We start from the raw sequence: 56376 nt of genomic DNA on the forward strand, positions 1-56376 counted from the left end.
CGCAACACACCCACCACCGCATCGCCGGCAAGCCGGCTCCTACGGATCGCGTTGATAATAGCTGAGCCCATGTAGGAGCTGGCTTGCCGGCGATTGTTGGCCACTCGCTATTCTTGCAGTCTGGCCCCCCTCGCGTCGGCGTCGGGTGGCGTAGCTGGCGCGAATGGCGCAATACACCCACCATCGCATCGCCGGCAAGCTGGCACCTACGCGATCGCGTTGATAGCTGAGCCGATGTAGGAGCTGGCTTGCCAGCGATCCACGTTCAGCCGAGACGTCCTAACGGAGCGAGGTCAGCCTCTCCGAAACCACCACCCCTTACGCCAGCAGCCAAACGCGGTAACCTGCCCACCACGTTTCCAACGGCAAGGAGCTCACCATGAAGCTGGGATACACCATCATCTACGTGCCGGACGTCGCGGCCTCGCTGGCCTTCTTCAAACAGGCATTCGGCCTGGAACAACGTTTTCTGCACGAGTCCGGTACCTACGGCGAGTTGGACACCGGTGCCACCACGCTTGCCTTCGCCGCACACGAACTCGGCGATATGAACTTCCCGGGTGGACACGTGCGAGCCGACACGTCCATCCAGCCGCTGGGCATGGAAATCGGGCTGGTTACGGAAGACGTAGCCGGTGCACACCAACAAGCGATCGCCGCAGGTGCGACGGAACTCAGCGCCCCCATTCAAAAACCCTGGGGCCAAACCGTCGCCTATATCCGCGCCCCGGACGGCACGCTGATCGAACTCTGCTCACCGATCGGCAGCTGAGCGTTGCCGCCCCCTCTATCTGGCGGCTGCAAAGGTTGCCATCACCTACCCCGCGAGCTAGAGTGCGCCCGTCACGGTCTATCCCGTGACCGGGAGTAGCAACCTGAATGTTCGAGACGCGGTGCGTCCAATTGCCTAGCCGGTATCGATTGCCGTGCTACCGCATTTTTGGGCACGCCGTTCAAGGCAGGCCTCGGCTTGTCTGGCACTCAATCGTTCAAGGAGCATAAGGACAATGCGCTACCTCGCTTTCAGTTCAGAGCACCACCCACCCCGCAAAACTACGCCAATGACCTCCCCCCAGGAGGTGCACCATGGCTGATTCACCAGGCCGCGTACTGCCCTTCCCGTCACGCCCGAGCCCAGCCCGCGTCACCAGCTACAAGGCCTGCCCCGCCCAGGCGGATGCCGAACTGCGTGCCGATATGCTGAGAGAGCTGCTGGATGATCTCGTCATTCAGGAGCAGCTGGAAACCGATTACCTGCGAATACTCGCGGCTTCGCTGGCAGCCAATGCACTGCTGAATGAATTGGTGGTGTTATACCGGCGAGCGATATCACAGGTTCAGGGAGGAGCTCGAGGTGAGTAGTCAGACCGTCACCACTCTGCTTGCCAGAGGGCTGAAACATGGCATGGCCTTAGAGCTAGTGCACCGCAAACCAACCGCTGCACGCCAGGCTACAGGGCTGAAGCCCAAGCACTAAAACAACGATCCCCATCGTTGCAAGCTAGCGCAACGATGGGGATCGTCTTTCCGCGGCAGTAGAAGCGCGTTAAACCAGTGGCTTCTTGGCTGCACGACGCACATGCATCCAGTCGACGATCTCGCCCTCAGGGGTGTAGCCGCAGACAGTGTCACGCAGCAATTGCCGTACGCGATCGTAATCGTCTTGCTCCACGGCCTTGAGCAAATCCGCCATGACGATCTTGAACGTTTCCCAAGGCAGGTGCTCTTCGTTGGCGCGCATGATCATCGGGTGATCGGTAGGGCTCACGTTGTCGCCGATCAGCAGCTCCTCATACAACTTCTCACCAGGACGCAGCCCCGTGAACTCGATGGCGATATCGCCGCTGGGGTTGTGATCAGAAGCCACACTGAGGCCTGTGAGATGAATCATCTTTTCGGCCAGCTCGGCGATCTTCACGGGTTGCCCCATGTCCAGTACGAACACGTCTCCACCCTGCCCCATGGAGCCGGCCTGGATCACCAGTTGCGCGGCCTCGGGAATCGTCATGAAGTAGCGGGTGATGTTCGGATGAGTGACGGTAACCGGTCCGCCCTTGCGGATCTGTTCGTAGAAGCGTGGGATCACAGAACCCGATGAGCCCAACACGTTGCCAAAACGCACCATGGTGAAACGGGTTTTGTTGACCTGATGCAGCCCTTCTTTATCACCGAACAATACTGGCGCCGTTTCTTCGCTCAGCGCCTGCAGCACCATTTCCGCGAGACGTTTGGTGCTGCCCATGACGTTGGTGGGACGAACTGCCTTGTCGGTCGAGATCAGCACAAAATGTTCGACGCCTGCGCGTAACGCAGCCTGGGCCGTGCACATCGAACCAAACACGTTGTTCAAAACGCCTTCGGCGACATTGTGCTCGACCATTGGCACGTGCTTGTAGGCTGCTGCGTGATAAACCGTATTCACATCCCAGGCGCGCATCAGCTCGACCTGGCGATTCTGGTTACGAACCGAACCGAGAATGGGCACCAAGCGAACGGGCAAAGACTCGCGGCGGATCCGCTGCTCCAGCTCACTGTGGATGGAGTAAAGATTGAATTCGCCATGCTCGAGCAGCAGCAACGTTCTTGGCCCGGAGCCAAGGATCTGCCGACACAACTCGGAGCCAATCGAGCCACCCGCCCCGGTGACCATGACCACCTGATCGCGTATGCATCGTTCGAACAACTCGCGCTGTGGGGGAACGGCGTCTCGCCCAAGCAGATCTGCGATGTCGACCTCCTGAACATCCTCGACCTTCACACGACCGCTGGCCAGATCCATAAAGCCCGGGACCGAACGTACGTGTAGCGGGTACTGTTCGAGTAGCTGCAATACCGAGCGGCGTCGAGTACGAGAAACGGATGGCAGCGCGAGCAATATCTCGACGGCGCCCGTTTCATCGATCATCTGCTGAATATGCTTGGGCGAATAGACACGCAGACCGGCAATGATTCGATTGGAAATGTTCGAGTCGTCATCGATGAACGCGACCGGCCTCATCGAGCGGCCCAGCCGCAAGGAGGCGGCCAGCTGATTGCCCGCCGAGCCTGCACCGTAGATGGCGACAGGCGGCAACCCGGCATCGCGACTACTCAATTTGAACGGCTGATCGGCGGCGAACCAGTGGCCCATGAAGAACTGCCGCATCCCCAAACGCAGCCCACCGATGAGCATGATGCTCAGCCACCAGTAGTTGAACACCATGGAACGTGGGATTACTGCGCGTGCATCCTGATGCCAGTAAATGGCCAGCGCCAGAATCAAGGCGGATAGCGACACGGCCTTGGCGATGGCAATGAGTGCTTCGGTACCGAAGTACCGCATCACGGCCCGGTACATACCGAAACGGATGAACATTGGAATGGAGATAAGAGGTGCTAGCGCGAAAAGCCATAGGTGCCCGTCCAGCGGATAGACCTCTTCGAAATCCCCGAGGCGAACGACAAAAGCCAACCACAGTGCAGCCCACACCAACATCACGTCGATGGCGACCTGAATCAGGCGCTTCTGACGACGGCGCAGCCGTACCAGGCGAGTACGTAGCAGCTCAGCAAACCTCAACACAACGACACCTCATATCCCTATAGCGAGCCAGTGCCAGGTTCACACCCAGCAGCACAAGCATGAATGGTTCTAAACCATCTCACGGTAACGATTCAACACTTCAAGGCCGTTCCGGGTGCATGCACCGCACCCTCCTCGACCACTACATGATAGCCAGCGCAACAGCCGGCCTGCAGCCAGGCTCTGGCACCGACCTTTACACCTCCGGCAAGCTGTACGCCGACACCGAGGTGGGCGTAAGCGCCCAGCACCGCATCATGGTCAACGGTGGCGTTCGCGTTCACGATAGCACCCTGCCCCAGGATGGCACCTACGCCAACCATCGCCATCGCCATTACGGCAACGCCGCGCCCCACCTCGGCATCGTCGCTGACGAAGGCCCTTGGATGGACGACGGTCGCCAACGGCAGCCCAGCAGACTCGATCAGCTGACTCCACCGTTCACGCAGGGCATTGTTGCCAACGGCGGCAATCGCTGCATTGCCAGAGCCAGCATGAGCGCTGAGATCATCAGGCTTGCCGACAAGCGGTATCCCATAAAGCTCGCTCAAGCCCGGCCAGCGATCGTCCAGAAAACGAACCGACTGCCACTGGCCGGATGCCAAAGCCGCCTCGGCAACGGCCCTGCCATGCCCCCCGGCTCCCAGTATCAGCAATGTGTTGTCGATCATTTAGGCTCCAAAGACCCGGCGTTGAACTTGATGGCCAGGAAGACCAGCGGAAGATAGGCCATCACCAATCCAATAGTTCCGTCCACGCCACCCAACCCGACCCACAGTGCGATGGGCAATAGCCATAACAGGTTGATCGCGGTCACCGCCAAGGTGACAGGCAAATGGCGACCGTAATGACGCGAGGCGTACTGATAAGCATGACTTCTGTGGGCCTCGTAAACCCGATCGCCACGTACTAGCCGACGCAGCAGGGTGAAGGTCGCGTCGACGACAAACACGCCGAGCAATATCAGCCAGGCCCACAGCAACTGAGGAAACGCAGCAGCAGCCTGCAAGGACAGAACACCGAGCGTAATGCCCAGAAAGCCACTGCCCGCATCGCCCATGAAAATACGAGCCGGAGGGAAATTCCAGATCAGAAAGCCGAGCACGGCGGCTGCCAGCGACAAGACGATAATCAGTGAGCCATCGGCATTTCCGAGCCAGACGTATAGCAAGGCTCCTCCAATACAAACGCAGATGGCCTCCACACTGGCGATACCGTCAATGCCGTCCATGAAGTTGTACAGGTTGAGCAACCAGACCAGATAGATGGCTGCCAGCACATGGCCGAACCAGCCTAGATCGACCACGGAGCCAAACAAACTGATTGCCGGCAGGCCACCCAGCCAGAAAAGCGCCCAGGTAGCGGCCGCAAAATGGCCGAGCAGCCGCCAGCGAGCCGCGATGTGCCCGTGATCGTCAAGAAAGCCAACCACAGCCACCAGCCCGCCTGCCCCGCCCAATGCAAAGGCTGTAGCACTGTCGACTCGACCAAGTAACGCTAGGCCGAACACGGCAAGGATGAAGCACACCACGATGGCCACACCGCCACCGCGAGGTGTAGGCACCGAGTGTGAGCTGCGTGCATTGGGGATATCCATCAGGCTGCTAGCCAGGGCGTAGCGCCTCAACAACCAAGTCAGCAGACAGGACGTGCTGGCGACTACCAGCAAAACAGTGATCAACAATTAATCTCTCCTAACTCCCGCCGCTCACGGCAGGCATTGCTGTTCAGCCAGCGTCGAAGGCAAGTGCCGTTTTGCGCAATGCATCATCGACGCTCACGGGCGGCGTCCACCCCAGCAGTTCTCGGGTTTTAGCGATGTCCACCTGCAAGGAACCACATAGCCGCTGAGCGATGGCGCGTCGGCCAAGCATTGCCGCACCGGCTTGCAGCAGAGTGGCTGGCACCGGGAGCAATCTTGCGGGTCGCCCAAGCGCGTTACCCATGCGCTGCAGCAATTGAGTCGTGGATAGGTCCTCACCGTCACTGACCAGAAATGTCTGGTTGGCCGCCGCCGGGTGATCGATACAAGTGGCTATCAGATCCACGAGGTTGTCCACTGCAACCAGACTGCGCTTGTTTCCTGTAGCGCCAAGCGGCAGTGGTATGCCTTTGCGCAACCAGCTCATCATGCTGCGGAAGTTGGCTTTCACGCCCGGGCCGTAAACGAGCACGGGCCTGATGATCACCACCTGCATGCCGGTCTCGTTCGCCAGTGAGCGCAGGCCCTGCTCGGCCTCCATCTTGGATACGCCATAAGGGTCCTGGGGGGCGGGCGTATCGTCTGCCCGATAAGCATGCCCTGGCTGGGTGCCCTCGCCATTGACCTTGATCGAACTGATGAACACGAAGCGCTGCACGCCAGCTGCGGCCGCCTGCCTGGCAAGGCTCAGGGTGCCGTCAACGTTGGCCTTGCGAAATTCCACCAGAGGATCGGCGGCCGTATCGTTCATGACGTGAACGCGAGCTGCGCTGTGGATGACAACCGAAACGCCCTCGAGCGAGGTGGTCCAGTCCACATCTGCCGCCAGCCCACCTACCAGCGGGTTAACGACGCTCACTGGTGCCTGGGTCAAGGGGGAGCGCGAGGGGGCAATCAACTCGTGGCCTTCCTGATGCAAACGTTCGAGCAGTGTGCGGCCGACAAAACCACTGCCACCTGTAACCATTATTCGTTTCATGATTGCTTTCGATCCCTGCGCGTTCCCTGCCGGAACAGGCGCTCCAGATTAGAGAAGATCTTTTCCTTGGAGAACTGATCATCGTAATAGCGCTTACCTGCTTCCCCCATAGCAACGCGCTCCTGCGAGGTCATAGCCGCCATGCGTTGCACGATGAGAGACAGGCCCTCCTGATCGCCAGAAGCGCAGGCGAGTCCTGCTCCCGACTCCTCGATGACACGTGCGGCCTCGCCACCAATCATCCCGAGCACAGGCTTGCCTGACGCCAGATAAGCCTGAACCTTGCCCGGAATGGTCTTGGCGAATACCTCGTTGGTCTTCAGCGAAACCAGTAGCGCATCCGCCGTGGCGAAAAGCCCCGGCATGGCATCCAGCGGGTGGCGACCAAGCAAAAGCACGTTGTCGAGGTTGCGTTGCGCGACCTCACGCTGCAGCCAATCGCTCATGCGGCCGTCCCCTACCAGCACCCAGCGGACCTTGACGGTGTCTCGCAGGGCCTGAGCCACATCGAGAATCGCGGGAAAATCCTGCGCTTCGCCCAGATTGCCGGCGAACAGAATGGTGAATTCGTCCGGAGAGCGCGCCAGCAAAGGCGATGCCCCTTCAGGTAGCTCGTTGAATCCGTCTTCTGCCCAACTGGGGAAATACACCAGCCGCTCGTCATCGATAGGCCGGGTACAGTAAGAACGCACGCTATCCAGGAAAGCGCGTGATTGAAGCAGCAGGTAATCGGTACGGTTGTAGATCCAGGAAACCATCTTGCCCACTAATGCGAGGGCCCGGTCATCATGGACTACACCGACCGCGCGCAGGGTCTCCGGCCACAAATCCAGCACCCACACGCTGACTGGTGCCTTTTTCAGCCTGCCAATCACCAGAGCCGGAATGGCCGACATGATCGGCGAGACTGCATAGACGAAAACCCCATCGAATTCTCGGCCCCGCAGCTTCCAACTGCCCAGCAACGAACCACTGACTACGAACGACAGGTAGTTGAGAACAAGAGTGAGGCTGCGCTTGCCGCGCGGGATGAACGGTACGCGCACCACCTCCGCGCCGCGATAACTGGCGAATTGCTCCGGCGCCTCGCGATAAGCCTCGAATACCTGACCCTCAGGGTAATTCGGCAATGCCGTGAGCACGGTAACCTCATGCCCTCTACGCACCAGCTCTTCGGCCATGTCATTGACGCGCATGTTCTCGGGCCAGAAATACTGGCTGACGATCAATATCTTCAGTTTTCCCTCTCGCATGCGCGTCAGTCGTTCCGTTTCCATACCGTGCGCATCACGTAGTCGCGATAGCTATGAACGATCCGTACGACTTTGTCCGCTACATTGGGCATGCTGTAATCGGCAACCAAGCGCAGGCTGCGTTCGTCACCGCGGCCCTGGGACTCGAGTACCTGAAGCGCCTGCATCACTCGCTCTACCTCTAGCCCCACCATCATCACCGAGGCTTCTTCCATCCCCTCGGGACGCTCATGGGCCTCACGAATGTTCAGCGCAGGGAAGTTCAGAATCGAGGACTCTTCCGAAATGGTGCCGCTGTCGGACAACACAGCTTTGGCGCAGGCCTGCAGCTTGTTGTAATCCTTGAACCCCAGCGGTTTGAGCAGCCGCACATTGGGATGGAAGGTCACGCCCAATGCATCCACGCGTTTCTGGGTGCGGGGGTGGGTAGAAACGATGACCGGCATGCCGTAATGCGCAGCGACCTGGTTCAAGGTCTCGGCCAGTTTGCGGAAGTTCTTTTCCGAGTCGATGTTCTCTTCACGGTGCGCGCTGACGACGAAGAACTTGCCCTCCTCCAATCCAAGACGCTGAAGGACGTCAGAGGCGTCAATGCCTGCACGATAGTAGGTCAACACTTCGAACATCGGGCTGCCGGTCTTGATCACCATGTCCGGTGATAACCCTTCACGCAGCAGGTAGTCGCGGGCAATGGTGCTATAGGTCAGGTTGATATCCGCCGTGTGATCGACGATCCGGCGGTTGATCTCTTCCGGCACACGCATATCGAAACAGCGGTTGCCTGCTTCCATATGGAAGGTGGGGATCTTGCGTCGCTTGGCTGGAATCACCGCCATGCAGCTATTGGTATCACCCAACACCAGCAACGCATCCGGTTGGACTTCAGCCAACACCTTATCGACCGCGATGATCACATTGCCGATGGTTTCTGCGCCAGTGGCGCCCGCGGCGTTGAGAAAATGGTCAGGCCGGCGAATACCCAGGTCGTCGAAGAAAATCTCGTTGAGCTCGTAATCGTAATTCTGCCCGGTATGGATCAACACATGATCGCAATGCTCGTCCAGCTTGGCCATCACTCGGGCCAGGCGGATAATTTCGGGACGGGTGCCAACGACCGTGGCAACTTTCAGCTTTTTCATGGTTTCACCTGGCAGGCGTAGGTATCAGGGTGAGCGCGGTCGAAGATCTCATTCGCCCAGAGCATCACGATCATCTCGTCATCACCAACATTGGTAATGTCGTGTGTCCAGCCGGGCACGGTTTCAACGATCTCCGGCTTGTCGCCTTCCGTAATGAGTTCATGGAGCTCGCCGGAAACCATATGCCGGAAACCAAAACGGGCGCGGCCCTTGATGACCAGGAACTTCTCGGTCTTGGTGTGGTGATAATGACCGCCGCGCGTGATGCCGGGGTGAGCCGTGAAGAATGAGAATTGCCCACTGTCGGGGGTTTTCAGCATCTCGACGAACACACCACGCGGATCACCATACTTGGGAACTTCGTAGGTGAATCGCTCTGGAGGCAGGTAACTCAAATACGTCGAGTAAAGGGCACGCACGAAGCCTTCACCTACCCGATCCGTAATCAGGGTATTGCGACTTTCCTTGAAACCACGCAAACGATCAGCGATCTCGCCAACACTGACCCGGTATTGCGGTTCAACGTCAACGCCTTTGGTTTCTCCCGACATTAACGCAAGGAAGTGGGCAATAACGTCGTCGATATACACCAGAGTGATGACGGCTGCGGGGTCGTTGATCTGGATAGGCAGATCACGGGCAATGTTGTGGCAGAACGTGGCCACCGCCGAGTTGTAGTTCGGCTTGGCCCATTTACCAAATACATTCGGCAAGCGCAGAAGATGCACAGCGCTGCCGTGCTGCTGTGCAAGTGCATGCAAGGCCTCTTCAGCTCCACGCTTGCTGACTCCGTAAGGGTTGTCCAGCGAGGCCTGGCTCGACGAGGTATATACAACAGGAATCTGCCGGCCGCTGGCTTCAATCGCCTTGCAAAGCTCAACGGTAAGCTCGGTGTTGCCCTCTCTGAACTCGGCAGGATCCTGAGGCCGATTCACGCCTGCCAAGTGGAAGACGAAGTCTGCCTGGGCAATACGCTCACCGAGCGTGCTCAGGTCGTCAGAACGGCCAAAAGTGAGAATCTCGACATCCTGGCGCTCCTTGAGATGAACGATCAGATTCTTGCCAACGAAACCATTAGCACCGGTGATCAGAACTTTCATGCTCACTCCTCGGGCGCCGCGTCTTCGCCGCGCTGAATGGCACGCATGAAATTCAACTTGAGCAACAGCTCCTGCATGCCCGGCACGTCCAGACGTTCTGTGTTGTGCGAGTTGTAATCTTCCGTGTGGGAGATGCGCTCTTCACCTTGCTCGACGAACTTGCTGTAGTTGAGATCACGCAGATCCGGCGGCACACGGTAGTACTCACCGCGATCTTCGGCGCAGGCCATCTCCTCGCGACTCAGCAGCGCTTCGTAAAGCTTCTCGCCATGGCGAGTGCCGATGACCTGGATGGGATGGTCGGGCTTGCCCAGCAGCGAGGTCAGCGCTTGCGCGAGCACCTCAACCGTTGCAGCCGGTGCTTTCTGTACGAACAGATCACCATTGCGGCCATGCTCGAACGCGTACAGAACCAGATCGACCGCATCAGCCAGGGTCATCATGAAACGGGTCATGTTCGGATCGGTGATCGACAGCGGCTTACCCGCGCGGATCTGATCGACGAACAGCGGGATCACCGAGCCACGTGATGCCATGACGTTGCCGTAACGGGTACCGCAGATGACGGTGCTGGCTTCATCCAGGTTACGCGATTTGGCAACCATGACCTTTTCCATCATGGCCTTGGAAATACCCATGGCGTTGATTGGATAAACAGCCTTGTCGGTACTCAGGCAGACCACGCGCTTGACGCCATTCTGGATGGCAGCTTCGAGCAGATTCTCGGTACCCAGCACGTTGGTCTTTACAGCTTCCATCGGGTGGAACTCGCAAGATGGAACTTGCTTGAGTGCAGCCGCGTGGAAAATGTAATCGACACCACGGGTTGCGTTGAGCACGCTCTGATAGTCGCGTACGTCCCCAATGTAGAACTTCAACTTGGGGCTGGAATAATGCTTGCGCATGTCATCCTGCTTCTTCTCATCCCGGCTGAAGATGCGAATCTCATCGATATCGGTATCGAGAAAGCGCTTGAGTACGGCATTACCGAAGGAGCCAGTGCCGCCAGAGATAAGCAATTTCTTTCCGTTGAACATATGCAATCCTGAAATCTGAATGCGAGGCAGCCTAGCGGCGACCTTGCAGGGCTGAATAAATAAAGTCACGTTTCTGCTGTGCGGTGGGGTAACTGATCAGCACCGCGCGGTAAGGGCCTTTGAACACGAAAAAGCTACCAGCTGACACGCCTACCACACCACAGACCGCAACCACCTTGTGCATATCGTCGAGGCTACCTCCCCCGCCCAGCACCGTGAGTGGCACGGTCAGCACCTCACGCAAGTGAGCAGCCAGCGCTAAGTCATAGCCTTTCATCTTTCCGTCGTTATCGATGGAGTTGATGACGATTTCGCCCGCCCCGAGCTTTTCCATCTCCAAGGCCACATCGACGACGCTACGTTTTGTGTTGCGAGTGCCATTGTGCGTCCAGACGTCCTGGGTCTTGCCCAGCAACCGCTGCTTGTGATCAAGCACCACGACAACACTTTGGCGACCGATCTCAGCGGCGATTTCACTGATAAGGCCCGGGTTGGCCAGCGCAGCGGAGCTAATGGCTACCTTCTCGACACCTAGCGCAATGATGCGCTTGGCCTGCTCGGCAGTGCGCACGCCGCCACCGTAGCAAAGCGGCATTCTGCACTCGGACGCAAGGTGGGCGATCTGCTGATAGTCCGGCTCACGATCATGGGCACTGGCGTCAATATCGATGACGATGAGTTCGTCCGCTTCCTTCTCATTGAAGATCTTCACGGCATTGATCGGATCGCCGACGTATTTGGGATCCTTGAATCGCACGGTCTTGACCAGACCGCTATCCTGGATCAACAAGCAAGGGATGATACGTGGTCTCAACATTTCACAATTCCGCGAAGTTCTTCAGCAAGTCGACACCGCAGTGGTGGCTCTTCTCGGGATGGAACTGCACCCCATACACGTTGTTCGAGGCAACGGAACAACTGAAACTGGCACCGTAAGTCGCAGTGGCAGCGATATGCGCAGGCTCAGTGCACTCGAAAAAATACGAGTGAAGGAAATAGAACAACCAGCTTTCCTGTTGGCCCTTGAACAGAGGGCTGCCAGGAGCAGGCTGTACATCATTCCAGCCCATGTGGGGTAATGCCAGCTCGCTCGATTCAGGCACCGAATGGAAGTTGCGCACCCGCCCCGGGATCCAGCCCAAGCCAGGGAGCACGCCCTCGTCACTGGAGTCGGCGAGCATTTGCATGCCTACGCAAATGCCTAGCACAGGAATGCCCTGGCCAAGAATCATGTCATCGAGCGTCTGCCGCATGCCTGACGCGTTCAGGCGCTGCATCGCATGGTCAAATGCGCCCACGCCGGGCAGGATCAGCTTGCTGGCACCGGTCAGCTGATCAGCATTGGTCGCTACCGTGACCGGTATATGCAGTCGCTTGTAGACGTTTACGAAGGCCTGAATATTACCCAGACCGTAGTCGATGATGGTGATCATCTGAAAAGCCTTCTCTCCAATCCGAGGGCGCTCATTACACGCGAACCGATACCGATTAGAAAGCGCTTGTTCTTGTAATCCTTATACGTTTTGTTTTCTCCCTCGAAGATCGCCTGCAATTCCGCGACCGACAGCCCCAATTTGTTGGCCACGAACTCGAATTCAGTTTTCAGGAACTGCTCATCCATCTCCGGCTTGGCAATACGCTCCAGGGCTTGGTCACGAGTCATTTGCCCGGTCATGATCAGGCTGGAGAAATGCGCGCGGCGCTTCTCATAACCGAATTTGCGCGGCATCCAGTAGTCTTCGTAGAAGCGCGTGAAGCGGGACTCGTGGTGCTTGTGCTGGAATTTCTGCCAACCGAAACGGCGTTCGAGCTCGGCTTCAGCCTCTTTCTTGACGTACGGCACCAGATTCAGCGGCTTGACGATCTCCATGCCCAGCACTCGCTGGTAGAGGATCTTGTAGGTCATGATATCGACCAGCGGGAAGGTCTTGAGCGGACGCTTGCCGAAGCGCTTGTGGATGTCCGCGAACAACGTCTTGTCGATGCCCGGATAGCCGCCCCACTCTTCAGGCTCGCGACAGCACTCGGTCGAATAGTTGCCACCGGTCAATACATACTTGATGCCATGCTTGCGTGCGAACTTATACAAGCCGGAAAAAAAGGCGGCATCCTGGGGTAGATCCTGGTCTGCAATCTGCGAACGCAGGAATGCCACCTGCAGATCCTTCATCTCCTCCCAGTTGATGACTTCGGTGTAGAGATCCAGACCAAGGCCATCTACCAGCTTCTCAATGTTGCCTACGGCCTGGTCGGTATTCCAGCCCGCATCCACGTGGAAAAGCAATGGGCGCAGCCCCATCTTTTCCTTCGCTATATAAGCCGCGTAAGAACTATCCAGGCCGCCACTCAAGCCAATGATGCAGTCGAAATCCTTGCCCTCACCCTGCTTCTTGATTTTCGTAGCGAGTGCTGCAAGATCAGCCTCGCCCCGCGCATCGGGATGCCAGTTGGGAGCGATTTCGGATTTGAAATTGTTGCAGAAGTCACAAACCCCGCTGGCATCAAACTTAATACCTGGATCTGTGCTATCCATAATACAAGACGTACAAATTTGATACGCCATAACCACCTCCAATCAAAACCCCGAGAGCAGCTTAAACAACCGTCGCCGCAACTCATAGAAAAAAGAATTCGTTGCTGATAAAGCTCTCAGCCTGTCGACCAGCGGAGCAGAACTAGTTAAAACCCCTAAAACACTTCCCGAGGCACGCGCATGCTCGCACTCTATTCTTGACTTAAGAAAAGCGATTCCATTCCGGTCTAAATCAGCACGATGCTTATCGTAGAACCTCTCGAAAGCGCTCATACGTGGAGTTAAACGCCTATTATACTCAGAGAATGAAAGCTGCATATTAATGCTATTGCCCGAATGGACACGCCAATGGCATCCAATAACATCCGAATGGACTATAGTCCAACCCGGCATGTACCTAACTGCGACCTCCATCCATGTATCTTCATTGGGCAACGACTCAGGAACCGGAAAAATTTTGTCAAGCACAGGCCTAGACATTAGATAAGAAACCCCCGTAAACCCACCAACCCCGGTCGCTTTTGGCACAATCTGCCCATCAAATTTTTTATCTTCAGAAATCGTTTTAAGCTTGCAGAGCCCAACAACTGGAAGACTCGGGGAATAGGCGCTTACAGCTTTGAAGCGCTGACTCAAACTCCCTGGAGGCATCAAATCATCCCCCGCAAAAATACATACAAACGATCCCGTCGCCATTGAGACGCCGTAGTTAAATGCGGAGCATTTACCCGCACCAGGATTTTTTAAAACCTTTAATCTCGAATCACTTGCCGCCAACTCACAGACGATTGAATAAGTACTATCCTTAGAACCATCATCAACAAAGATTAATTCAAAATCTACATCTGACTGGTTCAATATACTCGAAACTGCCTCTCTCACATGGAGAGCCTCATCTTTCGCTGCGATGACGACACTTACGCCATGAAAATACATCGCTATCGCTCCTTAAGCAAAATAACAATTAAAAACAAGAGTAAAAATCCATTTCCAAGCAGAGTCGGAACCAATGAACCATTAAATATATTTATACAGAAAACCGGCCAAATAGACTTGAATGCCTCATTATCAGAAACAGCAAAAAGACGAAATATCTGACCAACCACGAAGGAATAGCCAACGACACCTACAAGCCCGAAATTTACGTAGGAGTCAACCACATAAAAGGAATTCGTATTTGCAGTCTCGTTCCAAGACCATTGATAAGCAAAAACGATTCGCTCTAAATTAACACGCTCCAAGAAAAATAAGCTGGAGAAAAATGAGCTTGTCGCTCCGAATAAATGGTCACCGGAAAACTGAGTGAAAAAAACGTGCAGGGTATCGGAAGCAGAAAAGAGTGGAACCCCTACAATCCTCCACACCAGGTAATCCACTCCGCTTTTAGCACTGTATGATGCGCTAAAAAAACTATTTAAGTCGAATGCCCCCTGGTTTCCTTGTGCGCTCACACTGGCAGCAACAAGAAAAAACAGCAATCCAAAAGCACCAAAAGAGAAAAATACCATTTTACGAAAGTCGAGGATCTTCAAGTACCAAAATACATACAGCAAAGGTAAGACAACGTTCAGAAAAAGCGCTTTTTGCATAAAGCTTACTGAGTACAGAAAGAATATAAAAAAACACAAAAACCGCCACTTGCTCTTCCTCAAAAAGAGACTTGACAAACTAAACGGAAGCAGGACACTAACAAAGACTGTACTTATGTAAATTAATGCTGACTCGTAGCCTGTACGTGCTTTCAGGAATCCGCCTCTCTGTTCATTCAGAGTGAGTTCATCTGCTCCTGTCAACATCGAAATCAAAGGAACGGCATCTGCCGTTAAAACTGCATAAGCGGAATACAGTAAAAAAAAACTCCATATCGTACCGTGTAGCGCTGTTGAGCTAACAACAATACGCCGGAGACCACCATGAACAAAATAATCTGGGAGAGGGAATGCTCTCCCAATCGCAATCCCTATACATCCGCAGAAAGCAATGATGGACAGAAAAAGGAAACTATGCCCCTCACGCACACTTAAACCAAGAAAAAGAGACAGCAGTCCGTAGTAAAAAAAACAGGTTACGAAAAATAGAACCCATGAGGTATGAGCAGAAAAAATTTTATCTAGCAGTTTATTCACCAGCTCACTTCCCATTCGAACCAGGTAAGACCAATAGCGAGAGACCTAAATAAAAAGTCCTACCACCCAAAGAAATACAAAAGCGAGACAAATGAACGGAAAAACGTAAACAGACACTTCCGCAAACAAATCGACCGAATGTTTTATAGGCACCCCCAGCACATTAAGAACCACCAAAAAATATAGCAAATAGGAAACCAAGCCACTCAGGGCATAAGCCTCCACCATAAAATCCTTGAAGATGAAGTAAAATAGCAAAACAGCAGATACTCGCATCAGCAATGCTGCTAATTGCAAGTAGAGAGCGATGTCCTGCTTACCCTTCACATGCAAGCTCATGGAGATAGGCGACACTAGGAGCTGAAAAATAAACCACGGCGTCATCCACCCAACAAGCTCCCCGGCGCGTTGCCATTCGCTACCGAATACAATGGGGAAGACTGTCGGGGCAACTATAGCAGCAAACAGCAACGGCCCAACACCAACTTTCGCAAGTTTAGCAAGCATACTTTTTGATAAAGTAGCCAGCTCTCCTTTACGCTCACTCAGCGGCGCTTGGGATAGATAAACTTGAGAAATAGCGTTTCCCAACAGAGCGATTGGGGCCTGAAGAACTCTCATAGCAAGCATTAAATAACCAGCCTCAGAGCCTCCTAATAAGAAGGCTATTAAAAGCAGCGGCAATTGAGAGGCAGCTTCATTTGCTAGAGACTCAAAAACAGAGTACCTGGGAAACCGCCCGTATATTTGAAAAAAACGTCTTACATCCTGAAAAGACAAACCACAAAAATTTCCTGGGTCTTTTCTCAACAAAATAATGAAAGCAAAAGCCCCTACAACCCCACTCGCTAATTGCCCCCAAAGTAGCCCTGCAGCTGTAGCAAGCCAAATACCCGCACCTATCTGGATAGATACAACAACGATGGACTGTGAGAATTTCACGAAGGATATAGATAAAAACTTTTTCTCTCTCACATACCACATTTGGAGGCTATTGAACGCTCCCATTGAGAAAAGCCCCAAGCCAACTAATGCAGAAAAGACATTAGATTCGATGCCCACGTTGATGGCAAAACCCCAAAGCAAAAACGATAAGCCAACAGCAATAAACGACGAAAATATCGCGGCGCAAACGATACCTAAGATCATTAATCGCCATGCATCACCAGAGGACTCGGGTAAGGAAATCGCAATATCAAATCTCAGACAGATAGCACCGGAAAAAATACCGATTATGGCAACATATATAGCAAGGACATTAAAATTTTCTGGGGAATATAGTCGTGTAAGAACAGGAAGCGCCAAGAGCAACACAACCTGACCCAGAGCAGTCCCACCTACCAGTAAACCAGCAGCCTTGGTAACCTGATCCGGCTTCAACACGAACTTCATCAAGCACAATGCCCGATCGCGGAAACGATATCCTTGACTTGCGAGTGATCAAGATAAGGATGCATCGGTAAACTGACTACCCGTTGAGAAATCGAGTCACCTATAGGAAGAGTTTTGTCGTCAGCAACAGCAGGCTGCTTATTCAATGGTATGGGATAATGCACAGCGGTTGGTATACCTTGGGCCTTAAGGTGCTGCTGCAAGTTATCGCGATTGCCTACACATATCGTGTATTGGGCATAGGCACTGACGTTATGTGGTTCGATAAAGGGTGTTTTTATCTGCTGCTTAGCCAATAGCTCATTATAACAAGCCGCCACATTCAGCCGAGCAGTTAATTCATTCTGAAAAATTTCTAGTTTAGGCAGCAAAATAGCCGCCTGCAGCGTGTCCAGTCGACTATTCACCCCAACTCGGATATGGTGATAACGGCGATCCTGGCCGTGTCGTGCTATTTGTCGAAGTACCTTGGCAAGCTCGTCATCATTGGTGAATATCGCTCCGCCATCACCATAACAGCCCAATGGTTTGCTCGGGAAAAAGCTCGTGCAGGCGATAGTAGATAGGTTGCATGAACGCCGTCCTTTATAGGTGGCGCCAAAGCTCTGCGCGGCATCTTCTATAACGGGAATGCCATACCCCTTGGCAATTGCATTGATAGCGTCGAAATCAGCACATTGGCCATATAACGACACAGGGATGATCGCTTTGGTACGGGGCGTGATGGCTGCCTCCAACAACTGCGGATCCAGATTGTAGGTGCGCGCACAAACATCGACGTAAACCGGTTTGGCTCCCAGCAGCACTACGGTTTCAGCCGTGGCGATATAGGTAAATCCTGGTGTGATCACTTCATCGCCAGGGCCTATGCCCAGGGCCATCTGGGCAATCTGCAGAGCATCGGTGCCATTGGCCACAGTAATGCAATACCTGGCGCCGACGAAGTTCGCCAGCCGCTCTTCCAATTCAGCGACCTCAGGGCCAAGGATGTATTGCCCATGGTCGAGTACGCGCTGGATTCCAGCGTCGATCTTGTCCTTGATCAACGCTTGCTGCGCCTTGAGGTCGATGAAGTCGATCATTGCTGGGTTTCCTTGGAAAGAACATTGCCGTTAAGTATGTACCGGGCGCCGCTATGTTCGCAGGTGGCGACCCCCTCTCCACTGAGGGGCAACGCCAATTGCTCGCCGTATTCACTCATCCAACCAATTTGTCGCGCAGGTACGCCCACCATCAAGGCGTAGCTGGGTACATCCTTATTGATTACCGCACCAGCACCAATGAACGCGAATTCGCCAATCGTCACGCCACAAACGATGGTGCAATTGGCACCAAGGGTTGCGCCCTTTTTCACCAGCGTGTCGCGATACTCGCTTTTTCGCTCTATCAGTGAACGAGGGTTATAAACGTTGGTGAACACCATACTGGGGCCGCAAAAAACGCCCTCCTCCAAAGTCACGTTGTCGTAAACCGACACGTTATTCTGGATCTTGCAGTTGTCGGCGATCACTACCTTATTGCCAACGAATACATTCTGGCCCAGCGAAACGCCAGCACCAATGCGAGCTCCAGGGCACACATGGACGAAATGCCATACCCGTGAATCATTGCCAATCTGTGCGCCGTCATCGACGATCGCGGAAGGATGCTTGTAGTAGGCCATATTGATCAGTGATCACCAAGTAGACGGGCCAACTCCGGCGCTGCGTAGCGTCCGTAGTGTTTGGCACCTATTTCATTAAGATGATGCGCGTCCATATAGATCAACTCGCCGTGATCGAATGGCGCGTTCGCGAAAAAGGCAGAGGCGGAGTAATCGACAAACTGAGCGCCAGGATACTTCGTGATGAGTTCCTTGATCCTTAGATTTGCATTTTTCCATTCAGGATCTTGGTGGACAGCGGCAGGTAGACCTAACGCTTCGAAATGACGCGCCCTCAAGAGATTGCCATCAAACATCGGGATCTGAGCAAGGACGATGACCTTCTTGCCTGAAGCAAGCGAACTGCTCACGAACGATGAGATCGCGCCTAGAAACCGTTCGCTGCCGAAATGCCAACGCCACTTCCCTACCAACACGATCACCTTGAAATCGCTCAGCGCTTGCTGCACAGCCTTGATCTGATTTCGGCAATCTTCTTGAGCGTAATCAGGAATACGTTCGACATCGAAATCAGGTACAGGCACACAACTGCTGCCAGTGATTAGCTTCACGGAAAAGCCTTCGGCCTGGCCTGCCACATCGAAGAAGTAATTGAGCTGTGCCCCATGGCTATCACCAATTACCAGCGCCTCTGGAGGGAGATCCTTATCTCCTCGCACACAGTTGCCCACCAAGCGTCCGTGGCAGATTTCCTCTGGTTTTGCATAGCGAGCCATCGCTGTGGGAACTTCCGCTTGCGATCCAGAACCCAGGTGCGGCGAAGCCAACATGGCTAGTGCGCACACTGACGCCATCGCAGCGGCGATGCCAAAGCCCGACGGCGTCAACTTCAAGCGTCTTGCAGGCGTCTCTATCCAGCGCAACGAAATTACAGAGAGGATCAATGTCAGTGACACGATCGAAGCGGTTGCCTGCCAAGTCAGCTCGTAGGCACCGGTGTAGTAACGATAAATGGCCAGTAGCGGCCAATGCCACAAATAGATGGAATACGACAAGCCACCGACCCAAACAGCGGCACGGTGAGACAATAGAATATTGATCCAGCCGTTGCGTGCGGCGATCAAGAGAGCTGTGCCTAGACAAGGTAATAGCGCCCAGAGGCCGGGAAATCTGCCTTGGTCGACTACGGTGAAGCCCGCGATGAGCAGAACAAGACCTACTCCACCAGCAGCGGTGGCTAAAGCAATAGACCAACTTCGCCCCAGCGATAAGACCGCCAGCAAAGCCCCGATCAAAAACTCGCCGGCCCGGCCAATAGATGAAAAATAAGCGTGCGTGGCTTGATCTGCTAAAAGCTGGTACTGCGAGTACCCTAACGTGACGAATATTAAAAACGCTAGAGCTAGCGCTCGGTAGCGGACGGGAGTCAAACCAAAAAAGAGTGGAAAAAACAAATAGAACTGCATCTCGATGGCCAAGGACCACGTATGCAACAGAGGCAGTTCATGGCTTGCAGGCGCGAAATAACTACCGAAATCTGAAAAATAAAAATTGCTGTAGAAGCCCAGAGCGGAACCTAGGCTGTCTTGGTATATATCGAAGTCAGGAGGCAGAAACATCCAGGCTGCCAATAAGGTGACCAAGGTCAGCATGACCAGATAGGCCGGCACAATTCTGCGTGCGCGTGCCCAGTAGAACAGCTTCCAATCGACAGCATCGCCTTGCTTCAACAACATTGACGTGATGATGAAGCCGGATATGACCAGAAACATATCAACGCCGGTAAAGCCTGAAGGCAGCCAATCCTTTTCGATATGGAACACCAAGACAGCCAGCACCGCCAATGCACGAAGCCCCTGAACATCGCGCCGAACATCGCGCGCAGAAGAGCGGCTGATTGTCTTGGTTTTAAACATCGGAAATAGCCCGTGAGATCAGTGTCAATTCAAACAACCGAGAAAGGGATGCCCCTCTCCATTCACTGCAGTAACTGCAGTGGCAGAGCGAATGGTATCGACTGTCTGAACACAATGCCTGGCGTCCTCAATTCCGTAACCGCGACCCGCCAAAATTTCCTGGTAGCTGATGGTATGTAGGTCGGTGAAGCCTTCAGAAAACTCGATTTCATCGCCGTCCACGGTGATCGATCGATAGGTCGGCTTCTTACCCTTCACGCTTTCTGGCAAATCATCAGCGTCGATGGACAGGAACCAGCGCACACGTGCTTTCTCATATTCGAGGTAGCCAGCCGCTTTGTAGTCGTTAGCGTAATGCAATACATTGCGCTGCAGCTTGCCGAAGATGAAATGCAGCATGTCGTAGAAGTGCACACCTATGTTCGTAGCGACACCGTATGATTTGCGCGGATCCCCCTTCCAACTCTCCATATACCATTTGCCGCGGGACGTGATGTAAGTCAGCTCGACATCGTACTTGGCCTCGCGATTTTCGCTGGCAACCTTTTCCTTTAGGCTCAAAATTGCTTGGTGATGCCGCAACTGCAGAATGTTGTAAACACGCTTGCCGGTCTCCTTCTCTACGCGGGCCAGCTCATCCAGCACTTCAGGCGTAGGTACCAGCGGCTTCTCGCAAATGACATCACATCCCAGCCGCAGACCGGCGGCGATATGCGCGTGATGCAAGTAGTTGGGCGAGCAGACTGCGACATAATCAAGAGCCGTGGCCGGATCTCGCTTGATGCGGTTGGCATGCTCGGCGAAACGTTCAAACTCAGTGAAGAATTCGCTCTGAGGCGACAGGCTGTCGATGATCCCGACAGAGTCATTGATGTCATAAGCGGAGACCAACTCGTTACCCGTATCCTTGATAGCTCGCATATGGCGAGGAGCGATATAACCAGCGGCGCCGATAAGTGCAAATCGTTTCAAAATGACCTCCCCCACTTAAGCTTTGATTACGTTGGCAGCAGGCGCACGGTACTTACCGCGGCTATCGACTATCAACTTCGCATGCTGACTGATCAAATCGTAATCAAACTTATCATGATCAGTGGCGAGAATAACTGCGTCGAAGCGCTGGAGGTTCTCGGCGGTAAGCGGCTCGCTAGACAAATCGAAATTATGCTCACGCATTTTAGGAAATTTAGGCACATGTGGATCGCTATATGCGACTCGACATCCTTTCGCCTCGATCAACTCCATGATCTCCACCGAGGGCGACTCACGCATATCGTCTACGTTCTTCTTGTAGGCGATACCAAGTACGAGCACATTACTGCCTTTAAGCGGTTTACCCGCGTCGTTCAGGCCATCCATCAGCTTGGTAACGACATATTCAGGCATAGCCTGGTTGACCTCACCGGATAGTTCGATGAAACGAGTGTGCAAGCCATACTCGCGAGCTTTCCAGGTCAGGTAGAAGGGATCAATTGGGATGCAGTGACCACCGAGCCCAGGGCCAGGATAGTAAGGAGTGAACCCGAATGGCTTGGTTGCTGCGGCATCAACGACTTCGAAGATGTCGATACCCATGCGATCAGCGACGATCTTCATCTCATTTACTAGGCCAATATTTACCGCACGGTGGATATTTTCGAGCAGCTTGGTCATTTCTGCAGCTTTAGTGGAGCTGACGGACACGACTTTGTCGATGGCCTGCTCATAGAGCGCAACACCTACATCGAGACAGGCAGGCGTATGACCACCAATTACCTTCGGAATGGTGCGTGTTTCAAAATTGGGATTGCCTGGGTCTTCACGTTCTGGCGAGTAGACCAAGAAGATATTCTCACCGACTTTCAGCCCTGCATGCTCGACACGTGGCAGCAGCTCCTCCTCGGTGGTGCCTGGATAAGTGGTGCTTTCCAATGACACAACCTGCCCCTCACGTAGGTAGGGTTTGATCGCGTCAGTAGTATTTATAACGAAGCTCATGTCCGGCTCGCGATACTTATTTAGCGGTGTCGGTACGCATAGAATCAAAGCGTCGCACTCACTGACGCGCTGAAAATCCGTTGTCGCTTCGAATCCCGAAGAACGTGCGGAAGCTACTTTTTGAGCGGGAATGTGCTCAATATAACTCCCGCCAGCATTGAGCGTATCGACCTTATTGACATCGATATCGATACCTAAAACGCGGAATCCAATTGCGTTGTAGCGCAACATAAGCGGCAACCCTACGTAGCCAAGACCGACAATACCAATCAGGGCCTCCCTGCTCTTGAACTTGGCAACGCTTGTCTGCTTGATAGCTGACGTCATGTAACACTCCAGATACTTATAGAATATAGATATAAAAATTAACCGGCGTCGCTAAAACGAGAGTGCGTTTTAGGCTTACTGGTCAAAACGCTCATCAGCGCAATGAATAGACCCAACATGGTGCCCAATACAGCACCTAGCGCCACCACCAAAATCCTCTTAGGCTTGATGGCAGAGCGTGGATATATCGCTTGCCTATCGATGTTCACCAATTGCAAGGCATTAAGGTTCAGATTGAGACCCTTGAGCTCCGCAGCCTCCTGATTCCATTTCGCATAGTTCTCGATATATACATCCTCATCAGCGCGCTGTTTGAGGAGTTCAACTTCGCGATTCTGCTCAAGCAACCGTAAGTCGGCTTGGAGCTTTGCAACACGGGGCTCGGTAAACTCATCCGAGCGGCGCTTTTGTAGCGCATCGCGCTCTGCTTCGAGCGCCTCAGTGCCCATGAAATAGAGAGGGATCTGCTGATTATTGACCTCCGTGCGGATGACATTGCCAGAGCCAGACACTGGTGCGCTATCAGAAAGGGTGGATGGCGTACTCGGCTTCTCGATGCCCAGCGACTTCGCGATCATGACAGCTTCATTTAGTTGTGCGATTCGGTCATCACGACGAGTACGGAGTTGCTTGCGCAAAGAATTCAGTTCGTCCTGCAGCTGAGCTCGCTTGAGGGCATCAGCCTCCGAAAGCGATGCAATCTTCGCTTGCTTGTCTGCCTGGTAGGCAGCGCGCTCAGCCGCCATACGCTGCTCCAGCTTGGCCAAGCGGTTGCGGATGATCACTTCCACGTCTTCAGCGAGGGCAGTACGCTCTTGCTGGATCACATACTGGATCAGCCCATTGACGATATCGGCACCTTTCACACCCCATGGGTAGGTATAAGCGAGCCCTACATAGGAAAAGCCACCGTCAGGTCGATTCGGATCAGGGCGCAGTATTTCAAAGTCTTCGATGATTTGGTTCATCGCCTGCTCAGCGGTCTGCCCATCACTCATGGCATCTGGCCCAAATAGCTCCTGATTGGCATTGAAGTATTCGAGCCGATACTCGTAGGAGCTGATCCCCGCACCGACTCGCTGCAGCGCCTCTTCAGGCGTCAATGTGTAGAGGCCGGATGCATTGAGCTCATCCAATACATTCATCGCAACCGGGCGCAGGATGCTCTGGGTGCGATAGTACTTGGTCGCCAACAGCGCATAAGCAACTGCCAATAGGGTGACCACGGCAGCGACACCGATGATCAGCTTCTTGCGCTCCCACAGTGCGCGCATTAGCTCGCCGAGATCGATTTCATCGTTCTGCGGACGGACGTTTGGGGCTTGCGACATGGGCTCAGTCATCCTGTTTCAAAGCAATTGGAAAATGAATGTCCACACTCCAGCTCACAGCGCCAGCGGGCCATGGGCAGTTCGGGGGTAATAGGGGGCAACAGGCACTCAACAGGCATGGCGCATAGCGTCCAGCTGTTTCATGGCGGAAATGGAATCTTTTTGCTGGTTGCATGGCATGGCCCGTAGCCAAGCTGGTCGATAACCAGGCGGCCAGAGGCTGCGCGAAGGGCTGGCTAAGCTTGAAGAGCTTTAGCGAACGCAATGATTTATTGATCGACTCAGGCATCGTTTTCCGGGATCCGGCAAAACCTTTGCCGTCACTGCAGTCCTATTGAACCTGTGCGGGTAGCACAGGCTGTGATTTTCACCATCGTCCGACACCCGGTAGCGCAGATGTCGTACATCTGCCGCCGAGCTGAAGTTTCTATTAGCGGTACCACTACCAGCGAACAGAATCTGTCGAGCGCGGCATTCTACCCAATTTTGTTTGTGGATTTCGTCATGGTTGTGATGAAAATCTCAGTGAAAAGCGCATTTTCCCAACGACTGCTCTTCACGGTTGGCGGCAACCTGCCTCTGAACAAGCCGATTGTCCACGCCCGTTCATATCCTCAGAGCTTCAATTGCAGCTACTTAGCCGCTTGCATTCAGACGAACGGGTGATGAGGTCAGCCTTTGGCTGCTTATAGCACAGCTCCTTCCCATGTGAATTTTACATCTACAATTAGTTGCCGTTCTGCATAAGCGGCGGCGAGCACATAGGCCAACACTGCTTTGGCACCCTCCTCTCCATGCACAAACCGAATCTCCCCTGGCCACTCCTCCATCGCCGTCACAAACTCAACCAACCCCGCCTGATCAGCATGCGCGGAGTACCCGCCAATGCTGTGCACTCCAGCACGGATTTCATAGCGCTGGCCGTCGAACTCCACGTAGCCGTTGCGCGGGCCGAAGCGCTGAATGGCGTGGCCTGGCGTTCCTTTGGCCTGATAGCCAACGAACAGCACGTCGTGTCGTGGGTCGCCCAGCATGGCCTTTAAGTAATTGACGATGCGGCCGCTGGAGCACATGCCGTTGCCGGCGATAGCGATAGCGATGGCTGGCTAGGGGCGAATCCAAGATGATTGGCAAGCTTGGCCAGGCGATATCAGGTTCGTTCTCGCTATTTTTCAGGAGCGCTGCCGAGGCTTCCAAACTGCGTCGTGGTTGGGATTCGCGGTCGGAGCCCGCTTCTACAGGGGAGGCGTGCTCGGGTTTGGTGTTCAGTTTCTTGCTATGGATGATGTCTTCCTACTCGTAGAGCAGCTCTTGCGTGCGGCCGACGCTGAAGGCGGGAATCAGCACGGTGCCGTTATTGGCCAAAGCATGCTCGATGACCTGCTCCAGGCGCTGGCGGCGAGTACTGCAGCCTTCGTGTAAGCGGTCGCCGTAGGTGCCTCCAATACCAAGAGTCGGCACTGCGTGGCGGTATGCAGGGCTTGAGGATGGGTGCATTGGGCGCGCCAGAGGCAAGAAATCATTTCCCGGATTACGCCTTCAGCTAACCCAGGCTACGACCCGCGGGAAAATCAGTTGCTGCGGAGCAGCTCGCGTGGCTCGGGCTGATCAAGCAGGAGCGGTAAGTGGCGACCTTACTCGCCGTCTTCATTCACGAGGTCACGCAGTTCCTTGCCTGGATTGAAGCGCTACATAGCATGACACGGCCTAATCTTGGCTGGGTGCCTCATACTCGATCACGATACGTTGTGTATATCTGCTGAATTTCGGGCTTATCCAGGCGTTCGTAGGTGATGCCATCCTTGTCGAGCCCGTCAAGGCCGCGAATGCTGCCGATGATCTCTGGCCATTGGTCACGGCTAGTGATGTCGACTAAGAAAGGCTTCAGGTAGTGATCGAGATGACCTCTGGCAGGTTCACGAATCTCGTCGCTTAACGCCCGCAGGTAATCGTCCTTTTTCGTTCTAGACCAATCGACCGCAAACCCTGCTCGATAACAAAGCTCCATGAAAACCAGTAAAAGGGTACGCCCGTTGCCATCCAGAAAAGGATGTGCGAACGCAAACTGGCCCATTACTTTGCCGGGATTTTGCTTGAATCTTGCCTTGTTAGCGGCGAGTTCGAAGCCGTAATCAATAGCTCTTTTGATCAAATCAGGGCGTTCAAAGACGGTACTGTGGGGATCATCGTGAGGTCCTTTGAACACGGCTAGACCAGGAACCAGCTCGTTCCGATCCTTACCTGCCCATGGATAGAACCCGTTGAATAGGATCTTATGAGTTGCCTGGACAGCGCTGTAATCGAGAAGCTTCTTTTGAGCCAGGTAAGCCAGCGCCTCTTCGATACTCAGCTCGAAGGTGAAGTGTTCAGTCTCTTTGACTTCAACAGGATCTTTGAGGCCCTGAGCGTTTCGCAAATACCCGGCAGTCTCGAAATCGCCGAACGGGTCGAAACTCATGCAATGAGTTTCTTCTTCGAGCGTCTTTTTTCCTGAAGGTGACGCCCTTGCAGTGCAAGTGTTTCTGCCTTGCTCAGCACACCTTTCTTTTTTAGGTTGACCAGCAGCCGTTCAATACCATCGAGTTCGACCCTGTCGCCGGCAAGGCGCGTAATATTTACGGCCATGAGGCTGACGGCATCGCGCTCTGCGGTGATCTTATGCTCCCTAGCCAGCTTACGGACTCGAATAGCAACGGTTTCAGTCATCTCTACTCCTCCATTTGCTTGCGAATTATAGCAGCTGCCCATAGACGAGGGCATTCTGCGGCACGCAACAGCACCTGTGCACATCGCAAAATTTGCTTCTGGCAGGAGCTGCTTACGAACGTTTTGCATCAATCATGAGGGGTAATCTCTTTTGTGCGTATTGCGTCAGCAACACTTGTTGCAAGGCGTTTTTTGCCCCCTCTTCCCCATGCACCAAGCGAATCTCCCCCGGCCACTCCTCCATCCCCGTCACAAAGCTCACCAATCCATTCTGATCCGCATGCGTCGAATATCCGCCAATGCTGGCCACGCCTGCGCGGATGTCATAGCGCTGACCGTCGAATTCCACGTAGCCGTTGCGCGGGCCGAAGCGTTGGCCCGGCGTTCCCTGGCCTGGTAGCCGACGAACAGCACGTCGTGTCGCGGGTCGCCCAACATGGCTTTCAGCTAATTGACGATACGGCCGCTGGAGCACATGCCGTGGCCGACGATGACGATGGCTGGCCTGGCGCTTACCAGGTGGCTGAGGATCTTCTGGTGGTCGGCATGCCTGTCGATGGTGATCAGTTGCTCGAACGCCAGCGGCCGTCTACCGGATTGCACGCGGGCCACCGCTTCGTCGTTCCAGAAGTCCTTCAGCTCGCGGTAGGCCTGGGTGAAGCGGGTGGCCAAGGGGGAATCCCGCATGATCGGCAGGCGTGGCCAGTCGATTTCGCTGGGATCATTGGGTGCAGCTTCGGAATTTTCGCGGGCACGGCCCGCTCCCACAGACGATATGGGCATCGTTGATTCGTGGATATGCCCCCACGTGGGTGAGGTTCGTCGATTCGCGAGAGCTCAGCCAGGCTTCGTTCTTGACTATGCATTTTTATTCATCATGATTAGATTTGAATCAATTTGCTGAAAAGTCCATCATGCTCCACTAAAGACGATGATCCGGTGAGTCACCCCCGTCAGGAAGGTGTTTCAAAGCTACCGGCCTTGTCAGCATCGCTTTACAGCCTAACGCGCGTTATACGGCGAGCAGAGTATTTTGTCTGTTGCTGGCTGCCTATGCCTTGGAACTGCCTAGAAGGAATCCCTATGATGGCAACTCCCTCAAAAACCCGATCTGTCACAGCTCACGTTCCTGAGCAATTGGCCCAGCGGGTTGATTTGATGGCAGAACGCCTGGAACGCTCCAAGAACTGGATCGTCAAGCAGGCACTTTCCGCCTGGATAGACCAGGAAGAGGAGCGGAGTCGTCTGACACATGAAGCCTTGGCCGACGTTGATGCAGGCCAGGTGATAGACCATCAAGCTGTCCAGGCCTGGGCAGACAGCCTCAGCACCGATACCCCACTGCCAGTACCGCGCTGATGAACTTGAAGTGGACAAGCAAAGCGCTTTCCGACATTGCCAGGCTGTATGAATTCCTGGCTGCTGTGAATCAGCCAGCGGCCGCACGAGCAATTCAAAAACTCGCCGCTGCGCCGACCGCACTGCTGGAAAATCCACGCATCGGTGAGCGCCTGGAGGAATTCCAGCCTCGGGATGTGCGCCGAATTCAGATAGGCAAATACGAGATACGTTACGAGATAACGGGTTCCACTATCTACCTACTGCGGCTTTGGCACACCCGCGAGGAGCGATAGCATGGTGGATGTACCCATATTGCTCCATCTACGGACGTATTCCATCGATGACGAGGGGCAGCAGTTTCGCCGAGGGCTCCCGTATCGCTGCGCTCAACCCAGGCTGCGAAAACGGGTGTCAGGGCTATCAGCAGCATTGCGCCGCCGACGGCCCTGGCTGGTGAGCGCCTTAAAGCTTGAAGGTGCTCACCAGATCGTTGAACGAGATGGCGAGCCGCGACAGCTCCTGGCTGGAGGCACTGGTCTGATTGGCTCCGGCAGAAGTCTGGGTAGACAGATCCTGAATGTTGACCAGGTTCCGGTCCACTTCCCGTGCGACGTTGGCTTGTTCTTCGGAGGCCGTGGCGATCAGCATGTTGCGGTCATTGATCTCGGCAATGTTCTGGGCGATTCGCTCGAGTGATTCGCCGGTAGCTTTGGCGAGTTCCTGCGTGCTGTTGGCCAGTGTCCTGCTGTTGCCCATGGCCTTGACAGCGTCGTCGGCGCGCGCCTGGACGCTGGTAATCATCGACTCGATTTCACCGGTGGACGCCTGCGTGCGCGCGGCCAGTGCTCTCACTTCGTCAGCCACCACCGCAAAGCCGCGCCCCTGCTCACCCGCACGGGCGGCTTCGATGGCCGCATTGAGGGCCAGCAGGTTGGTCTGCTCGGCGATACCACGAATGACGTCGAGCACCTTGGCGATATCACGGACGCTACCGGCGAGTTCATCGACAATGACCGTCGACTGGCCAATCTCGCTGTTGACATTGCTGATCGCCTTGACCGCCTCACGCGCCTGGTCGCGACCACTGGCAGCTTCCTGGCTGGTCTGCCTGGATGCTTCGGAGGTCGACGTAGCGTTGCGGGCCACTTCCTCGACCGCTGCGCTCATCTCGGTCACCGCGGTGGCGGCAAGCTGGATTTCATCATTCTGGCGAACCAGCCCACGGCTGCTTTCCTCGGTCACGGCATTGAGTTCTTCCGCAGCGGAAGCCAACTGGTCGGCTGCGCTGGCAATCTGCTGAATGGTGCCCTTGAGGCCCCCCTGCATCGTACCGAGCGCCGTGAGCAACTGGCCGGCCTCATCGCGATGGCCGCTGGGGATGGTCTGGGTGAGGTCGCCGCCCGCGATGCGTTCGGCACTGCGCACCGCCAGGGTGATGGGCGCGCTGATCACCCGGCTGATAAACATACCCAGCAGGAAGGCAGCGAGAAACGCCAGGCCGATGCCGATGTACAGATTGAGCTTGGCGGACGCTTCGCTTTCGCGTGCGGCCTGGGCTCCCTCGGTGATCTGGCGGTTGTTGGACTCCACCATGATGCCCATTTCGTCGATGACCGTACGGTAGGCCCGATGCACATCACCTGCAATCAGCAACCTGGCCGCGTTGAAATCACCACTCTCGATAAGAGCCAGCGAGCGATCGATAAGTGCCTGGTAGGCTGGCCAGTCCTTTTCCATGCGGTCGCCGGCAGCTCGCTCGTCGTCCGCCAGGGGTGTGGCGCGGTATGTAGCGAAGGCGCGCTCGCTGGTCTGGCGGTTCTCCTTCAGGGAGGTGAGGATGGCGCTTCGATCGGATTGCGGGGCACCAGCCGTGGCCGCATCCAGCAAGCGAAACAGGTCGCGGTTCTGGGCCACGGCGTTGGAGCGAGCCTCGGCGGTCTTGGAGACAGATACGAGGTTGTTGGAAAAAACCAGCTGCAGGCTGGAGGACAGTGAGCCGATACCCTGACTGCCTACAACGCCGACAACGAGGGTGATGGTGGCGCAGAGGGCAAATGCCAGGTACAGCTTGGTCGCGAGCTTGGCGTCGTAGAACCAGTTCATATGCAAACCTTTGAAGAGGGCTGAGCTGCCGCGCAGCGTGCGCCGGCATCATTGAGGCTATCGGCTGCCCCGCAGGCACCTGTAGGGGGCATGAGACTTTAATTATCGCGAGGATGTGCTGCTCAGAGCCAAGGCCGATTGCGAGCTCACGGTCTTGCCAACCCAGTTAGGGGTGGCCTTGAGGAGGGATGAAGCGTGGGGGATGCTGGAAAACGAAGGCTCTGCCGAGGTCGGGGAACGTGCTATTCCTCTTCTTCGTTGACGCGATCACGAAGCTCCTTGCCGGGTTTGAAATGCGGCACGAACTTGCCGTCCAGACGCACGGACTGGCCGGTTTTGGGATTACGACCTACCCGGGGGGCGCGGTAGTGCAGGGAAAAGCTACCGAAGCCACGGATCTCGATGCGATCGCCAGTCGCCAAGGCTTGTGACATCTGTTCCAGCATGGTCTTGATGGCCAGCTCGACATCTTTGTTTGAAAGCTGCCCTTGGTGGGTGACGATTCTTTCGATCAACTCCGACTTGGTCATACTTTTCCCTTCGTTTTCAAGCGGCTATGTCACTCGATGGAATGGTTGTAGCATGCTGATCAGCTTTTGAACAGCCTAAAAAACCACCAGCCTGGAAAATGTGGCCCGGTTCCGGAATCCACAGCAGCAGTTTCCGGCAGATGAACGTAAGTCGTTGTCTGCGCTGGAATGTTGCTTTGTCGGCTGGTTCGCTCATGAACGCCGCGTACCGGCAAGCGAACGAGGTGATCAAAAGCCCGCGAGCTCCGTCCAATGAGCTCATGCAATTTGATGGTCGGAGGCAGAGAGCGCCTCAGGAGAAAACCGTGCTGATTCCCGCCACTATGCTCGAGGCAGATACCCTCACCCGCCTGATAGAGGATTTCGTTACCCGCGACGGCACCGACAACGGTGATGAAACACCGTTGGAAACACGGGTCGTTCGTGTGCGTCGTGCCTTGGACAAGGGCGAAGCGGTGATCGTGTTCGACCCGCAAAGCCAGCAATGCCAGCTGGCGCTCAAGCACGACGTGCCGAAGGAGTGGCTGGAGGAGGATGAGGCGTAGCCGTCACAGCCACTACAGGGCGGCTATCCGCGCAGGCCACCTTCTCGTTCCCAGGCGCAGCGCACGCGCAAGGCGCTGTCGTGAGGGCTGTGCAGGCCGGTATCGGACTCCCAGCGGAATGTGTGGGTGCCGTTCAGCTCGGTCTCCAGGTGCACCACGGCACTGGCCCAGTAAAGGCGCTTGAGCAGCGCCTCGAACTCGGCGACCCAGAGCTTCCATTCGTATTCGATGGTCTGGTAGCTCGCGCCGAAATGAATGACCTGGGTCTGGTACAGGCCGTTGCCCGGTCGCTGGCAGCAGGCAAACATCTCGCGCCCCAGAAACGGCCAGGCATCACCGACGGGCAGGGCCTCCAGCACCTGCTGGTTGAGCAGGCGCCGTAAACGGCTCTCCGATGGGCTGTCCGACGGCCAGTCACGAATGCTGCCATAGACGATGGATTCCGATTGCACGGCTCACTCCGCAAAAAACTGGCTGCCTTCTATCACATGCGGCGATGCAAGGGGAAACCATGAGCACATGATGGGTTCTGCTGGTTGCACGCCTGCGGCCATGCTAAGCGCCGGGACGGCGTGGACCTTTGCGCATCGCCCAGGCCAAGGACACCATCACTGCAGCCATGCCGGTCAGCACCATGAATGGCATCTGGTAGGTACCCGCCATATCCCGCGCCAAACCGCTGAGTACCGGCGTCAGGCACGCCACGCTGTAGCCCAGACCGAGCATCATCGCAGTCCAGCGGCTGACGGCCATGGGTGATCCTGCTTCGTAGATCGGCAGCAGCAACGACAGCGCGAAGGATCCGCTCATGCCGAATCCCAAGGTCAGCGCCCAGAACTCAGGCAGCAGGGTGGGCAGGAAGGTGATCATGCCCAGGCTGGTGAGCGTCATGGAACCGCAAGCGACCATCAGCAGATAATGGCTACTGGCACGCTGCACCAGCCAAGGCAGCAGGAAGGCGCTCGGCAAGCCCATCAGCATGGCCAGGCTGAACAGCGTGTTGCTGTGCACGGCTGACAGGCCGGCCTCCTGGTAGCGAGCCACTGTCCAGGTCGCGATCGAGTAGAACAATCCGGCCTGCAGGGCGAAATAACCACTGACCAACCAGGCCCTCGCCTCCCGCCAGGGCAAGCCCGCGTTGGCATCTTCCTGGCTCATCGATTCGGCATGATGCTTGGGCAGGCGCCACCAGATGGCGACGGCGAGCGCGGCGGGCAATGCCCAGATGGCCAGGCCGTAGCTCCAGTCATTGTCGAACAAGTGGGTAACCGGCATGGTCAGCACCACGCCGATTGCACCACCGATGGCCATGCTCAGGGAGTACCAGGCCAGCACATGCCCCATGCGACCAACGAAGTGGCGTTTGATGAAGCCCGATAGCAGTGGCCCGGCAATGGCGATGGAGGCCCCCAGCAGCACCGCGCTGCCGATCAGGATCACGCTGGAGTGGCCGATCAGGCGTAGCAGCAGCGCCAGGGTAATGGTGCCCAGGCAGAAGGTGATGGTGCGCTCCAGGCCAAGCCTGATCGCCAGGCGCGGTGCCAGTGGTGCCAGCAGGCCCATGCACAGCACCGGCAGCGCGGTGGTGAGACTGATAAAGCCACGGCTCAGGGAAAGCTCCTGAGCGATGCGCTCGATAACGGGCGCCAGCGAGGTAATGCCGGGGCGCAGGTTCACCGCTGCGGCTACGAGGGCCAACAGCAACAGCGCGCGGGAGAAGGGTTTCACACAATATCCTGATCAACTGGCCAGGTCGGGCCGAGGCGGCAACCCTAACGGCAGCAGTGGCTTAGAGCAAGCCTGGCAGCGGACCTCCCATCCCTGAAAACCATGCGGTAATCAGTCAGCAGGATCAGCTATTTCCCGGCGAATGGCCCGATTCACCCAATCATGCAGGAGCCGGCTTGCCGGCGATTGGCGGCCATGACGCAAAATACACCGCGACTAGGGCCTGTTATCGCCCGCAAACGGGCTGCTACAGGACTGAGGACGATATGATCGTGTGAGCTTTCAGGACTCTCTGTGGCTGGCTGCCTTGGCGCGCATCTTCTCGCACATCACGGTCATTTCGTCATACAGCAGCTGTGGGTTTCTCTGCTTGAGCGCCCAGGCTTGGCGGCCCTGCTCGTGGGGCAGAATCATGAACTGCCCGTCGGCCAACGCCTGGAAGATGTAATCGGCGATGAATTCGGCGCTGATGGGTGAGCTCTCCAGCAACTTGCCGACCTGCGCCTTCATGGCGGGCGTGGGGCCGCGGAAGGAATCGAGCAGATTGGTCTGGAAGAACGATGGGCACACCACGTGCACGCCGACCTGTAATGGCTTGAGCTCGACCAGCAGGCTCTCCGAAAGCGCCACCACGCCGGCCTTGGCCACGTTGTAGTTGCTCATGCCCGGCCCCTGCATCAGGGCCGCCATCGAGGCGATGTTGACGATGCGCCCCTGGCTGCGTTCGAGCAGCGGCAGAAACGCCTTGCAGCCCTTAACGACGCCCATCAGGTTGATCGACAGCTGCCAATCCCAATCCTCCAGCGACAGCTCGGCGAAGAACCCGCCCGAAGCGACACCGGCGTTATTGACGATGATATCGATGCCACCGAGCTTCTCTTCGCAAGCCTGAGCGAACGCGGTGAGCTGGCTGTAATCTCGCACGTCACAGCGCAGGGTGAAACCTTCCCCGCCGGCGTCACGCACCAGGCGCAGCGTTTCGGCAAGGCCCGCATCGTTGACATCCGACAACGCCAGGCGCCAGCCCTCACGCGCCCAGCGCAGCGCGATCTCACGCCCCAAACCAGATCCGGCCCCCGTAATCATCATACGATTGTGCATACACTACCTGCCCTGCTGGCCAATGAAAGACAGGCCGAGTGTAGCGAAGCAACAGGCTTAGCCCTGCCATCATCAGGTTGTTGAATGGGCAAGCCGTGGGCTCGGTATGGCAAAGGGATCGTGTCGCGCTCATTCCTGGGTATCGCTGCGCTCAACCCAGGCCACGGATTTCACGATCACTCCCAAGTAGCCGGGTCGAGCGAAGCGACACCCGGGGGAGCGCTATTGGAACAACCGCGTGCTCAATTCGTGGCTGGCTTCCAGCAGGATCGGCAGGAAGCGATTTTCCAGTTCCTGTCGCGAAACGCGCCCGACATGGGTACCGACATTCAGTGCCGCCAGCACCTGGCCGGCAGAATCCTTGAGCGGCACCGCGATGGAACGCAGGCTGACTTCCAGCTCCTGATCGATGATCACCCAGCCCTGACGGCGAATCTCTTCGATGTTGGCGCGCAAGTCTCCGGCCGTGTGCAAGGTACGGCTGGTCTTCACCTGCAGGTCGGCATGGCTCAGGTAGTCGTCCAGCGCCGCATCGCCTAGGGCGGCCAGTAGGATGCGGCCCATCGACGTGCAATAGGCCGGTAGCCGGCTACCCACGCTCAGGTCGACGGAAATCAGCCGCTGTGGCGTGGCCGAGCGAGCGATATAGAGAATCTCGTCTCCCTCCAGCGTGGCCATGGAGCAGGCCTCGTGCAACTGCTCGCTGAGGCGATCGAGTATCGGCTGGGCAGTGACCGCCATTGGCGTCGAGGACAGATAGGCGTGGCCCAGCGTCAGCACCTTGGGCAATAGCGAGTACACGCGCCCGTCGGTCGTCACGTAGCCCAGTTTCATCAGGGTATGCAGGCAGCGGCGTACAGCGGCACGGGGGATCTCCGTGCGATGGCTGATCTGCGCGATGGTCAGTTGCCGCTTGCGTTCCTGGAAGGCATGGATGACCGCCAGGCCACGCGCCAGGGACGTCATGAAGTTCGGGTCACCCGTGAATGCCTCGATACGCTTCGCTGGTGAAGCGATGATCGGCGGCGCCAGCGGACTCTGCAGTGAACGGGATTCGGCCATGGCTATCAACTCATCCTGACGATTTGAGCGATTATCGAACTGCGGTGCGATAATCGCAAGGCAATCGAAAACCATGGCCGGTAAGGCGCGGGGCACAGCCGGCACACGATCATCGCCAGACCGGCCTGTACGAAAAGCGTGCGGACGCAGGTACTCTTGGAACAGAACGTGGCAACAGGAGCGTAACCAGTGCCTTCGATACCCCGGAACATGGAACGGGTGATGCACCCCATCGTACGCCGCTGCCTGACGGTGGCCAGGGTAGCTCAGGTGACCCCGCGCATGCGCCGCGTGACCTTCACCGGCGAAGCGCTGCAAGGCTTCGTTTCCGAAGGCGCGGACGACCATATCAGGCTGCTCTTCGCCCGCGACGAGGATGAACAGCGCCGCCTCGATGATTTTCTCGCAGGCCGCGACGGCGAGCGACCGCTGACCCGGGACTACACGCCGCGCCGCCACGACCCGCAGGCTGGTGAACTGGACGTGGACTTCGTGCTGCACGGCGACGGCCCTGCCTCAAGCTGGGCAAGCCAGGCACAACCGGGCCAGCACCTGTACATCGCCGGTCCACGCAGTTCGCTGGTGGTGCCGGATATCTTCGACGCTTACCTGCTGATCGGCGACGAAACCGCCCTGCCCGCCATTGGCCGCTGGCTGGAAACGCTGGCCACTGGACGCTTGGCGACGGTACTGGTGGAGATCGAGAACGAGGCGGAGAAACAGCCACTGCCCAGCTTGGCCGACGTCGATCTGCATTGGCTGATTCGCGGCGAGCGCAGCCTGGTCGACGCCGCGCGCCAATTGCACAAGCCAGGGGGCGAGCTGTACGCCTGGGTCGCCTGCGAAGCCAATCATTCTCGCAAGGTTCGTCGCGTACTGATCGACGTGCATGGTATCGATGAGGAACGCATCAAGGCGGCGGGGTACTGGCGGCGGGATGACGGCTGATGCGAAACGCCAGTATTGGCGGGCTGAAGCCCACCCTTGTATCTCGACTACTGCCTCACGAGAGGCGATAGTTCCCGACTGATCATCGGGTGAGGAGCTGCAAGCCGTGTCCACCCTTAAGCCTCGAGCTTGCGACGTAGATGGCGCTGTTTTCATCCACCACCAAGGTTACCGAGTGGTGGACGGATAAAGCGTCGTCCACCCTACTCAATGGATACCGAATTAGCCCTTGCGAGGTAATGGGCAAGACGGTATCTACGCCGCTGAACACCTACCATTGCATCGCCCACAAGCCGGCTTCTACGACCGTAGGGTGGGTCACGCTTCATCGACCCACCAAGCCATTCAACGCGGTGGTGGCAGATGTTCATGCGGCATCGTACACCCGCGTCGAAGGCAACGCTTACTGGGCGTGATGGCGGTACAGCGCCGGCGGTACACCGCTGCTGTCCACGGATTGCCATGGGCCCTGCAAGGTGCCAGCCCAGCTCCAGCCATCGCTCCAGCGATAGAAGGTGCGTTCGCGGTAATAGGTGTCCTGCTCGGAGTCGACCACATAGACCCCCAACCCACCATCCCAATGGCTGGAGACGCCCGGTGGAGGTGCGAAGCGCGGGTGGGATTTGCTGACTGGCGGTGAACCAGCCGGTGCCGAGGGGCCATCGGTACCGGGCGCGGGGCTGTGCAAGGTACAGCCGGCGAGGCTCAACAGGGTGGCCGCAAGGGCAGCCGACATCAGTTTATTCATGGTTGTTTGCCGTCAGCGCTATCGATGATCAGGCGTTGCACGGTCTGGGTGGTGCTGGACAACGGTTGCCCCTGGCCGACCCACTCGCCGCTTTTCGCATCGCCGGCGCGCGAAATGCGCGCTACCAGTTGAACCTGGTCGAACGCGGAAAGTTTCAGTTGCGGCATCATCGCATCGCTGTCCGAGAGGCTGACCTGCGCCGGCAGATCGGCCACGCTCAGGCGCTTGACCGCCAACGGCATGGGCGGCCCGGATGCGGCACGGGCGAAGACGAACACCGTGTCGCCCGGCTGCACCTTGTCACGCAGCGCATCCGCCAGTTCGACACGCACCTGCAGCTTGCTGATTTGCGGTGTCTGCGCAGCGGCGCCAGCGCCGGCTTGCGGGTCGATTTCCTGACGGGCCCGGGCGATGCCGCCAGCGATTGCCTGACGAGACGGATCACCCTCGGGCAATACCGCGACGAGGCGCTCCCAATAACCGATGGCATCCTGGAAGCGCTGCTCCTCAAAGGCCGCGATACCCAGCAGGCCCAGGCTGGTCACTTCCTGCGGGTCGGCTTGCAGGGCTTCCGCCGTCAGCCTATCAAGCTGCGCGCTCCACCGCTTGTCACCGGCGAAATACAGGGCCTGGGCCCATTGCCCAAGCAGCTCGGGCTCGCGGCCAGCCACCGCCACCGCCTGCTCGAAGGCTCTGGCCGCATCCGCCGGGCGCTCCTGCACCATGTAGCTGCGGCCAAGGAAGTACCAGCCCTCGGCGGACTCCGGGTTGCCTTGCACGGCCTGCTCCAGGCGCGCGGTCATTTCCCCGACGTTGCGCGGCTCGCCAGTGAAGGCGCGGGCTCGCTCGACTTCAGCAATGGCGCCCCACTGCGCATAGAGCAGCACACCAAGCAGCGGCACCAGCAGGGTCGCGATCAGCGGCACGGTGCGCCCCAGACGACCGACCTTCATCTTGCCGGCGCCTTCGGTATCGGCAATCAGCTCACGCGCGGCCTCGTCACGGGCCGTCTGCAATCGGGCGTCATCCAGCGTTCCGGCCTGGTGCTGCTGCTCCAGCTCGCGCAGGCGCTCCTGGTACAGGGTGACGTTCAGGGCGGTGCGATCTTCCTCGGCCTGAACCTGGCGGCCGCGCAGCAGCGGAATCAGCAGAAAACTCATGGCGACCAGACACAGCAGGCCGGCGGACAACCAGAATTCGATCATGACTCTTTCTTATCCAGAGGCGCCTGCTCGAGCAGCTGCGCCAAACGTTGCTGTTCATCGCTCGACAGACCGGTGGAGACCTCCCCGCCAGACTTGCGGCGGCGCAGGACGATCACCCCGAGCAGCCCGAAGCCACCGAGCAAAAGCGCCGCCGGGCCATACCAGAGCAACAGCGTGCGGCGCGTGACCGGCGGCTTGTAGAGCACGAAATCACCATACCGGGCGACCAGGTAATCGATGATCTGCGCGTTACTGTCGCCCGCTTCGAGCATGCGGTAAATCTCGGCACGCAGGTCCATGGCGATCGGCGCGTCGGAATCGGCAATGTTCTGGTTCTGGCATTTCGGGCAGCGCAGTTCTTCGGTGAGCTGGCGGTAGCGGGTGCGCTCGGCCTCACTGGCGAACTCGTAGGTGTCGATGGCCGCGTGGGCCACACCGACCAGCACCAGCAACAGGGTCAATCCGGCGACAAGACGGCTCATCGCCCGGCCTCGTCGACCATCTGCTGATACAACGGCGCGAGCTTCTCACGCCAGATCGCCTCGTCGATCACGCCGACGAACTTGTGACGGATGATGCCCTTGGCGTCGACGAAGAAGGTCTCCGGCGCGCCGTACACGCCCAGATCCAGGCCCAGCGTACCCTTGGGGTCGCTGATGTTGAGCTGATAAGGGTCGTGGAAATCGCTCAGCCATTTCTGCGCGGCAGCGTTGTCGTCCTTGTAGTTGACGCCATGGATGTTCACGCCCATGGAGGCCAGCTTGTTGAGCACCGGGTGTTCGACCTTGCAGGCGACGCACCAGGTGGCCCAGACGTTGACCAGCGAAGGCTTGCCAAGCAGGTTCTCCTGGCTGATCGGTTCGCCGCCCTGCACTGCCGGCAGCGAGAACGCCGGGAACGGCTTGTCGATCAGCGCCGACGGCAGCTCTGCAGGGTCGAGAAACAGGCCGCGGTAGAGAAACACCGCCACGCCCAGGAAGATCAGCAGCGGCAGCAACAGAATCAGCCGTCTCATGCGCGTGCCTCCTGCAGGCCCAGTGCGTCACGTACGCGCGTCCTGACCTTCATCCGGTAGCGTTTGTCAGCGGCGGCGAGAAAGCCGCCGAAGCCCATCATCAGGGCACCCAGCCAGATCCAGCGCACGAAGGGCTTGATATGTACGCGCACCGCCCAGGCGCCCTGCTCCAGTGGCTCGCCGAGAGCGACGAACAGGTCGCGGGTCAATCCGGCATTGATGCCCGCCTCGGTCATCATCGACCGCTGCACGGTATAAAGACGTTTCTCCGGGTGCAGCACAGCAATCTGCCGCTCGCCGTCGAAGACACGCACCGTGCCACGGTCGGAGATGAAGTTCGGCCCTTCATGATGCGCTGCACCTTCGAACACGAACCGGTAACCACCCAGTTCCACCGCATCGCCCGGTGCCATGCGCATGTCACGCTCGAAGCTGCCGAGGCTGGTGAGGATCACGCCCAGTGCGCACACCGCCAGGCCCAGGTGCGCCAGTTGCATGCCCCAGTAGCTGCGACCAAGGCTGGCCATGCCCTTGAACAGGCCCTTGTGGCGGGTCTTGTCCTGAATGTCGCGCAGCCCGGCCAGGGTCACCCAAGCGGCCAGCAGGCAAACGCCGAGTACCGCCCAGTGGAAATCACCCCATAGCCAACTGGCCAGCAACGCCAGGGCCACGCTGGCGACCAGCACCGGCGCGAGCATCCCGAGCAGCCAGCGTAGCGGCGTGTCCTTCCAGCGCACCAGTACGCCAACGGCGAGCACCGCCATCAGCAAGCCCATCAGGGGTACGAACAGCGCATTGAAATAAGGCGGACCGACCGACAGCTTGGCGCCGCTCAGGGCATCCAGCACCAGCGGATAGAGGGTGCCGAGCAGAATCATCGAGGCCGCCACCACCAGAATCAGGTTATTGGCCAGCAGCAGGGTTTCCCGTGACCACAGGCTGAAGCCAACCTGGCTGCGTACCACGGGGGCGCGCAAGGCGAACAGGGTCAGCGAGCCGCCGACCACCAGCAGCAGGAACGCCAGGATGAACACACCACGCTCCGGGTCGCTGGCGAACGCGTGCACCGAGGTCAGCACACCGGAACGAACCAGGAAGGTACCCAGCAGGCTCAGGGAGAACGCGGCAATGGCGAGCAATACCGTCCAGCTCTTGAATACCCCGCGCTTCTCGGTCACGGCCAGGGAGTGGATCAGCGCGGTTCCGACCAGCCAGGGCATGAACGAGGCGTTCTCCACCGGATCCCAGAACCACCAGCCGCCCCAGCCCAGTTCGTAGTAGGCCCACCAGGAGCCAAGGGCGATGCCGATGCCGAGAAAGGCCCAGGCGACGATGGTCCAGGGACGCGACCAGCGCGCCCAGGCGGCGTCCAGCTTGCCGCCAAGCAACGCGGCAATGGCGAAGGCGAAGGCCACGGAAAAGCCCACGTAACCCATGTAGAGCATCGGCGGGTGAATGATCAGGCCGAAATCCTGCAGCAGCGGATTGAGATCACGACCATCGGCGGGCACGTTCGGCAGCAGGCGAGTGAACGGGTTGGAGGTGATGATCAGAAACAGCAGGAAGCCGACGCTGATGATACCCATCACACCCAGCACACGGGCGAGCATCTCTTCCGGCAGCTGTCGGGAAAAGATCGCCACGGCGAAGGTCCAGCCACCGAGGATCAACGCCCAGAGCAGCAGTGAACCCTCGTGGGCGCCCCATACCGCGCTGAATTTGTAATACCAGGGCAGCGCGGTATTGGAGTTCTGCGCCACGTAGGCCACGGAGAAATCGTCGGCCATGAAGGAGTAAGTGAGACAGGCGAAGGCGAAGGCCAGGAAGGCGAACTGCCCCCAGGCGGCGGGTTGCGCCAGGCTCATCCACTGGCGGTCACCTCGCCAGGCGCCAACCAGCGGCAGGGTCGCCTGCACCAGGGCCAGGCACAGGGCCAGGATCATCGCCAGATGGCCGAGTTCGGGAATCATTGCGCGGCCTCCCCGGCCTTTTCGTAGTGCCTGTTCATGCCACTCTGCTCCAGGGCCTGCTTGACCTCGGGCGGCATGTAGTTCTCATCGTGCTTGGCCAGCACCTCGTCGGCGAGCAGCAGGCCGCCGTCATCGACCGTGCCCATGGCGACGATGCCCTGCCCCTCGCGAAACAGATCCGGCAGGATGCCGTGGTAGCGGATGGTGACCCGCGCGACGCCATCGGTGACCACGAAGTCGGTCTGCAGCGAGTCGCTGGAACGTTTCACCGAGCCCTTCTCCACCAGGCCGCCAGCACGAATGCGAGTGTCCACCGGCGCCTCGCCCTTGGCGATCTGCGTCGGCGTGTAGAACAGGTTGATGTTCTGTTGCAGCGCGCTCAAGGCCAGCGCGACCGCGATAGCGACTCCAGCGATGATCGCCAGGACGATGAACAGGCGCTTCTTGCGTACAGCGTTCAACGCGACGCCTCCCGGCGCAGCCGACGCGCCTCATCCTGCAGGTGGCGGCGCCGCGCATGCAGTGGCAACAGTACGTTGAGCACCAGCACGGCCATGCAGATGCCGTAGGCCGACCAGACATAAAGGCCGTGGTTACCCATGGCGAGAAACTCTGCGAATGACCCGAAGCTCATCGGTTACCCTCCAACTGCGCGCGGATTTCGGCTTTCACCCAACTGCTGCGTGCCTCGCGGCGCAACAGGTCGAGGCGCATGCGCATCAGCAGCACGGCGGCGAAGAAGCAATAGAAGCCCAGCACCATGATCAGCAGTGGCAGCCACATCTGCATGGGCATCGCCGGTTTGTCGATGACGCTGAAGGTGGCTGGCTGGTGCAGGGTGTTCCACCACTCCACCGAATATTTGATGATCGGCACGTTGATCACCCCGACCACCGCCAGCACGGCACAGGCCTTGGCGGCACTGTCGCGGTTGCTGATCGCCTGGCCGAGGGCGATGACACCGAAATACAGGAACAGCAGGATCAGCATCGACGTCAGGCGCGCATCCCAGATCCAGTAGGTGCCCCAGGTCGGCTTGCCCCACAGCGCGCCGCTGATCAGCGCGATGGCGGTCATCCAGGCGCCGATGGGCGCGGCCTGCTGCAGGGCGACATCGGCCAGCTTCATCTTCCAGACCAGGCCGACCAGGCCGACCACGGCAAGCATCACGTAGATCGACTGGGCCAGGAACGCGGCTGGCACGTGGATATAGATGATCCGGAAACTGTTGCCCTGCTGATAATCAGGCGGCGCGAAGGCCAGGCCCCAGACCGTACCCACGACCAGCAGCACGGCAGCGGCAATCGCCAGCCCGGGCAGCCAGCGGCCACTGATCTCGTAGAACCATTTGGGCGAGCCCAGCTTGTGAAACCATGTCCAATTCATCAGGTCACTCATCATTCTCCGAGGTAGGGGCCATCGCTGGCCATCCTCGATAGCACGGTTGAATCATTCGCCGACACTGATGGTCAGGCCCGCAGCAATGGCGAATGGTGTCAGCGTTGCTGTCAGTGCGGTCAGGCTGGCCAGCCACAAGAGGTGGCCGACCACCGGCAACCCCTGCAGACTCGCCTGCAAGGCCCCACTGCCGAGAATCAGCACCGGGATGTACAAGGGTAAAATAAGCAACGCCAGCAGCAACCCGCCGCGCTTGAGCCCTACGGTGAGGGCAGCACCGATGGCGCCGAGCAGGCTGAGAACCGGCGTGCCCAGCAGCAGGGAGGCGAGCAGCACGGGCAGGCAGCGAGCCGGCAGCCCAAGCATCAAGGCCAGCAAGGGCGACAGCAGCACCAGGGCCAGGCCGGAAAACAGCCAGTGCGCACAGACCTTGGCCAGCACCAGCAGCGCCAAGGGGTGTGAGGAAAGCACCCACTGTTCCAGGGAGCCGTCTTCAAAGTCGCTGCGAAACAGGCCATCGAGGGACAGCAGCACCGCCAGCAAGGCCGCCACCCACACCAGACCAGGCGAGAGGCTTTGCAGCAGTTGCGTTTGCGGCCCGACGGCCAGCGGGAACAGGGCGATGACGATAGCGAAGAACACCAGTGGATTGGCCAGCTCTGCAGGGCGCCGACACAGCAGACGCGCCTCGCGCATGACCAGTAGCATAAATACACTGCTCATGCGGCGAGCTGTCCCAGATCAAGGTCGCGATAACCAGCCGGCTGGTTGCTCAGACTGTGGTGGGTCGTCAGGATCACCAGGCCACCCTGCCGGCAATGCGCGGCCAGGTGGTTTTCCAGTTGGCTCACGGCCTGCTTGTCGAGGGCGGTGAAGGGCTCATCGAGAATCCACAGCGGCGGGCTGTCGAGATGCAGCCGTGCCAGTGCCACACGGCGCTGCTGGCCGGCCGAGAGGGTATGGCAGGGCACGTCCTCGAAACCGCGCAGCCCGACGGCCTGGAGGGCCTGCCAGATCTGCTCGCGGCTCGCGGGTCGATGCAGGGCGCACAACCAGGCGAGATTTTCCTCGGCACTGAGCAACCCTTTTATACCGGCAGCGTGACCGATCCACAGCAGGTCACTGGCCAGATCACCGCTGCGGGTGCCGAGCGGCTGGCCCTTGAGGCGAATTTGCCCGGAGGTGGGTTGTCTCAATCCAGCGAGCACACGCAACAGACTGGTCTTGCCGCTGCCATTGGGGCCGGAGACCTGCAGCATCTGCCCTGCGTCCAGCTGGATATCCAGATTCTCGAACAGCAGACGCCAATCCCGTTCGCAGGAAAGTGCCGTTGCTTCGAGAAAGGGGCTGCTCACAGCGCGGACACCTGGTTCAAGTCGTGACGATTGTGGCCGCTATAATGGTGCGGACGTTTGAAGTGGCCGGAATTATACATGCCCGACAAGCACACCCGCAGTGCGCTTTTGGCTAAAGAGTATGAGACTTAATGACCGAGATCAGTGGATCGCGTCCTATCGCCGCAGCACCTCCCGTTAGCAGGCCGCTAGTCAATGCCGCCGACCTGGCGGTCAAGCTCCTGCAGCCCCTCGACGGCCTGATGAGCAGTGGCGAGAGTGCCAAGGCAGAGGTACTCAGTCTCAAGGAGGTGGCGCAGAGCTTCCAGTTGATGCTGCGAGTGACCCTGGACAGCGGCCGCCAGGCGACGTTGCAGGCCAACAGCTTGCAACCCATCGCACAAGGCACGCCCTTGGCGGTCACGGTGTTGTCGGAATCGCGTCTGACCCTCGCGGTTCTGGGCAGCGGCAGCGCACCATTGACCAGCATCGATCTCGAGCAACTGCCGGTCGGCACGCTGTTGCAAGGCAAGGTCGTCGCCCAGGAAGCACTACCCACGCAAACGGCGCAGACGGTCTTCAAGGTGCTGGTGAACCTGCTCAACACTCCCTTGGCGGGCAGCAAGCTGAGCCTGGAAACCCCCCTCGACCTGCCTATCGGCAGCCTGCTCAGCGCCCGCGTTCAGGGTGATCAGTCACTGGCGTTTCTGCCCTTGAGCGGCAGACTCGATCAATTGGCGTTGCTTCAGCAACTCGGTGGTCAGCACACTCGCCAGGGCTCGTTGGAGGGTTTGTTATCCGCCTTGAAGGGGCTGGGCGATCAATCCGGCATGCCCGATGGCCTGCGTGGCAGTATCGACAAGCTGCTCGGCGCATTGCCGAGTGGCGAGCAACTGAGTAGTGGCAAAGGCCTCATGCAGGCGCTGGAAAACAGCGGCCTGTTTCTCGAAAGCAAACTGCTGGCGGGCCAGCCCGGCGCGCTGGGTACCGACATGAAGGCCAACCTGCTGCGGCTGGTCAGCCAATTGCTGCCCTTGCTACCGGGATCCGCGCCTCTGGCCGCGGCGACGCTATCGAACGCGGCCATGACCCAGGCGCTCCCCGCCTTCGCCCGTAACATCCTTGGCAATATCGGGCAAAGCAGCGGCCGCCAGCAGGCCACGAGTTTTCCACTGCCCAGCCGCCTGCTGCAGGCCATGGAGGGCGAGGCCGACCTGGAAGCGCTGCTCAAGCTGGCGGCCGCCGCCATTTCTCGCCTGCAGACCCACCAATTGTCCAGCCTGGCACAGAGCGAGACCGGGCCGGACGGCGCGCAAGTGACGACGTGGCAGATAGAGGTGCCCATGCGCAACCAGCACGAGCTGGTGCCACTGCAGGTGAAGATCCAGCATGAAGAACCCGCCCCGTCCGCCAAACAGGATCCCAAGGAAGCCCTCTGGCGTATCGACCTGGCGTTCGACCTGGATCCCCTCGGCCCACTGCAGGTGCAGGCGCAACTCGCCCACGGCAGCCTGTCCAGCCAGCTCTGGGCCGAACGCGCCAGTACCGCCGGCCTGATCGACCGTGAACTGGGCAACCTGCGCGAGCGCCTGGTAACGGCCGGACTTACCGTCGGTGATCTGGTCTGTAGCCAGGGCACGCCACCCCAAGGGCCGAAAACCTCACTGGAACAGCGCTGGGTCGATGAAACCGCATGAATCGTAAAGCTCCCCGCCAAGCCATCGCCCTCACCTATGACGGCCAGAGCGCTCCTAATCTAAGTGCCAAGGGCGACGACGAACTGGCCGAGGCGATACTCGCCATCGCCCGCGCTCACGACGTGCCGATCTACGAGAATGCCGAGTTGGTGCGCCTGCTGGCACGCCTGGAGCTCGGCGAAGCGATACCCGAGCAGTTGTACCGCTGCATCGCCGAGATCATTGCATTCGCCTGGTACCTGACAGGCAAGTACCCGCCCGGCTTCGACCCACGCGGCAAACCCAGGGAAGGGCCGCAGTTGCTCAGTGGGCCGGATCACAAGAGCAACCGGCATTAGGTCGGCGACAGAACGCACTCTGGTCGATGGCGCTGAAGCGTAGCGATACGAGGTGCTAGGAACGGCGCGCCTGGTGCAGTTTGGCGACCAGTTCTGCTTCGGCCTTGCTGAGGCCGCAGGAGTGGGTGAGGTCGTCAGCACTGGCGCCCATGCCGACCAAGCGTGCTGCCTGGGTGAACGACAGGCTGGTGGGGTCACGCTGCTCGATCTGGGTCAGCTTGTCCGGCAGCGGCGCTACAGTGCGACGCAGCTCATGGAGCTCTTCGCCCATGCGGATGCTGCCGGTCAGGTAGGTGTCAAGGCGCTTGTTCAGCTCGCGGATACGCTGGTCACGCTGGGCATCGCGCTCGGCCTGCAATTGGCTGGCCAGGCGCAGACGGCCCGCTAGCCACACGCAGGCCCCCACCAGGCCGGCACAGGCCAGCGCGAGCACGATCAGCGCGGCCTCGAGCACCTCAGATGCTCTCCAGCTCCGACCATTCTTCTTCGGTCATCATCTTGTCCAGCTCGACCAGAATCAGCAACTCGCCGTTCTTGTTGCAGACGCCCTGGATGAACTTGGCCGACTCGTCATTACCGACATTGGGTGCGGTTTCAACTTCTGACTGACGCAGATAGACCACTTCGGCCACGCTATCGACGAGAATGCCCACGACCTGTTTGTCCGCCTCGATGATGACGATGCGGGTGTTGTCGGTGACGTCGGACGAGTCCAGGCCGAAACGCTGGCGCGTGTCGATCACGGTGACCACGTTGCCACGCAGATTGATGATCCCCAGCACATAGCTCGGCGCCCCCGGCACCGGGGCGATTTCCGTGTAGCGCAGCACTTCCTGCACCTGCATCACGTTGATACCGTAGCTTTCGTTGTCCAGCCGGAACGTGACCCACTGCAGGATCGGATCTTCAGCGCCTTGTGCAGAGTTTTTCTTCATGGCCTAGCCTCGTCATTGACCGCGTGGGCGGTGTGCGGTATTCCCGCTGTTCAATCGGCCGCACGCGTCTTGGGGCGTGCAGCCTGGTAATCAGTGTACCTGTCCGTTGCCCATGCGCTTGGTCGCGCCGCTGGCGATCAACTCGGCCAGTGCGGAGACGTCCAGCAGCGCGCACATGTGCTCGATCACCGTGCCCGCCAGCCAAGGCCGTTGGGCACGCTGGCTGCGCCATTTGATTTCGTCGGGGTTCAAACGAATCGAACGACTGACCTGATGAACGGCCAGCCCCCATTCATAGCCCTGAACGGATATCACGTACTGCAGGCCCTGACGGAAGTCGTCCCGGTAACGATCCGGCATCACCCAGCGCGCGGTATCGAGCACCTTCAGGTTGCCTGACTGTGATGGCAGTATGCCCAGAAACCAGTCCGGTTGGCCAAACAAAGGTGTCAGATCCTGGCCGGCCAGGGGATAGATCGAGCCCAGGCACACCAGCGGCACCGCTAGCGTCAGGCCAGCGACGTCGAACAACAGGCATTCGAAGGGCTCCTGCGCCCAGTCGGGACGACCATCGGCCAGCACGGAAGCGATCTGTGCCGCCGGGCGATAAACCTCGGCCAACGGCTCGACCAGCGGCGGCATGCTGATCGGCTCTACGCTGATCGCAGGGGGTGCTTCCACGACTGGCGCGACGACGATCTCCGCCTCGCGCGGCAGGGCCGGTAAGCGAACCTCGCCGCGCGGCGCCAATCGGGCGTCGCGGATCTGCTCTTCACGCACGGCCGCCTCGAACTCATCGAGGCTGCTTTCGGACAGCTCCTGCTCCAGTTCGACTGCGGCGTCCTGCAGCAACCCGTCGAGGTATGACTGCAGCGCCAGTTGCGGCCGTGTGGCGATGGCGGTGGAACGACTCATGAATGCAACCCACAATGAAGACCTGTATGAGCTATCGGCCGCAGGGGCGGCAGACTTGAGGCAGTTCGCGCAGAATAACCAGGCATTGCCGATCAGGCCACCTGAGATGCGGGCTGTTGCGCCAGTAAATGCTTGAGCAAGGCGCGATAGGCAAGGGTGCCGCGGCTGTTGCCATCGAAACGCGAAGGCGTGAGCCCTGCACGGCTGGCATCACGCAACCGGGTATCCACCGGAATGTAGGCTTGCCAGAGGTGCTCGGGGTAGCTGCTCTTGAGCAGCCGCAGGGTAGACATCGATGCCTGGGTACGACGGTCGAACAGGGTCGGCACGATGGTATAAGGCAACGCCTGCTTGCGCGAACGGTTGATCATCGCCAGGGTGCTGACCATGCGCTCGAGGCCTTTTACGGCCAGAAACTCGGTCTGCACGGGAATCACCAGTTGCTGACTGGCGGCCAGCGCGTTGACCATCAACACCCCAAGCAAGGGCGGACTGTCGATTACCGCATGGTCGAAATCCTGCCACAGCTGCGCCAGGCTCTTGGCGACCACCAGACCCAAGCCGCTCTGCCCAGGCGACTGACGCTCCAGGGTGGCCAGCGCCGTGCTCGACGGCAGCAGGGAAATGCGTTCATGGCTGGTCGGCAGCAACAATTGCTGTGGCAGCCCCTGGGGTACGCTGCCCTGGTGCAGGAACAGGTCGAAGACGCTGTGTTCGAGGCTGTCGGGGTCATGGCCGAAATAGCTGGTCATCGATCCGTGCGGATCGAGATCGACCACCACCACACGTTTGCCTGCGTCGGCCAGCAGGCCGGCAAGAGCGATGGACGTGGTGGTCTTACCCACACCGCCTTTTTGATTGGCTACAGCCCAAACTCTCATACTCTTCATCCTCCCGGAGCAGGCTAAGCCTGGCCGAGACTGAGTGCCCGCTTCATTGCACAGGCGACGGGGAATTGACGGCACCATTGGCTGGCGCCTGTACTGCAGGCGCTGAAGCAGGTTGCGTGCCAGCCCGCTGCATCGCCGCGTCAGGCTGGGCATTGGCGCTGCCCACCCCGCTCACACTACGCCGCACGTCGAGATTCCGCGAGACGACCAGCACCACCCGGCGGTTACGCGCCCTACCCTCTGCAGTGGCGTTGTCGGCTACCGGCTGAAATTCGCCATAGCCTACGGCCGCCATGCGTGACGGATCGACACCATCCATCGCAAGCATCCGCACGATGCTGGCTGCGCGGGCAGTCGACAATTCCCAGTTGGTCGGGAACTGCGCCGTGTTGATGGGCTGGTTGTCGGTAAAGCCCTCGACATGCACGGGATTACCGTAGGGCGCCAGGATCTTGGCAATTTTCTCGATGATTTCGAAGGCTGCGTCATCGGGCAACGCATCGCCACTGGGAAACAGCAGGCCGGAGCTCAATTCGATCTCAATCCATAACTCATTGCCGCGCACTTTGAGCTGGTCGCTCTGCAGCAGCCCGCCAAAGGCATCGCGTACGCTGGCGGCAATATTATCAAGGGTCGAGGCAGCGATCTGCTGGGCTGCTTCCTCATCATTGGTCATGGAGCGATCCGGCTCAGTGGTACGCGGTCGCTCATCACCCACCGCAATAGGCTTGATGGAGCGATCCGGCTGGTTGAAGACGCCGGTCAGGGTTTCCGAGAGAATCTTGTACTTGCCCTCGTTGATCGAGGAAATCGAATACATCACCACGAAAAAGGCGAACAGCAGCGTGATGAAGTCGGCGTAGGACACCAGCCAGCGCTCGTGATTCTCGTGCTCTTCATGACGGCGTCGACGAGCCATTGTCAGTTCATGAAGCCTTGCAGCTTCAACTCGATGGAGCGCGGGTTCTCACCCTCGCCGATGGACAGAATGCCTTCGAGGAGCATTTCCCGATAAGCCGATTGGCGCAAGGCCACGGATTTGAGCTTGTTGCCCACCGGCAACAGGAACAGGTTGGCAAACGCCACCCCGTAGATGGTGGCGACGAAGGCGACGGCGATCCCACCGCCGAGCAGGCTGGGATCGGCGAGATTGCCCATCACGTGAATCAAGCCCATGACCGCGCCGATGATGCCGATGGTCGGCGCGTAGCCGCCCATGCACTCGAAGAACCTGGCGGCCTGTATGTCGCGGTTCTCCTGGGTATACAGGTCAACCTCGAGAATACTGCGAATGGCCTCCGGCTCGGCGCCATCGACCAGTAACTGCAGCCCTTTACGTGCGTAAGGGTCGGCTTCGCCGTCCGCCACCACCTCGAGGCCCAGAAGCCCCTCCTTGCGTGCGGTCATGCTCCAGTTCACCACCCGGTCGATACCACCAGGCAAGTCGATCTGCGGGGGAAAGAAGATCCAGCGCAGGATGCCCACGGCGCGCTTGAACACCGCGACCGGAGTCTGCAACAACGCCGCCCCCAATGTACCGCCGATGACGATCAGTGCCGCCGGGCCATTGAGCAGTGCCGAGACATGACCGCCTTCCAGGTAGTTGCCGCCGAGGATGGCGACGAATGCCAGAATGACACCGATCAGGCTCAGTACATCCATCAGAGACAGGCCTCGACCAGATGCCGGCCGATATCATCCAGCGGATAAACGGCATCGGCCAGGTCGGCTTTCACAATCGCCATGGGCATGCCGTAGATCACGCAACTGGCCTCGTCCTGTGCCCACACCTGGCTGCCGCCCTGTTTGAGCAGGCGAGCGCCTTCTCTACCATCGGCGCCCATGCCGGTGAGCACCACCGCCAGCACCTTGTCGTTGTAGGACTTGGCCGCCGACCCGAAGGTGATATCCACGCACGGCTTGTAGTTCAGGCGCTCGTCGCCGGGCAGGATACGAATGGTACCGCGCCCGTCGATCATCATCTGCTTGCCGCCCGGGGCGAGGATGGCCAGGCCTGGACGCAGCATGTCGCCGTCCTCGGCCTCCTTGACGCTGATCTTGCAGAGCTTGTCCAGGCGCTCGGCAAAGGCCTTGGTGAAGGCTGCCGGCATGTGCTGGATCAATACGATCGGGGTCGGGAAATTCGCCGGTAACTGGGTCAGCACCCGCTGCAGTGCGACCGGCCCGCCAGTCGACGTCCCGATCGCCACCAGCCTGTAGGCCTTGCGCTTGGGCGTGGCACTGGCGGCAGCCGGGTGACGCTCGGCCGGCGCATGGCTGACGCTTGACTGTGGACGCGCCACGGGTGCAGGCGTGCTTGAAGTACCGGCAGGTCGGCTCAGGCTACCGCCGGCAGGAGGCGTCAGGGACGCCGCGCCGATCCCCCGGCGGTTGCTGCGCGAAATGCTGTGTACCTTCTCGCACAACAGTTGCTTGACCTTCTCCGGGTTTCGCGAGATGTCCTCGAAATTCTTCGGCAGGAAATCCACCGCACCGGCATCCAGTGCATCGAGGGTGACCCGGGCGCCTTCGTGGGTGAGCGAGGAGAACATCAACACCGGAGTCGGGCAACGCTGCATGATGCTGCGCACGGCGGTGATGCCATCCATCAACGGCATCTCGTAGTCCATGGTGATCACGTCCGGCTTGAGAGCCAGCGCCTGATCGATGGCTTCACGTCCGTTGGTGGCCGTACCGACCACGGTGATGTTGGGGTCGGACGAGAGGATCTCCGAAACCCTGCGGCGAAAGAAGCCGGAGTCGTCGACCACCAGTACCTTGACAACCATAAACACTCCTAAGCGACACGGCAGACGCCATGCCGCGGATGATCAGATACGCCGTGCGTAGCGCTTGAGCATACTGGGCACATCGAGAATCAGGGCGATACGGCCATCGCCGGTGATGGTCGCACCGGACATACCAGGCGTTCCCTGCAGCATTTTGCCCAGCGGCTTGATCACCACCTCTTCCTGGCCGACCAGTTGGTCGACGACGAATCCGATGCGCTGATTGCCGACCGTAAGGATCACCACATGGCCTTCGCCCTGCTCCTCATGAGCCGCCTTGCGCACCAGCCAGCGCTTGAGATAGAACAGCGGCAGCGCCTTGTCGCGGACAATCACCACCTCCTGGCCGTCGACCACGTTGGTGCGCGACAGGTCGAGGTGAAAGATCTCGTTGACGTTGACCAGCGGGAAGGCGAATGCCTGGTTGCCGAGCATCACCATCAACGTGGGCATGATCGCCAGGGTCAGCGGCACCTTGATGACGATCTTCGAACCCTGGCCCTTCTGCGAGAACACGTTGACGGTGCCGTTGAGCTGGGAAATCTTGGTCTTCACCACGTCCATGCCGACCCCCCGGCCGGACACGTCGGAGATCTCGGTCTTGGTCGAGAAGCCGGGTGCGAAGATCAGGTTGTAGCACTCCAGATCGGTCAGGCGGTCGGCGGCGTCCTTGTCGAGCAAGCCCTTTTCCACGGCCTTGCTGCGCAGCACGTCGGCATCCATACCCTTGCCGTCATCGGTGATCATCAGCAGGATGTGGTCGCCTTCCTGCTCGGCGGACAACACCACGCGGCCGGTGCGCGACTTGCCGGCGGCTTCACGTTCCTCCGGGTTTTCCACGCCGTGGTCGACCGCGTTGCGCACCAGGTGGACCAGCGGATCGGCCAGGGCCTCGACGAGGTTCTTGTCGAGGTCGGTCTCTTCACCGACCAGCTCCAGGTTGATCTCTTTCTTCAACTGGCGGGCCAAGTCGCGCACCAGGCGCGGGAAGCGCCCGAAGACCTTCTTGATCGGCTGCATGCGGGTCTTCATGACCGATGTCTGCAGATCGGCGGTGACCACGTCGAGGTTGGACACAGCCTTGGACATGGCCTCGTCGCCACTGTTGAGCCCCAGGCGGACCAGGCGGTTACGCACCAGTACCAGCTCACCGACCATGTTCATGATTTCATCCAGACGCGCGGTGTCGACCCGTACGGTGGTTTCCGCTTCACTCGCTGGCGCAGCGGCAGCCGGTGCGGGTGCAGCAGGTGCCGCCTTGGCAACGGGCGCAGGAGCGGCCTTGGCGGCTACCGGTGCAGCAGGTTTGGCCACAGGCTTCACCGCCGGGGTCGGAGCTGGCGCGGGACTCGGGGCTACGGCAACAGGTGCTATCTCCGTCGGCTCGACGAACTTGCCTTTACCATGCAACTGGTCGAGTAGCGCTTCGAACTCGTCATCGGTGATTTCATCGCTCTGTGCCGCAGAACTGGCCGGCTCAGAAGGCGCAGCGGGCGCCGGAGCCTCTACTGCTGCGGCGACGAACTGGCCTTTGCCGTGCAACTGATCAAGCAGGGCTTCGAATTCGTCATCGCTGATCTCATCGCCGTTGCCGCTGCTCGAAACGCTCGCTGACGCAGGTGCCGGCGCTTGCACGGCTGCCACCGCAGGAGCTGCGAACTGCCCCTTGCCATGCAACTGGTCGAGCAGCGACTCGAACTCGTCATCGCTGATTTCATCACCCGAAGCGCTGGCCTGGGGTTGCGGCTCGTCATCCAGGGCGTCGAGCAACTGCTCGAACTCGCTGTCGGTGATGTCACTGGCCGCCTCAGCCGCCGACCCGGTCACTTCGACTGGAGCGACCAGCGCTGGCGCAGCGGCAGCGGGCTGGGCGCTGGCGGGTTCGGCCAAGCGCGCGAGCGCAGCCAGCAGCTCGGGAGAGGCTGGGGTCGGCTCGGCGCGCTCACGCACTTCGGCGAACATGCCGTTGACGGCATCCAGCGCCTCGAGTACCACGTCCATCAACTCCGAGTCGACACGACGCTCACCCTTGCGCAGGATGTCGAACACGTTCTCGGCAATGTGGCAGCACTCCACCAGCTCGTTGAGCTGCAAGAACCCGGCACCACCCTTTACCGTGTGAAATCCACGAAAAATTGCATTGAGCAGGTTCATATCGTCCGGCCGGCTTTCCAGCTCCACCAACTGCTCGGACAACTGCTCGAGAATCTCGCCGGCCTCTACCAGGAAATCCTGGAGAATTTCTTCATCGGCGCCGAAGCTCATATGACGTGCTCCTAAAATCCCAGGCTGGACAGCAAATCGTCGACGTCGTCCTGGGAAGACGCGACATCATCACGCTTATCGGCATGAATCTGCGGACCTTCACCATGGGACGCAGGTTTTTCTTTGTTTTGCTCGGCACGCAATTGTTCATGGTTGTGGTCAATACCGGCGAAACGATCGACCTGGCTGGCCATCAGCACCAGTTTCAGCAGATTGCTCTCGACCTCTGTCACCAGTTGCGTGACGCGCTTGATCACCTGCCCGGTCAGGTCCTGATAGTCCTGCGCCAATAAAATGTCGTTCAGGTGTCCGGACAGCTTGCTGCTGTCGCGCTGGCTGCGCGCCAGGAACAGCTCGATGCGCTTGGCCAGTTCGCGAAACGCGTCGGCGCCCATCTCGCGGCGCATGAACCGCGCCCAGTCCTCGCTCAGGGCATCCGCTTCGCTGCTCAGGTCATTGATCAGGGGTGCACTCTGCTCGACCAGGTCCATGGTGCGGTTGGCGGCACGCTCGGTCATGGTCACCACATAATTGAGGCGATCGGTGGCGTCGGAGATCTGCGAGATTTCCTTGGCGTGAGGCATCCGGGGATCGAGCTGAAAATTGACGATGGCGTTGTGAAGCTCACGGGTGAGCTTGCCGACTTCGTGGTAAAGACCCCGGTCGCGCGCCTTGTTCAGTTCATTGATCAGCTGTACCGCTTCGCCAAAATTGCCCTGTTCAAGACTGTTGACCAGTTGGCGTGCATTGCTTTTCAGAGTCGACTCGAGGTCGGCCTCTTTCGAATCATCATGTTCCATAACAACCTCGCGGCAGACATCAGCCGTTGACCCGCTCGAAGATTTTCTCGATCTTTTCCTTGAGCACCTGGGCAGTGAATGGCTTGACCACATAGCCGTTCACACCGGCCTGGGCGGCCTCGATGATCTGATCACGCTTGGCTTCTGCCGTTACCATCAGCACGGGCATCTGCTTCAGGCGTTCATCGGCACGCACGGCGCGCAGCAGATCGATGCCACTCATGCCCGGCATGTTCCAGTCGGTGACCAGAAAGTCGAAGCTACCGCTTTGCAGCATCGGCAATGCGGTGGTGCCGTCGTCGGCTTCCGCCGTGTTGGTGAACCCCAGATCCCGCAAGAGGTTCTTGATGATCCGTCGCATCGTCGAGAAATCATCGACGATGAGGATTTTCATGTTCTTGTCCAAGTCGACCTCCGTACAGTCCTAAAACGCTCCAGCATTCCGGAGCGCTTATAAATCGTGAAACCGGCCTGGCGGAACGCCGCAAACCTATTGCGCCCGGCTTTGCTGCGTTCACTGTGCATGTCCAGCGCCTACAAATTTCCCTATGCGCGCCATTCCACCAACCGCGCGCGTAAACGCGCGGCACACTGACTGTGCAATTGGCTGACCCGCGACTCACTCACCCCCAGAACCTCGCCGATCTCCTTGAGGTTCAATTCCTCGTCGTAATACAGCGATAACACCAACCGCTCACGCTCCGGCAGGTTGCTGATGGCATCGACCAGAGCCGCCTGGAACCGATCGTCTTCCAGTTCATGCGAAGGGCCGTGGTGCAGGGAATTCGTGTCTTCCTGCAGCCCGCCACTTTCGCCTTCCTGCAACAGGTCGTCGAAACTGAACAGACGGCTGCCCAAAGTGTCGCCAAGAATGCCGTAGTAATCTTCGAGACTCAATTGGAGTTCGGCAGCAACCTCCTGATCTTTAGCGTCTCGCCCGGTTCGGGCCTCGATTTTTCGGATCGCGTCACTGACCATACGCGTGTTGCGGTGTACCGAGCGTGGCGCCCAGTCACCCTTGCGCACCTCGTCGAGCATGGCGCCACGGATACGGATGCCGGCGAACGTCTCGAAACTGGCACCCTTGCCAGCGTCGTATTTGCGCGACGCTTCGAGCAAACCGATCATCCCGGCCTGAATCAGATCGTCCACCTGCACGTTGGCGGGCAACCGCGCCAAGAGGTGGTAGGCAATGCGTTTGACCAGCGGGGCGTAGCGTTCGATCAACTGATGCTGCGAATCTCTTGCTGTTGCCTTGCTGTACATACGGAGTCCAGAGGCTGTCGTCATACAGCCGTGTCTGCAGTCGGTTGATGCACCAGGCGCTCAACGAAAAATTCCAGATGGCCTCGCGGGTTGGCCGGTAACGGCCACGCATCAACCTTCTGGGCAATCGCCTTGAACGCCAGCGCGCACTTCGAACGAGGGAACGCCTCATACACCGCACGTTGTTTCTGTACGGCCTTGCGTACCGATTCGTCGTAGGGCACCGCACCCACATACTGCAGCGCGACGTCCAGAAAACGGTCGGTCACCTTGGTCAGCTTAGCAAACAGATTACGGCCTTCCTGGGGGCTATGCGCCATATTGGCAAGTACCCGGAAACGGTTCATGCCGTGGTCACGGTTGAGGAGCTTGATCAGCGCGTAGGCATCGGTGATCGAGGTGGGCTCGTCGCACACCACCACCAGCACTTCCTGGGCGGCACGCACGAAACTCACCACCGAGTCGCCGATACCCGCTGCGGTATCCACGATCAGCACGTCGAGGTTGTCGCTGATGTCGCTGAATGCCTGGATCAGGCCGGCATGCTGCATGGGGCTGAGCTGCACCATGCTCTGGGTACCGGAGGCCGCGGGCACGATGCGAATGCCGCCAGGGCCCTGCAACACCACGTCGCGAAGTTCGCACTGGCCGTCGATGACATCGGCCAGGGTACGCTTGGCGGTCAGGCCGAGCAGCACGTCGACGTTGGCCAAGCCCAGGTCGGCATCCATGAGCATGACGCGCCGACCGAGGTCTGCCAGCGCCAGCGA

At 58.4% G+C, this 56376-nt stretch carries 60 protein-coding genes and 1 pseudogene (1 of these 61 cut by a window edge); 8 read left to right on the forward strand and 53 right to left on the reverse strand.

Annotated elements, in window-relative coordinates:
• Positions 1 to 379 precede the first annotated feature (379 nt).
• A complete protein-coding gene (locus BLR94_RS20315) occupies positions 380 to 772 on the forward strand; it encodes a VOC family protein (RefSeq protein WP_084307845.1) in 393 nt (130 codons plus the stop codon).
• A 314-nt stretch (positions 773 to 1086) separates the two neighbouring features.
• The gene (locus BLR94_RS20320) at positions 1087 to 1362 is read left to right on the forward strand and encodes a hypothetical protein (RefSeq protein WP_042554009.1); all 276 of its coding nucleotides are present in this window, start codon (positions 1087 to 1089) and stop codon (positions 1360 to 1362) included.
• A gap of 184 nt (positions 1363 to 1546) precedes the next feature.
• Here BLR94_RS20320 and BLR94_RS20325 read toward each other — a convergent pair whose 3' ends face one another.
• The 25 genes and pseudogenes from BLR94_RS20325 to BLR94_RS28335 all read right to left on the reverse strand — a co-directional run bounded on the left by BLR94_RS20325 (position 1547) and on the right by BLR94_RS28335 (position 27466).
• Positions 1547 to 3562, reverse strand: coding sequence for a polysaccharide biosynthesis protein (locus BLR94_RS20325; protein WP_042554008.1), 2016 nt, complete (start codon positions 3560 to 3562; stop codon positions 1547 to 1549).
• A 92-nt stretch (positions 3563 to 3654) separates the two neighbouring features.
• Entirely contained in the window at positions 3655 to 4233 is a 579-nt protein-coding gene (locus BLR94_RS20330; RefSeq protein WP_084307844.1) for an acetyltransferase, read from the reverse strand.
• Positions 4230 to 5240: an MraY family glycosyltransferase gene (locus tag BLR94_RS20335; protein WP_373565150.1), complete on the reverse strand. Its 1011-nt coding sequence runs from the start codon at positions 5238 to 5240 to the stop codon at positions 4230 to 4232. Before BLR94_RS20335 ends, BLR94_RS20330 begins: the two co-directional genes overlap by 4 nt.
• A gap of 49 nt (positions 5241 to 5289) precedes the next feature.
• Positions 5290 to 6243: a UDP-glucose 4-epimerase family protein gene (locus BLR94_RS20340; RefSeq protein ID WP_084307843.1), complete on the reverse strand. Its 954-nt coding sequence runs from the start codon at positions 6241 to 6243 to the stop codon at positions 5290 to 5292.
• Positions 6240 to 7496: a glycosyltransferase family 4 protein gene (locus BLR94_RS20345; RefSeq protein ID WP_084307842.1), complete on the reverse strand. Its 1257-nt coding sequence runs from the start codon at positions 7494 to 7496 to the stop codon at positions 6240 to 6242. Before BLR94_RS20345 ends, BLR94_RS20340 begins: the two co-directional genes overlap by 4 nt.
• Positions 7497 to 7501: 5 nt before the next feature.
• Entirely contained in the window at positions 7502 to 8635 is a 1134-nt protein-coding gene (wecB, locus tag BLR94_RS20350; RefSeq protein ID WP_084307841.1) for a non-hydrolyzing UDP-N-acetylglucosamine 2-epimerase, read from the reverse strand.
• On the reverse strand, positions 8632 to 9735 hold the full coding sequence (wbjC, locus tag BLR94_RS20355) for a UDP-2-acetamido-2,6-beta-L-arabino-hexul-4-ose reductase (protein ID WP_084307840.1): 1104 nt from the start codon (positions 9733 to 9735) through the stop codon (positions 8632 to 8634). Before wbjC ends, wecB begins: the two co-directional genes overlap by 4 nt.
• A gap of 2 nt (positions 9736 to 9737) precedes the next feature.
• Positions 9738 to 10772, reverse strand: coding sequence for a polysaccharide biosynthesis protein (locus BLR94_RS20360; RefSeq protein ID WP_084307839.1), 1035 nt, complete (start codon positions 10770 to 10772; stop codon positions 9738 to 9740).
• A gap of 31 nt (positions 10773 to 10803) precedes the next feature.
• On the reverse strand, positions 10804 to 11589 hold the full coding sequence (locus BLR94_RS20365) for an AglZ/HisF2 family acetamidino modification protein (RefSeq protein ID WP_084307838.1): 786 nt from the start codon (positions 11587 to 11589) through the stop codon (positions 10804 to 10806).
• Position 11590: 1 nt separating this feature from the next.
• Positions 11591 to 12205 carry an imidazole glycerol phosphate synthase subunit HisH gene (hisH, locus tag BLR94_RS20370; protein ID WP_084307837.1) on the reverse strand — a complete coding sequence of 205 codons (615 nt, stop codon included), beginning with the start codon at positions 12203 to 12205 and terminating at the stop codon, positions 11591 to 11593.
• Positions 12202 to 13335, reverse strand: a complete 1134-nt coding sequence (locus tag BLR94_RS20375; protein ID WP_084307836.1) for an N-acetyl sugar amidotransferase — start codon at positions 13333 to 13335, stop codon at positions 12202 to 12204. Before BLR94_RS20375 ends, hisH begins: the two co-directional genes overlap by 4 nt.
• A 12-nt stretch (positions 13336 to 13347) precedes the next feature.
• Entirely contained in the window at positions 13348 to 14241 is an 894-nt protein-coding gene (locus BLR94_RS20380) for a glycosyltransferase family 2 protein (RefSeq protein ID WP_084307835.1), read from the reverse strand.
• A gap of 2 nt (positions 14242 to 14243) precedes the next feature.
• Positions 14244 to 15431: an O-antigen polymerase gene (locus BLR94_RS27290; RefSeq protein WP_139207484.1), complete on the reverse strand. Its 1188-nt coding sequence runs from the start codon at positions 15429 to 15431 to the stop codon at positions 14244 to 14246.
• 45 nt (positions 15432 to 15476) lie between these two features.
• On the reverse strand, positions 15477 to 16823 hold the full coding sequence (locus BLR94_RS20385; RefSeq protein ID WP_084307834.1) for an oligosaccharide flippase family protein: 1347 nt from the start codon (positions 16821 to 16823) through the stop codon (positions 15477 to 15479).
• Entirely contained in the window at positions 16823 to 17905 is a 1083-nt protein-coding gene (locus BLR94_RS20390; protein WP_084307833.1) for a DegT/DnrJ/EryC1/StrS family aminotransferase, read from the reverse strand. The genes BLR94_RS20385 and BLR94_RS20390 overlap by 1 nt, the downstream gene beginning before the upstream one ends.
• The gene (wbpD, locus tag BLR94_RS20395) at positions 17902 to 18486 is read right to left on the reverse strand and encodes a UDP-2-acetamido-3-amino-2,3-dideoxy-D-glucuronate N-acetyltransferase (RefSeq protein ID WP_042553996.1); all 585 of its coding nucleotides are present in this window, start codon (positions 18484 to 18486) and stop codon (positions 17902 to 17904) included. Before wbpD ends, BLR94_RS20390 begins: the two co-directional genes overlap by 4 nt.
• 5 nt (positions 18487 to 18491) lie before the next feature.
• Positions 18492 to 20342, reverse strand: a complete 1851-nt coding sequence (locus BLR94_RS20400) for an acyltransferase family protein (RefSeq protein WP_084307832.1) — start codon at positions 20340 to 20342, stop codon at positions 18492 to 18494.
• A gap of 24 nt (positions 20343 to 20366) precedes the next feature.
• On the reverse strand, positions 20367 to 21314 hold the full coding sequence (gene wbpB / locus BLR94_RS20405; protein WP_084307894.1) for a UDP-N-acetyl-2-amino-2-deoxy-D-glucuronate oxidase: 948 nt from the start codon (positions 21312 to 21314) through the stop codon (positions 20367 to 20369).
• Positions 21315 to 21329: 15 nt separating this feature from the next.
• Entirely contained in the window at positions 21330 to 22646 is a 1317-nt protein-coding gene (gene wbpA / locus BLR94_RS20410; RefSeq protein WP_084307831.1) for a UDP-N-acetyl-D-glucosamine 6-dehydrogenase, read from the reverse strand.
• 38 nt (positions 22647 to 22684) lie between these two features.
• Positions 22685 to 23977 carry a Wzz/FepE/Etk N-terminal domain-containing protein gene (locus tag BLR94_RS20415; RefSeq protein ID WP_090423750.1) on the reverse strand — a complete coding sequence of 431 codons (1293 nt, stop codon included), beginning with the start codon at positions 23975 to 23977 and terminating at the stop codon, positions 22685 to 22687.
• A gap of 686 nt (positions 23978 to 24663) precedes the next feature.
• Positions 24664 to 25484, reverse strand: a pseudogene (locus tag BLR94_RS20420) (MBL fold metallo-hydrolase RNA specificity domain-containing protein); the annotation flags it as partial.
• A gap of 219 nt (positions 25485 to 25703) precedes the next feature.
• Positions 25704 to 26435 carry a Fic/DOC family protein gene (locus BLR94_RS20425; RefSeq protein WP_084307829.1) on the reverse strand — a complete coding sequence of 244 codons (732 nt, stop codon included), beginning with the start codon at positions 26433 to 26435 and terminating at the stop codon, positions 25704 to 25706.
• Complete coding sequence (locus BLR94_RS20430; protein WP_084307828.1) at positions 26432 to 26683, reverse strand: hypothetical protein; 252 nt, start codon at positions 26681 to 26683, stop codon at positions 26432 to 26434. The genes BLR94_RS20425 and BLR94_RS20430 overlap by 4 nt, the downstream gene beginning before the upstream one ends.
• Positions 26684 to 26795: 112 nt before the next feature.
• Positions 26796 to 27032, reverse strand: a complete 237-nt coding sequence (locus BLR94_RS28330) for an MBL fold metallo-hydrolase RNA specificity domain-containing protein (protein ID WP_420492700.1) — start codon at positions 27030 to 27032, stop codon at positions 26796 to 26798.
• A gap of 98 nt (positions 27033 to 27130) precedes the next feature.
• Entirely contained in the window at positions 27131 to 27466 is a 336-nt protein-coding gene (locus BLR94_RS28335) for a hypothetical protein (protein WP_420492699.1), read from the reverse strand.
• A 303-nt stretch (positions 27467 to 27769) separates the two neighbouring features.
• On the opposite strand from BLR94_RS28335, the gene BLR94_RS20440 reads away from it, so the two are divergent.
• Positions 27770 to 28042, forward strand: coding sequence for a CopG family ribbon-helix-helix protein (locus BLR94_RS20440; RefSeq protein ID WP_084307893.1), 273 nt, complete (start codon positions 27770 to 27772; stop codon positions 28040 to 28042).
• A complete protein-coding gene (locus BLR94_RS20445; RefSeq protein WP_084307827.1) occupies positions 28042 to 28317 on the forward strand; it encodes a type II toxin-antitoxin system RelE/ParE family toxin in 276 nt (91 codons plus the stop codon). Before BLR94_RS20440 ends, BLR94_RS20445 begins: the two co-directional genes overlap by 1 nt.
• A 169-nt stretch (positions 28318 to 28486) precedes the next feature.
• On the opposite strand, the gene BLR94_RS20450 is transcribed toward BLR94_RS20445, so the two are convergent.
• The gene (locus tag BLR94_RS20450; RefSeq protein WP_084307826.1) at positions 28487 to 30127 is read right to left on the reverse strand and encodes a methyl-accepting chemotaxis protein; all 1641 of its coding nucleotides are present in this window, start codon (positions 30125 to 30127) and stop codon (positions 28487 to 28489) included.
• 242 nt (positions 30128 to 30369) lie between these two features.
• Positions 30370 to 30657, reverse strand: a complete 288-nt coding sequence (ihfB, locus tag BLR94_RS20455; RefSeq protein WP_042553988.1) for an integration host factor subunit beta — start codon at positions 30655 to 30657, stop codon at positions 30370 to 30372.
• Positions 30658 to 30962: 305 nt separating this feature from the next.
• Between ihfB and BLR94_RS20460 the strand changes: the two genes are divergently transcribed.
• A complete protein-coding gene (locus BLR94_RS20460; protein ID WP_084307892.1) occupies positions 30963 to 31202 on the forward strand; it encodes a YheU family protein in 240 nt (79 codons plus the stop codon).
• Positions 31203 to 31225: 23 nt separating this feature from the next.
• Here BLR94_RS20460 and BLR94_RS20465 read toward each other — a convergent pair whose 3' ends face one another.
• From BLR94_RS20465 to BLR94_RS20480, 4 genes are all read right to left on the reverse strand, one after another.
• A complete protein-coding gene (locus BLR94_RS20465; RefSeq protein ID WP_084307825.1) occupies positions 31226 to 31654 on the reverse strand; it encodes a hypothetical protein in 429 nt (142 codons plus the stop codon).
• A 103-nt stretch (positions 31655 to 31757) separates the two neighbouring features.
• Positions 31758 to 32930, reverse strand: a complete 1173-nt coding sequence (locus BLR94_RS20470) for an MFS transporter (protein WP_084307824.1) — start codon at positions 32928 to 32930, stop codon at positions 31758 to 31760.
• 282 nt (positions 32931 to 33212) lie between these two features.
• Positions 33213 to 34031, reverse strand: coding sequence for an SDR family oxidoreductase (locus tag BLR94_RS20475; RefSeq protein WP_084307823.1), 819 nt, complete (start codon positions 34029 to 34031; stop codon positions 33213 to 33215).
• A gap of 222 nt (positions 34032 to 34253) precedes the next feature.
• Complete coding sequence (locus BLR94_RS20480) at positions 34254 to 35093, reverse strand: IclR family transcriptional regulator domain-containing protein (RefSeq protein WP_084307822.1); 840 nt, start codon at positions 35091 to 35093, stop codon at positions 34254 to 34256.
• A 222-nt stretch (positions 35094 to 35315) separates the two neighbouring features.
• Here BLR94_RS20480 and BLR94_RS20485 point away from each other — a divergent pair, with 222 nt between their 5' ends.
• Positions 35316 to 36041 carry a siderophore-interacting protein gene (locus tag BLR94_RS20485; protein WP_244158239.1) on the forward strand — a complete coding sequence of 242 codons (726 nt, stop codon included), beginning with the start codon at positions 35316 to 35318 and terminating at the stop codon, positions 36039 to 36041.
• 403 nt (positions 36042 to 36444) lie between these two features.
• Here the strand turns inward: BLR94_RS20485 and BLR94_RS20490 are convergent, their stop codons facing one another.
• The 10 genes from BLR94_RS20490 to ccmA are packed head-to-tail and all read right to left on the reverse strand — an operon-like array spanning position 36445 to position 43732.
• Positions 36445 to 36789, reverse strand: a complete 345-nt coding sequence (locus BLR94_RS20490; RefSeq protein ID WP_084307820.1) for a hypothetical protein — start codon at positions 36787 to 36789, stop codon at positions 36445 to 36447.
• Positions 36786 to 37994, reverse strand: a complete 1209-nt coding sequence (gene ccmI / locus BLR94_RS20495; RefSeq protein WP_084307819.1) for a c-type cytochrome biogenesis protein CcmI — start codon at positions 37992 to 37994, stop codon at positions 36786 to 36788. The genes BLR94_RS20490 and ccmI overlap by 4 nt, the downstream gene beginning before the upstream one ends.
• A complete protein-coding gene (locus BLR94_RS20500; RefSeq protein WP_084307818.1) occupies positions 37991 to 38476 on the reverse strand; it encodes a cytochrome c-type biogenesis protein in 486 nt (161 codons plus the stop codon). The genes ccmI and BLR94_RS20500 overlap by 4 nt, the downstream gene beginning before the upstream one ends.
• Positions 38473 to 39009 (reverse strand): DsbE family thiol:disulfide interchange protein, encoded by a 537-nt coding sequence (locus tag BLR94_RS20505; RefSeq protein WP_084307817.1) that lies wholly within the window; start codon positions 39007 to 39009, stop codon positions 38473 to 38475. The genes BLR94_RS20500 and BLR94_RS20505 overlap by 4 nt, the downstream gene beginning before the upstream one ends.
• A complete protein-coding gene (locus tag BLR94_RS20510; RefSeq protein ID WP_084307816.1) occupies positions 39006 to 40979 on the reverse strand; it encodes a heme lyase CcmF/NrfE family subunit in 1974 nt (657 codons plus the stop codon). The genes BLR94_RS20505 and BLR94_RS20510 overlap by 4 nt, the downstream gene beginning before the upstream one ends.
• Positions 40976 to 41440 (reverse strand): cytochrome c maturation protein CcmE, encoded by a 465-nt coding sequence (ccmE, locus tag BLR94_RS20515; RefSeq protein WP_084307815.1) that lies wholly within the window; start codon positions 41438 to 41440, stop codon positions 40976 to 40978. Before ccmE ends, BLR94_RS20510 begins: the two co-directional genes overlap by 4 nt.
• The gene (gene ccmD / locus BLR94_RS20520; protein ID WP_084307814.1) at positions 41437 to 41613 is read right to left on the reverse strand and encodes a heme exporter protein CcmD; all 177 of its coding nucleotides are present in this window, start codon (positions 41611 to 41613) and stop codon (positions 41437 to 41439) included. Before ccmD ends, ccmE begins: the two co-directional genes overlap by 4 nt.
• Complete coding sequence (locus BLR94_RS20525) at positions 41610 to 42368, reverse strand: heme ABC transporter permease (protein ID WP_175154251.1); 759 nt, start codon at positions 42366 to 42368, stop codon at positions 41610 to 41612. Before BLR94_RS20525 ends, ccmD begins: the two co-directional genes overlap by 4 nt.
• A gap of 60 nt (positions 42369 to 42428) precedes the next feature.
• Positions 42429 to 43100, reverse strand: coding sequence for a heme exporter protein CcmB (gene ccmB / locus BLR94_RS20530; RefSeq protein WP_084307812.1), 672 nt, complete (start codon positions 43098 to 43100; stop codon positions 42429 to 42431).
• Positions 43097 to 43732 carry a cytochrome c biogenesis heme-transporting ATPase CcmA gene (gene ccmA / locus BLR94_RS20535; protein ID WP_084307811.1) on the reverse strand — a complete coding sequence of 212 codons (636 nt, stop codon included), beginning with the start codon at positions 43730 to 43732 and terminating at the stop codon, positions 43097 to 43099. The genes ccmB and ccmA overlap by 4 nt, the downstream gene beginning before the upstream one ends.
• Before the next feature lie 131 nt (positions 43733 to 43863).
• Here ccmA and fliK point away from each other — a divergent pair, with 131 nt between their 5' ends.
• Together fliK and BLR94_RS20545 are read left to right on the forward strand one after the other, a co-directional pair.
• The gene (gene fliK / locus BLR94_RS20540; protein ID WP_084307810.1) at positions 43864 to 45408 is read left to right on the forward strand and encodes a flagellar hook-length control protein FliK; all 1545 of its coding nucleotides are present in this window, start codon (positions 43864 to 43866) and stop codon (positions 45406 to 45408) included.
• Positions 45405 to 45746, forward strand: a complete 342-nt coding sequence (locus BLR94_RS20545) for an EscU/YscU/HrcU family type III secretion system export apparatus switch protein (RefSeq protein ID WP_084307809.1) — start codon at positions 45405 to 45407, stop codon at positions 45744 to 45746. Before fliK ends, BLR94_RS20545 begins: the two co-directional genes overlap by 4 nt.
• Before the next feature lie 55 nt (positions 45747 to 45801).
• Here BLR94_RS20545 and BLR94_RS20550 read toward each other — a convergent pair whose 3' ends face one another.
• From BLR94_RS20550 to fleN, 12 genes are all read right to left on the reverse strand, one after another.
• Complete coding sequence (locus BLR94_RS20550; RefSeq protein ID WP_084307808.1) at positions 45802 to 46200, reverse strand: DUF2802 domain-containing protein; 399 nt, start codon at positions 46198 to 46200, stop codon at positions 45802 to 45804.
• 1 nt (position 46201) lies between these two features.
• A complete protein-coding gene (locus BLR94_RS20555) occupies positions 46202 to 46681 on the reverse strand; it encodes a chemotaxis protein CheW (protein ID WP_084307807.1) in 480 nt (159 codons plus the stop codon).
• Positions 46682 to 46771: 90 nt separating this feature from the next.
• Positions 46772 to 47596: a CheW domain-containing protein gene (locus BLR94_RS20560; RefSeq protein WP_084307806.1), complete on the reverse strand. Its 825-nt coding sequence runs from the start codon at positions 47594 to 47596 to the stop codon at positions 46772 to 46774.
• A gap of 92 nt (positions 47597 to 47688) precedes the next feature.
• The gene (locus BLR94_RS20565; RefSeq protein ID WP_084307805.1) at positions 47689 to 48477 is read right to left on the reverse strand and encodes a ParA family protein; all 789 of its coding nucleotides are present in this window, start codon (positions 48475 to 48477) and stop codon (positions 47689 to 47691) included.
• 52 nt (positions 48478 to 48529) lie between these two features.
• The gene (gene motD / locus BLR94_RS20570; RefSeq protein WP_084307804.1) at positions 48530 to 49405 is read right to left on the reverse strand and encodes a flagellar motor protein MotD; all 876 of its coding nucleotides are present in this window, start codon (positions 49403 to 49405) and stop codon (positions 48530 to 48532) included.
• Positions 49406 to 49407: 2 nt separating this feature from the next.
• Positions 49408 to 50148 (reverse strand): flagellar motor protein, encoded by a 741-nt coding sequence (locus BLR94_RS20575; RefSeq protein ID WP_084307803.1) that lies wholly within the window; start codon positions 50146 to 50148, stop codon positions 49408 to 49410.
• Positions 50148 to 51275: a protein-glutamate methylesterase/protein-glutamine glutaminase gene (locus BLR94_RS20580; protein WP_084307802.1), complete on the reverse strand. Its 1128-nt coding sequence runs from the start codon at positions 51273 to 51275 to the stop codon at positions 50148 to 50150. Before BLR94_RS20580 ends, BLR94_RS20575 begins: the two co-directional genes overlap by 1 nt.
• A gap of 42 nt (positions 51276 to 51317) precedes the next feature.
• Positions 51318 to 53540: a chemotaxis protein CheA gene (locus BLR94_RS20585; RefSeq protein ID WP_084307801.1), complete on the reverse strand. Its 2223-nt coding sequence runs from the start codon at positions 53538 to 53540 to the stop codon at positions 51318 to 51320.
• Between the two features lie 11 nt (positions 53541 to 53551).
• Positions 53552 to 54340, reverse strand: coding sequence for a protein phosphatase CheZ (locus BLR94_RS20590; RefSeq protein WP_084307800.1), 789 nt, complete (start codon positions 54338 to 54340; stop codon positions 53552 to 53554).
• Positions 54341 to 54359: 19 nt separating this feature from the next.
• Complete coding sequence (locus BLR94_RS20595; protein ID WP_175154250.1) at positions 54360 to 54734, reverse strand: chemotaxis response regulator CheY; 375 nt, start codon at positions 54732 to 54734, stop codon at positions 54360 to 54362.
• A 152-nt stretch (positions 54735 to 54886) separates the two neighbouring features.
• Positions 54887 to 55630 carry an RNA polymerase sigma factor FliA gene (fliA, locus tag BLR94_RS20600; protein ID WP_084307799.1) on the reverse strand — a complete coding sequence of 248 codons (744 nt, stop codon included), beginning with the start codon at positions 55628 to 55630 and terminating at the stop codon, positions 54887 to 54889.
• Positions 55627 to 56376 carry the 3' portion of a flagellar synthesis regulator FleN gene (gene fleN, locus BLR94_RS20605; protein WP_175154249.1) on the reverse strand. Its footprint extends 81 nt past the window's final position, so only the last 750 of its 831 coding nucleotides appear in the window; its start codon lies beyond the right edge, outside the window; it ends in the stop codon at positions 55627 to 55629. The genes fliA and fleN overlap by 4 nt, the downstream gene beginning before the upstream one ends.

The sequence above is a fragment of the Phytopseudomonas flavescens genome (assembly GCF_900100535.1).
Classification (GTDB): Bacteria; Pseudomonadota; Gammaproteobacteria; order Pseudomonadales; family Pseudomonadaceae; genus Aquipseudomonas; species Aquipseudomonas flavescens.

Coding starts and splice junctions, on each gene's coding strand:
- BLR94_RS20425 (WP_084307829.1), bottom strand. CDS start 26,435: ATGAGTTTCGACCCGTTCGGCGATTTCGAGACTGCCGGGTATTTGCGA.
- BLR94_RS20390 (WP_084307833.1), bottom strand. CDS start 17,905: ATGATCGACTTCATCGACCTCAAGGCGCAGCAAGCGTTGATCAAGGAC.
- BLR94_RS20505 (WP_084307817.1), bottom strand. CDS start 39,009: ATGAGACGGCTGATTCTGTTGCTGCCGCTGCTGATCTTCCTGGGCGTG.
- BLR94_RS20430 (WP_084307828.1), bottom strand. CDS start 26,683: ATGACTGAAACCGTTGCTATTCGAGTCCGTAAGCTGGCTAGGGAGCAT.
- ccmD (WP_084307814.1), bottom strand. CDS start 41,613: ATGAGCTTCGGGTCATTCGCAGAGTTTCTCGCCATGGGTAACCACGGC.
- motD (WP_084307804.1), bottom strand. CDS start 49,405: ATGGCTCGTCGACGCCGTCATGAAGAGCACGAGAATCACGAGCGCTGG.
- BLR94_RS20320 (WP_042554009.1), top strand. CDS start 1,087: ATGGCTGATTCACCAGGCCGCGTACTGCCCTTCCCGTCACGCCCGAGC.
- BLR94_RS20575 (WP_084307803.1), bottom strand. CDS start 50,148: ATGGATGTACTGAGCCTGATCGGTGTCATTCTGGCATTCGTCGCCATC.
- BLR94_RS20400 (WP_084307832.1), bottom strand. CDS start 20,342: ATGTTTAAAACCAAGACAATCAGCCGCTCTTCTGCGCGCGATGTTCGG.
- BLR94_RS20450 (WP_084307826.1), bottom strand. CDS start 30,127: ATGAACTGGTTCTACGACGCCAAGCTCGCGACCAAGCTGTACCTGGCA.
- BLR94_RS20585 (WP_084307801.1), bottom strand. CDS start 53,540: ATGAGCTTCGGCGCCGATGAAGAAATTCTCCAGGATTTCCTGGTAGAG.
- BLR94_RS20580 (WP_084307802.1), bottom strand. CDS start 51,275: ATGGTTGTCAAGGTACTGGTGGTCGACGACTCCGGCTTCTTTCGCCGC.
- ccmI (WP_084307819.1), bottom strand. CDS start 37,994: ATGATCGAATTCTGGTTGTCCGCCGGCCTGCTGTGTCTGGTCGCCATG.
- BLR94_RS20565 (WP_084307805.1), bottom strand. CDS start 48,477: ATGAGAGTTTGGGCTGTAGCCAATCAAAAAGGCGGTGTGGGTAAGACC.
- ccmB (WP_084307812.1), bottom strand. CDS start 43,100: ATGAGCAGTGTATTTATGCTACTGGTCATGCGCGAGGCGCGTCTGCTG.
- BLR94_RS20485 (WP_244158239.1), top strand. CDS start 35,316: ATGCACCCCATCGTACGCCGCTGCCTGACGGTGGCCAGGGTAGCTCAG.
- BLR94_RS20545 (WP_084307809.1), top strand. CDS start 45,405: ATGAATCGTAAAGCTCCCCGCCAAGCCATCGCCCTCACCTATGACGGC.
- wbjC (WP_084307840.1), bottom strand. CDS start 9,735: ATGAAAGTTCTGATCACCGGTGCTAATGGTTTCGTTGGCAAGAATCTG.
- BLR94_RS20380 (WP_084307835.1), bottom strand. CDS start 14,241: ATGTATTTTCATGGCGTAAGTGTCGTCATCGCAGCGAAAGATGAGGCT.
- BLR94_RS20440 (WP_084307893.1), top strand. CDS start 27,770: ATGGCAACTCCCTCAAAAACCCGATCTGTCACAGCTCACGTTCCTGAG.
- fliA (WP_084307799.1), bottom strand. CDS start 55,630: ATGACGACAGCCTCTGGACTCCGTATGTACAGCAAGGCAACAGCAAGA.
- wbpA (WP_084307831.1), bottom strand. CDS start 22,646: ATGACGTCAGCTATCAAGCAGACAAGCGTTGCCAAGTTCAAGAGCAGG.
- hisH (WP_084307837.1), bottom strand. CDS start 12,205: ATGATCACCATCATCGACTACGGTCTGGGTAATATTCAGGCCTTCGTA.
- BLR94_RS20345 (WP_084307842.1), bottom strand. CDS start 7,496: ATGCGAGAGGGAAAACTGAAGATATTGATCGTCAGCCAGTATTTCTGG.
- BLR94_RS28335 (WP_420492699.1), bottom strand. CDS start 27,466: ATGCCCATATCGTCTGTGGGAGCGGGCCGTGCCCGCGAAAATTCCGAA.
- BLR94_RS20330 (WP_084307844.1), bottom strand. CDS start 4,233: ATGATCGACAACACATTGCTGATACTGGGAGCCGGGGGGCATGGCAGG.
- BLR94_RS20500 (WP_084307818.1), bottom strand. CDS start 38,476: ATGAGCCGTCTTGTCGCCGGATTGACCCTGTTGCTGGTGCTGGTCGGT.
- BLR94_RS20510 (WP_084307816.1), bottom strand. CDS start 40,979: ATGATTCCCGAACTCGGCCATCTGGCGATGATCCTGGCCCTGTGCCTG.
- BLR94_RS20385 (WP_084307834.1), bottom strand. CDS start 16,823: ATGAAGTTCGTGTTGAAGCCGGATCAGGTTACCAAGGCTGCTGGTTTA.
- BLR94_RS20560 (WP_084307806.1), bottom strand. CDS start 47,596: ATGAGTCGTTCCACCGCCATCGCCACACGGCCGCAACTGGCGCTGCAG.
- wbpD (WP_042553996.1), bottom strand. CDS start 18,486: ATGGCCTACTACAAGCATCCTTCCGCGATCGTCGATGACGGCGCACAG.
- BLR94_RS20490 (WP_084307820.1), bottom strand. CDS start 36,789: ATGAATAAACTGATGTCGGCTGCCCTTGCGGCCACCCTGTTGAGCCTC.
- BLR94_RS20555 (WP_084307807.1), bottom strand. CDS start 46,681: ATGAAGAAAAACTCTGCACAAGGCGCTGAAGATCCGATCCTGCAGTGG.
- BLR94_RS20480 (WP_084307822.1), bottom strand. CDS start 35,093: ATGGCCGAATCCCGTTCACTGCAGAGTCCGCTGGCGCCGCCGATCATC.
- BLR94_RS20340 (WP_084307843.1), bottom strand. CDS start 6,243: ATGAAACGAATAATGGTTACAGGTGGCAGTGGTTTTGTCGGCCGCACA.
- BLR94_RS20360 (WP_084307839.1), bottom strand. CDS start 10,772: ATGTTCAACGGAAAGAAATTGCTTATCTCTGGCGGCACTGGCTCCTTC.
- fliK (WP_084307810.1), top strand. CDS start 43,864: ATGACCGAGATCAGTGGATCGCGTCCTATCGCCGCAGCACCTCCCGTT.
- BLR94_RS20415 (WP_090423750.1), bottom strand. CDS start 23,977: ATGTCGCAAGCCCCAAACGTCCGTCCGCAGAACGATGAAATCGATCTC.
- BLR94_RS20375 (WP_084307836.1), bottom strand. CDS start 13,335: ATGGCGTATCAAATTTGTACGTCTTGTATTATGGATAGCACAGATCCA.
- BLR94_RS20475 (WP_084307823.1), bottom strand. CDS start 34,031: ATGCACAATCGTATGATGATTACGGGGGCCGGATCTGGTTTGGGGCGT.
- BLR94_RS20590 (WP_084307800.1), bottom strand. CDS start 54,340: ATGGAACATGATGATTCGAAAGAGGCCGACCTCGAGTCGACTCTGAAA.
- BLR94_RS20365 (WP_084307838.1), bottom strand. CDS start 11,589: ATGTTGAGACCACGTATCATCCCTTGCTTGTTGATCCAGGATAGCGGT.
- BLR94_RS20445 (WP_084307827.1), top strand. CDS start 28,042: ATGAACTTGAAGTGGACAAGCAAAGCGCTTTCCGACATTGCCAGGCTG.
- BLR94_RS20315 (WP_084307845.1), top strand. CDS start 380: ATGAAGCTGGGATACACCATCATCTACGTGCCGGACGTCGCGGCCTCG.
- BLR94_RS20595 (WP_175154250.1), bottom strand. CDS start 54,734: ATGAAAATCCTCATCGTCGATGATTTCTCGACGATGCGACGGATCATC.
- ihfB (WP_042553988.1), bottom strand. CDS start 30,657: ATGACCAAGTCGGAGTTGATCGAAAGAATCGTCACCCACCAAGGGCAG.
- wecB (WP_084307841.1), bottom strand. CDS start 8,635: ATGAAAAAGCTGAAAGTTGCCACGGTCGTTGGCACCCGTCCCGAAATT.